At 71.9% G+C, this 55,539-nt stretch carries 57 protein-coding genes (1 of these 57 only partly in view); 17 read left to right on the plus strand and 40 right to left on the minus strand.

Features of this window, described 5'->3' with window-relative positions; all coding sequences use genetic code 11:
* Positions 1 to 284 precede the first annotated feature (284 nt).
* On the plus strand, positions 285 to 929 hold the full coding sequence (locus ABGB10_RS07720) for a maleylpyruvate isomerase N-terminal domain-containing protein (protein WP_347660160.1): 645 nt from the start codon (positions 285 to 287) through the stop codon (positions 927 to 929).
* A gap of 597 nt (positions 930 to 1,526) precedes the next feature.
* On the opposite strand, the gene ABGB10_RS07725 is transcribed toward ABGB10_RS07720, so the two are convergent.
* The 10 genes from ABGB10_RS07725 to ABGB10_RS07770 form a co-directional block, all read right to left on the minus strand.
* Entirely contained in the window at positions 1,527 to 2,810 is a 1,284-nt protein-coding gene (locus ABGB10_RS07725) for a citrate synthase (protein ID WP_347660161.1), read from the minus strand.
* Positions 2,811 to 3,018: 208 nt separating this feature from the next.
* Positions 3,019 to 5,073, minus strand: coding sequence for a sulfatase-like hydrolase/transferase (locus tag ABGB10_RS07730; protein WP_347660162.1), 2,055 nt, complete (start codon positions 5,071 to 5,073; stop codon positions 3,019 to 3,021).
* Entirely contained in the window at positions 5,066 to 6,496 is a 1,431-nt protein-coding gene (locus ABGB10_RS07735) for a methyltransferase domain-containing protein (RefSeq protein WP_347660472.1), read from the minus strand. Before ABGB10_RS07735 ends, ABGB10_RS07730 begins: the two co-directional genes overlap by 8 nt.
* Positions 6,497 to 6,513: 17 nt before the next feature.
* Positions 6,514 to 6,663 carry a hypothetical protein gene (locus tag ABGB10_RS07740; RefSeq protein ID WP_165947858.1) on the minus strand — a complete coding sequence of 50 codons (150 nt, stop codon included), beginning with the start codon at positions 6,661 to 6,663 and terminating at the stop codon, positions 6,514 to 6,516.
* Between the two features lie 340 nt (positions 6,664 to 7,003).
* The gene (locus tag ABGB10_RS07745; protein WP_347660163.1) at positions 7,004 to 8,002 is read right to left on the minus strand and encodes an SDR family NAD(P)-dependent oxidoreductase; all 999 of its coding nucleotides are present in this window, start codon (positions 8,000 to 8,002) and stop codon (positions 7,004 to 7,006) included.
* A 103-nt stretch (positions 8,003 to 8,105) separates the two neighbouring features.
* Positions 8,106 to 9,401 carry a bifunctional glycosyltransferase family 2/GtrA family protein gene (locus ABGB10_RS07750; RefSeq protein ID WP_347660164.1) on the minus strand — a complete coding sequence of 432 codons (1,296 nt, stop codon included), beginning with the start codon at positions 9,399 to 9,401 and terminating at the stop codon, positions 8,106 to 8,108.
* Positions 9,398 to 11,692 (minus strand): glycosyltransferase family 39 protein, encoded by a 2,295-nt coding sequence (locus ABGB10_RS07755; RefSeq protein ID WP_347660165.1) that lies wholly within the window; start codon positions 11,690 to 11,692, stop codon positions 9,398 to 9,400. Before ABGB10_RS07755 ends, ABGB10_RS07750 begins: the two co-directional genes overlap by 4 nt.
* Positions 11,693 to 11,736: 44 nt before the next feature.
* Positions 11,737 to 13,182 (minus strand): HAMP domain-containing sensor histidine kinase, encoded by a 1,446-nt coding sequence (locus ABGB10_RS07760; protein WP_347660473.1) that lies wholly within the window; start codon positions 13,180 to 13,182, stop codon positions 11,737 to 11,739.
* A 31-nt stretch (positions 13,183 to 13,213) separates the two neighbouring features.
* On the minus strand, positions 13,214 to 13,960 hold the full coding sequence (locus tag ABGB10_RS07765) for a response regulator transcription factor (RefSeq protein ID WP_347660166.1): 747 nt from the start codon (positions 13,958 to 13,960) through the stop codon (positions 13,214 to 13,216).
* Between the two features lie 113 nt (positions 13,961 to 14,073).
* Complete coding sequence (locus tag ABGB10_RS07770) at positions 14,074 to 14,304, minus strand: hypothetical protein (RefSeq protein WP_088989807.1); 231 nt, start codon at positions 14,302 to 14,304, stop codon at positions 14,074 to 14,076.
* A 199-nt stretch (positions 14,305 to 14,503) separates the two neighbouring features.
* Here ABGB10_RS07770 and ABGB10_RS07775 point away from each other — a divergent pair, with 199 nt between their 5' ends.
* The 3 genes from ABGB10_RS07775 to ABGB10_RS07785 all read left to right on the plus strand — a co-directional run bounded on the left by ABGB10_RS07775 (position 14,504) and on the right by ABGB10_RS07785 (position 17,200).
* Positions 14,504 to 15,436, plus strand: coding sequence for a serine/threonine-protein kinase (locus ABGB10_RS07775; protein WP_347660167.1), 933 nt, complete (start codon positions 14,504 to 14,506; stop codon positions 15,434 to 15,436).
* A 66-nt stretch (positions 15,437 to 15,502) separates the two neighbouring features.
* A complete protein-coding gene (locus ABGB10_RS07780; protein WP_278139253.1) occupies positions 15,503 to 15,928 on the plus strand; it encodes an OsmC family protein in 426 nt (141 codons plus the stop codon).
* 420 nt (positions 15,929 to 16,348) lie between these two features.
* A complete protein-coding gene (locus ABGB10_RS07785; RefSeq protein WP_347660168.1) occupies positions 16,349 to 17,200 on the plus strand; it encodes a hypothetical protein in 852 nt (283 codons plus the stop codon).
* 30 nt (positions 17,201 to 17,230) lie between these two features.
* Here the strand turns inward: ABGB10_RS07785 and ABGB10_RS07790 are convergent, their stop codons facing one another.
* From ABGB10_RS07790 to ABGB10_RS07810, 5 genes are all read right to left on the minus strand, one after another.
* The gene (locus tag ABGB10_RS07790) at positions 17,231 to 17,743 is read right to left on the minus strand and encodes an ATPase (protein WP_347660169.1); all 513 of its coding nucleotides are present in this window, start codon (positions 17,741 to 17,743) and stop codon (positions 17,231 to 17,233) included.
* Between the two features lie 108 nt (positions 17,744 to 17,851).
* Positions 17,852 to 18,298, minus strand: coding sequence for a response regulator (locus ABGB10_RS07795; protein ID WP_145782537.1), 447 nt, complete (start codon positions 18,296 to 18,298; stop codon positions 17,852 to 17,854).
* 68 nt (positions 18,299 to 18,366) lie between these two features.
* Positions 18,367 to 18,711 carry an STAS domain-containing protein gene (locus ABGB10_RS07800; protein WP_347660170.1) on the minus strand — a complete coding sequence of 115 codons (345 nt, stop codon included), beginning with the start codon at positions 18,709 to 18,711 and terminating at the stop codon, positions 18,367 to 18,369.
* A gap of 116 nt (positions 18,712 to 18,827) precedes the next feature.
* On the minus strand, positions 18,828 to 19,865 hold the full coding sequence (locus ABGB10_RS07805; RefSeq protein WP_347660171.1) for a cobalamin-dependent protein: 1,038 nt from the start codon (positions 19,863 to 19,865) through the stop codon (positions 18,828 to 18,830).
* Positions 19,862 to 21,619: a PP2C family protein-serine/threonine phosphatase gene (locus ABGB10_RS07810; RefSeq protein WP_347660172.1), complete on the minus strand. Its 1,758-nt coding sequence runs from the start codon at positions 21,617 to 21,619 to the stop codon at positions 19,862 to 19,864. The genes ABGB10_RS07805 and ABGB10_RS07810 overlap by 4 nt, the downstream gene beginning before the upstream one ends.
* Before the next feature lie 172 nt (positions 21,620 to 21,791).
* Here ABGB10_RS07810 and ABGB10_RS07815 point away from each other — a divergent pair, with 172 nt between their 5' ends.
* Entirely contained in the window at positions 21,792 to 22,121 is a 330-nt protein-coding gene (locus tag ABGB10_RS07815; RefSeq protein WP_347660173.1) for an STAS domain-containing protein, read from the plus strand.
* Between the two features lie 70 nt (positions 22,122 to 22,191).
* Here ABGB10_RS07815 and ABGB10_RS07820 read toward each other — a convergent pair whose 3' ends face one another.
* Entirely contained in the window at positions 22,192 to 22,506 is a 315-nt protein-coding gene (locus ABGB10_RS07820) for a hypothetical protein (protein WP_347660174.1), read from the minus strand.
* Positions 22,507 to 22,706: 200 nt separating this feature from the next.
* On the opposite strand from ABGB10_RS07820, the gene ABGB10_RS07825 reads away from it, so the two are divergent.
* The 3 genes from ABGB10_RS07825 to ABGB10_RS07835 all read left to right on the plus strand — a co-directional run bounded on the left by ABGB10_RS07825 (position 22,707) and on the right by ABGB10_RS07835 (position 25,717).
* Positions 22,707 to 23,684, plus strand: a complete 978-nt coding sequence (locus ABGB10_RS07825) for a DUF2267 domain-containing protein (protein ID WP_347660175.1) — start codon at positions 22,707 to 22,709, stop codon at positions 23,682 to 23,684.
* Between the two features lie 115 nt (positions 23,685 to 23,799).
* Entirely contained in the window at positions 23,800 to 24,585 is a 786-nt protein-coding gene (locus ABGB10_RS07830; protein WP_347660176.1) for a fused MFS/spermidine synthase, read from the plus strand.
* Positions 24,586 to 24,643: 58 nt separating this feature from the next.
* On the plus strand, positions 24,644 to 25,717 hold the full coding sequence (locus ABGB10_RS07835) for an AI-2E family transporter (protein WP_347660177.1): 1,074 nt from the start codon (positions 24,644 to 24,646) through the stop codon (positions 25,715 to 25,717).
* A 21-nt stretch (positions 25,718 to 25,738) separates the two neighbouring features.
* Here the strand turns inward: ABGB10_RS07835 and ABGB10_RS07840 are convergent, their stop codons facing one another.
* A complete protein-coding gene (locus ABGB10_RS07840) occupies positions 25,739 to 27,040 on the minus strand; it encodes an NAD(P)/FAD-dependent oxidoreductase (protein WP_347660178.1) in 1,302 nt (433 codons plus the stop codon).
* Positions 27,041 to 27,094: 54 nt separating this feature from the next.
* Entirely contained in the window at positions 27,095 to 29,248 is a 2,154-nt protein-coding gene (locus ABGB10_RS07845; protein ID WP_347660179.1) for a glycogen debranching N-terminal domain-containing protein, read from the minus strand.
* A gap of 327 nt (positions 29,249 to 29,575) precedes the next feature.
* Between ABGB10_RS07845 and ABGB10_RS07850 the strand changes: the two genes are divergently transcribed.
* Positions 29,576 to 30,889 (plus strand): M1 family metallopeptidase, encoded by a 1,314-nt coding sequence (locus ABGB10_RS07850; protein ID WP_347660180.1) that lies wholly within the window; start codon positions 29,576 to 29,578, stop codon positions 30,887 to 30,889.
* A gap of 55 nt (positions 30,890 to 30,944) precedes the next feature.
* Here the strand turns inward: ABGB10_RS07850 and ABGB10_RS07855 are convergent, their stop codons facing one another.
* The 3 genes from ABGB10_RS07855 to ABGB10_RS07865 all read right to left on the minus strand — a co-directional run bounded on the left by ABGB10_RS07855 (position 30,945) and on the right by ABGB10_RS07865 (position 33,219).
* Positions 30,945 to 31,472 (minus strand): GNAT family protein, encoded by a 528-nt coding sequence (locus ABGB10_RS07855; protein ID WP_347660181.1) that lies wholly within the window; start codon positions 31,470 to 31,472, stop codon positions 30,945 to 30,947.
* A gap of 161 nt (positions 31,473 to 31,633) precedes the next feature.
* Positions 31,634 to 32,368: a VOC family protein gene (locus ABGB10_RS07860; RefSeq protein WP_347660182.1), complete on the minus strand. Its 735-nt coding sequence runs from the start codon at positions 32,366 to 32,368 to the stop codon at positions 31,634 to 31,636.
* A gap of 86 nt (positions 32,369 to 32,454) precedes the next feature.
* Positions 32,455 to 33,219 carry an antibiotic biosynthesis monooxygenase gene (locus tag ABGB10_RS07865; protein WP_347660474.1) on the minus strand — a complete coding sequence of 255 codons (765 nt, stop codon included), beginning with the start codon at positions 33,217 to 33,219 and terminating at the stop codon, positions 32,455 to 32,457.
* A gap of 71 nt (positions 33,220 to 33,290) precedes the next feature.
* On the opposite strand from ABGB10_RS07865, the gene ABGB10_RS07870 reads away from it, so the two are divergent.
* Both ABGB10_RS07870 and ABGB10_RS07875 read left to right on the plus strand, forming a co-directional pair.
* Complete coding sequence (locus ABGB10_RS07870; protein WP_347660183.1) at positions 33,291 to 33,635, plus strand: helix-turn-helix domain-containing protein; 345 nt, start codon at positions 33,291 to 33,293, stop codon at positions 33,633 to 33,635.
* A 64-nt stretch (positions 33,636 to 33,699) separates the two neighbouring features.
* Positions 33,700 to 34,344 (plus strand): hypothetical protein, encoded by a 645-nt coding sequence (locus tag ABGB10_RS07875; RefSeq protein ID WP_347660184.1) that lies wholly within the window; start codon positions 33,700 to 33,702, stop codon positions 34,342 to 34,344.
* On the opposite strand, the gene ABGB10_RS07880 is transcribed toward ABGB10_RS07875, so the two are convergent.
* The 6 genes from ABGB10_RS07880 to ABGB10_RS07905 all read right to left on the minus strand — a co-directional run bounded on the left by ABGB10_RS07880 (position 34,323) and on the right by ABGB10_RS07905 (position 38,229).
* Entirely contained in the window at positions 34,323 to 34,769 is a 447-nt protein-coding gene (locus ABGB10_RS07880) for a hypothetical protein (protein WP_347660185.1), read from the minus strand. The genes ABGB10_RS07875 and ABGB10_RS07880 overlap by 22 nt on opposite strands.
* A 34-nt stretch (positions 34,770 to 34,803) precedes the next feature.
* Positions 34,804 to 35,097, minus strand: a complete 294-nt coding sequence (locus ABGB10_RS07885) for a DUF6510 family protein (protein WP_347660186.1) — start codon at positions 35,095 to 35,097, stop codon at positions 34,804 to 34,806.
* Between the two features lie 31 nt (positions 35,098 to 35,128).
* Entirely contained in the window at positions 35,129 to 35,893 is a 765-nt protein-coding gene (locus ABGB10_RS07890) for a ferredoxin reductase (protein ID WP_347660475.1), read from the minus strand.
* Between the two features lie 7 nt (positions 35,894 to 35,900).
* On the minus strand, positions 35,901 to 36,500 hold the full coding sequence (locus tag ABGB10_RS07895; protein WP_347660187.1) for a sulfite oxidase-like oxidoreductase: 600 nt from the start codon (positions 36,498 to 36,500) through the stop codon (positions 35,901 to 35,903).
* 75 nt (positions 36,501 to 36,575) lie between these two features.
* Positions 36,576 to 37,601: a TerC/Alx family metal homeostasis membrane protein gene (locus ABGB10_RS07900; protein WP_347660188.1), complete on the minus strand. Its 1,026-nt coding sequence runs from the start codon at positions 37,599 to 37,601 to the stop codon at positions 36,576 to 36,578.
* Positions 37,602 to 37,818: 217 nt separating this feature from the next.
* Entirely contained in the window at positions 37,819 to 38,229 is a 411-nt protein-coding gene (locus ABGB10_RS07905) for a DUF2267 domain-containing protein (protein WP_347660189.1), read from the minus strand.
* 163 nt (positions 38,230 to 38,392) lie between these two features.
* Between ABGB10_RS07905 and ABGB10_RS07910 the strand changes: the two genes are divergently transcribed.
* Positions 38,393 to 38,665 (plus strand): DUF2795 domain-containing protein, encoded by a 273-nt coding sequence (locus tag ABGB10_RS07910; protein WP_278139233.1) that lies wholly within the window; start codon positions 38,393 to 38,395, stop codon positions 38,663 to 38,665.
* A 44-nt stretch (positions 38,666 to 38,709) separates the two neighbouring features.
* On the plus strand, positions 38,710 to 39,378 hold the full coding sequence (locus ABGB10_RS07915) for a DUF1345 domain-containing protein (protein ID WP_347660190.1): 669 nt from the start codon (positions 38,710 to 38,712) through the stop codon (positions 39,376 to 39,378).
* Between the two features lie 293 nt (positions 39,379 to 39,671).
* On the opposite strand, the gene ABGB10_RS07920 is transcribed toward ABGB10_RS07915, so the two are convergent.
* The 5 genes from ABGB10_RS07920 to ABGB10_RS07940 all read right to left on the minus strand — a co-directional run bounded on the left by ABGB10_RS07920 (position 39,672) and on the right by ABGB10_RS07940 (position 44,708).
* Positions 39,672 to 40,340 (minus strand): hypothetical protein, encoded by a 669-nt coding sequence (locus ABGB10_RS07920; RefSeq protein WP_347660191.1) that lies wholly within the window; start codon positions 40,338 to 40,340, stop codon positions 39,672 to 39,674.
* 156 nt (positions 40,341 to 40,496) lie between these two features.
* Positions 40,497 to 41,471 (minus strand): pirin family protein, encoded by a 975-nt coding sequence (locus ABGB10_RS07925; RefSeq protein ID WP_347660192.1) that lies wholly within the window; start codon positions 41,469 to 41,471, stop codon positions 40,497 to 40,499.
* Positions 41,472 to 41,600: 129 nt separating this feature from the next.
* Positions 41,601 to 42,629 carry a hypothetical protein gene (locus ABGB10_RS07930; protein ID WP_347660193.1) on the minus strand — a complete coding sequence of 343 codons (1,029 nt, stop codon included), beginning with the start codon at positions 42,627 to 42,629 and terminating at the stop codon, positions 41,601 to 41,603.
* A 217-nt stretch (positions 42,630 to 42,846) separates the two neighbouring features.
* On the minus strand, positions 42,847 to 43,413 hold the full coding sequence (locus ABGB10_RS07935; RefSeq protein ID WP_347660194.1) for a hypothetical protein: 567 nt from the start codon (positions 43,411 to 43,413) through the stop codon (positions 42,847 to 42,849).
* 983 nt (positions 43,414 to 44,396) lie between these two features.
* Positions 44,397 to 44,708 (minus strand): MazG-like family protein, encoded by a 312-nt coding sequence (locus tag ABGB10_RS07940; protein ID WP_347660195.1) that lies wholly within the window; start codon positions 44,706 to 44,708, stop codon positions 44,397 to 44,399.
* Between the two features lie 408 nt (positions 44,709 to 45,116).
* Here ABGB10_RS07940 and ABGB10_RS07945 point away from each other — a divergent pair, with 408 nt between their 5' ends.
* Entirely contained in the window at positions 45,117 to 46,487 is a 1,371-nt protein-coding gene (locus ABGB10_RS07945) for a hypothetical protein (RefSeq protein ID WP_347660196.1), read from the plus strand.
* Between the two features lie 57 nt (positions 46,488 to 46,544).
* Here ABGB10_RS07945 and ABGB10_RS07950 read toward each other — a convergent pair whose 3' ends face one another.
* Together ABGB10_RS07950 and ABGB10_RS07955 are read right to left on the minus strand one after the other, a co-directional pair.
* Positions 46,545 to 47,258 (minus strand): hypothetical protein, encoded by a 714-nt coding sequence (locus tag ABGB10_RS07950; protein WP_347660197.1) that lies wholly within the window; start codon positions 47,256 to 47,258, stop codon positions 46,545 to 46,547.
* Positions 47,259 to 47,734: 476 nt separating this feature from the next.
* Positions 47,735 to 48,205, minus strand: a complete 471-nt coding sequence (locus ABGB10_RS07955) for a VOC family protein (RefSeq protein WP_347660198.1) — start codon at positions 48,203 to 48,205, stop codon at positions 47,735 to 47,737.
* Between the two features lie 46 nt (positions 48,206 to 48,251).
* Between ABGB10_RS07955 and tsaA the strand changes: the two genes are divergently transcribed.
* A complete protein-coding gene (gene tsaA, locus ABGB10_RS07960) occupies positions 48,252 to 48,680 on the plus strand; it encodes a tRNA (N6-threonylcarbamoyladenosine(37)-N6)-methyltransferase TrmO (RefSeq protein ID WP_347660199.1) in 429 nt (142 codons plus the stop codon).
* A 21-nt stretch (positions 48,681 to 48,701) separates the two neighbouring features.
* On the opposite strand, the gene ABGB10_RS07965 is transcribed toward tsaA, so the two are convergent.
* Together ABGB10_RS07965 and ABGB10_RS07970 are read right to left on the minus strand one after the other, a co-directional pair.
* Entirely contained in the window at positions 48,702 to 49,331 is a 630-nt protein-coding gene (locus tag ABGB10_RS07965; protein ID WP_347660200.1) for an MBL fold metallo-hydrolase, read from the minus strand.
* The gene (locus ABGB10_RS07970) at positions 49,331 to 50,416 is read right to left on the minus strand and encodes an S-(hydroxymethyl)mycothiol dehydrogenase (RefSeq protein WP_347660201.1); all 1,086 of its coding nucleotides are present in this window, start codon (positions 50,414 to 50,416) and stop codon (positions 49,331 to 49,333) included. The genes ABGB10_RS07965 and ABGB10_RS07970 overlap by 1 nt, the downstream gene beginning before the upstream one ends.
* A gap of 182 nt (positions 50,417 to 50,598) precedes the next feature.
* Here ABGB10_RS07970 and ABGB10_RS07975 point away from each other — a divergent pair, with 182 nt between their 5' ends.
* Together ABGB10_RS07975 and ABGB10_RS07980 are read left to right on the plus strand one after the other, a co-directional pair.
* Positions 50,599 to 51,018, plus strand: a complete 420-nt coding sequence (locus ABGB10_RS07975) for a hypothetical protein (protein WP_347660202.1) — start codon at positions 50,599 to 50,601, stop codon at positions 51,016 to 51,018.
* Between the two features lie 25 nt (positions 51,019 to 51,043).
* Positions 51,044 to 52,225, plus strand: coding sequence for a low temperature requirement protein A (locus tag ABGB10_RS07980; protein ID WP_347660203.1), 1,182 nt, complete (start codon positions 51,044 to 51,046; stop codon positions 52,223 to 52,225).
* Positions 52,226 to 52,261: 36 nt separating this feature from the next.
* Here ABGB10_RS07980 and ABGB10_RS07985 read toward each other — a convergent pair whose 3' ends face one another.
* The 4 genes from ABGB10_RS07985 to ABGB10_RS08000 form a co-directional block, all read right to left on the minus strand.
* Positions 52,262 to 53,179, minus strand: a complete 918-nt coding sequence (locus ABGB10_RS07985) for an SDR family NAD(P)-dependent oxidoreductase (protein WP_347660204.1) — start codon at positions 53,177 to 53,179, stop codon at positions 52,262 to 52,264.
* A 23-nt stretch (positions 53,180 to 53,202) separates the two neighbouring features.
* A complete protein-coding gene (locus tag ABGB10_RS07990) occupies positions 53,203 to 54,717 on the minus strand; it encodes an NAD(P)/FAD-dependent oxidoreductase (RefSeq protein WP_347660205.1) in 1,515 nt (504 codons plus the stop codon).
* A gap of 62 nt (positions 54,718 to 54,779) precedes the next feature.
* Complete coding sequence (locus tag ABGB10_RS07995) at positions 54,780 to 55,238, minus strand: hypothetical protein (protein WP_347660206.1); 459 nt, start codon at positions 55,236 to 55,238, stop codon at positions 54,780 to 54,782.
* Positions 55,238 to 55,539 carry the 3' portion of a hypothetical protein gene (locus ABGB10_RS08000; protein ID WP_347660207.1) on the minus strand. Its footprint extends 178 nt past the window's final position, so 302 of the gene's 480 nt are visible here — the last part of the coding sequence; its start codon lies off the right edge, out of view; it ends in the stop codon at positions 55,238 to 55,240. Before ABGB10_RS08000 ends, ABGB10_RS07995 begins: the two co-directional genes overlap by 1 nt.

Consider the following 55,539-nt stretch of genomic DNA (forward strand, 5'->3'; position numbering starts at 1 on the left):
GGAACGTCAATCCCTGACCGAACAACACCTCAATCTGCGCCCGCTCCGCGGACGACAACCTCTGCCCCGGCATGACCCCTCATCCTGACGAGAATCCACCCCGTTGCAACAACCACTTGAGCCCAAGTGCTCGGGACCCCGCGACGTCCGGAAAGCCGAGTCGATCATGTTCTGACGAGCGCGCTGGTCGGCGCGGTGTCGGGCCGTCGGGCGGCTCCGTGTCGGGCCGTCGGGCCGGAGCGCGCAGCCCGGCGCCGGTCGGCCCGGCCTGTCAGAATGTGCGAATGTCTCGCCCTGTCGACGCCCTGGATGCCGCCTTCCCGGTCGCCGCCTCGATCGCGCTGGACCTGATCCGGCGCCCCGAGGTGTCCGAGCAGTGGTCGCGTCCGAGCGCTCTGCCGCACCTGTCCGTGGGAGCCCTGGCGTGCCACCTGGGACGTCAGACGGTACACGCGGCGCACCTGCTGCCAATGTCGACCGACCTGCCTCTGCTGGAGTCGGCCGACGGGCACTACGAGCGGGCCGCCTGGGTCACCGAGGGCTCTCCGGACGAGGAGTCGGTGGCCGCGGGTCCCGACGAAGCCGAAGCCGCACAGGGGCTGGCCCGCCTGCGCGCCCGATCCGCCCTCGCGTTGAAGGAGGTGGATCACCTGCTCTCCCGTGGTGAGGCCCGCGACGTCGTTCCGATCCCGTGGCAGGGCTGGGCCCTGCGGCGCAGCGACTTCCTGCTCACGCGCCAACTGGAGATCGTCGTGCACAGCGATGACCTCGCCGTGAGCGTCGGGGTGCCCACGCCGACGTTCCCGGCGGAAGTCTTCGACCCCGTACGCGATCTGCTCGTGCGGCAGGCCGTACGCCGTCACGGCCAGTCCGCGCTGATCAGCGCACTGAGCCGCAGCGAGCGGGCACAGGACATCTCCGCCTTCTGACCCCCGGTTCGTCGTCGCATGGCCCATCTCGGGGCGCCGATCCGCCGGGAGCCGCCGCGTGATCAGCCCCGCCGCTTGACCCGCCCCGCCGCTTGATCGACTCCGTGTCGCCGCCATTGCGGTATCCCGGCGCGGGGATACCGCGACGTCGGCGACACGGAGTCGATCAACGGGAAACCTGCCCTCGCCGACGCAGGACGGCCCGCACGACGCAGACTAAACGGGCAGAACGGACGACCTCTGCCCGGATCACGGTGCGCCGAGGTGCGAGGACGCCGCCAGTCGCCTGCGCTGATCGCAGCTGACCCGCCCCGCCGCTTGATCGACTCGGCGTCCTGGGCGTGATCAACTCAGCTTTCCGAAAGTCGGGGCATCCGCCGCGCTGGGATGCCCCGACTTCAAGGAAACGGAGTCGATCACGCGCCTGCCCGGCCAGGCCGCGCCGGGCAAAACGACAGACCGCGCCGGGCAAGACGGCAGACCGCGCCGGGCAAGACGACAGGCCGCGCCGGGCAAAACGACAGGCCACGCCGGGCAAGGCAGCAGGCCGCCGACCCGGATGGGTCGACGGCCTGTCGGTGGTGCGAAGAGCGGAGGTCAGCGCTCGTTGAAGGGGACGTAGTCCCGCTCGGCGGCACCGACGTAGACCTGCCGCGGACGGCCGATCTTGGTCTCCGGGTCGTTGATCATTTCGCGCCACTGGGCGATCCAGCCGGGGAGCCGGCCGAGCGCGAAGAGGACCGTGAACATCTTGGTCGGGAAGCCCATGGCCTTGTAGATCAGGCCGGTGTAGAAGTCCACGTTCGGGTAGAGCCGCCGGGAGACGAAGAAGTCGTCGGCGAGCGCGATCTCCTCCAACTCCATGGCGATGTCCAGCAGCGGATCCGGCTTGGCCATCCGGCCCAGCACGTCCTGCGCGGCCTTCTTGACGATCGCCGCGCGCGGGTCGTAGTTCTTGTAGACCCGGTGGCCGAAGCCCATCAGCTTGACGCCGTCCTCCTTGTCCTTGACCTTGCGGACGAAGGACCGGACGTCGTCGTCGCCGGCGTGGATCTGCTGGAGCATCTCCAGCACCGCCTGGTTGGCGCCGCCGTGCAGCGGGCCGAACAGCGCGTTCACGCCGGCGGAGACCGAGGCGAACAGGTTGGCGTTGCTGGAGCCGACCAGGCGGACGGTCGACGTGGAGCAGTTCTGCTCGTGGTCGGCGTGCAGGACGAAGAGCATGTCCAGCACCTTCGACATCACCGGGTCGACCTCGTACGGCTCCGCCGGCACACCGAACGTCATCCGCAGCAGGTTGTCCACGTACCCGAGGGAGTTGTCCGGGTAGAGCAGCGGCTGCCCGATGGACTTCTTGTACGCGTACGACGCGATGGTGGGGACCTTCGCCATCAGCCGGACCGTGGAGATCTCCACGTGCTCGGAGTCGAACGGGTCCAGGCTGTCCTGGTAGAAGGTGGACAGGGCGCTCACCGCGGACGACAGCACCGCCATCGGGTGCGCGTCCCGGGGGAAGCCGTCGAAGAAGCGACGCATCTCCTCGTGCAGCAGTGAGTGCCGCCGGATCCACTCGGTGAACTCGGTCAGCTGCTGCTCGGTGGGCAGCTCACCGTAGATGAGCAGGTACGAGACCTCCAGGAAGGAGGACTTCTCGGCCAACTGCTCGATCGGGTATCCCCGGTAACGCAGGATCCCCGCGTCGCCGTCGATGTAGGTGATCGCGGATGAGGCAGCTGCGGTGTTGACGAAACCGGGGTCGTACGTGGTCATCCCGGTTTCCTTCAGCAGCTTGCTCACCCCGATACCAGCGGGGCCCTCGACCGCGGGATGTACCGGCATCGACAGCTGCCCACCGGGGTGATCGAGCTTGACTTCCGTCATGTGGTTCCTCGCTTCGCCGGCAGATCTACGTTGAATTGCCTTCGCTTCTACCGTAATTGCGGCTCGGTGGACAACGCCCGCCATGGTTCTGCGGTGAGGCATGCGTCACCCGATTCCCGACCGGACCGCCGGGAAACCCCGCGTCCCGTCAGCCGGGAGCGGGCCAGCGAGCCGGCCGGGCGCCGACCGCGCCGGGCCGACGGCCAGGTCACGACAGGGCGAGGCGTCGCAGCGTACCGTCCGGCGTGACCTGGAGGACGTCGAGCTGGTTGGTACCGGCGCGGAACAGTTTGTCGTCGGTGAGCAGCGCGGCGAACCGGCGTCCGCCGGGGTCGGCGGGCACCACCGGGACGACGGCCCCGATCCGGCCGTTGACGGCCACGGCCAGCAGCGTGCCGTCCGGGATCTGGTCCGGGACGTCGCCCCAGACGAGCGCCGGGAGGGTGCCGGTGTCCGGGTCCGTGGCGGTGAACGCGGCCAGGTCGGCGACCCGGGCGTTGCCGGCGGCGGGGCCGGCGCGTACCTCGGTGCCGACCAGGGGGTGCGGCGTCGGCAGCGGCGGCGGGGTGGGCACCCCGCCGGGGAAGGTGACCGGTTCACCCGGGCGGTCGTAGAAGTGTTTGGTGCCGTCGGTGCGCGGGGCCTGCCGGGCGGAGCGGCCGTCGACGCGCCAGGGCAGCCGGATGTTGGCCTGGTCGGCGACGGTCGGCAGCAGGTCGACGTGCTCCCAGTTGCGGTCGTCCACCCGGCCGGTCTGCTGCCGGGGTTCCTTGACGAACATCGGCACCCAGGCGACCTCGCCGGCGGCGGCCTTGATCGCGTCCATGCCCCGACCCTGTGCGCCCGGGCGGAAGCTGACGCCGTGGTCGGCGGTGACCACGACGAGCGACTGGTCGTAGAGGCCGCTGGCGCGCAGCGTCCGCAGGGTCTCGCCGATCAGCCGGTCGGTGTAGCCGAGCTGGGCGAGGTGGCGTTGCCGGGCCAGGTCCACCCAGCCGGCGCCGTCGTTGGGCAGGTCCTCGGGGGCGTCGTAGCGCGCTCCGGACGGCAGGTACGCCCACGGCGAGTGGGGCATCAGCAGGTGCAGGAAGTGCAGGGTGGGCCGGGGGGTCGGCTTCAGTCCGGCCAGGAAGCTGGTGAACCGGGCCGGCTGGTTGTCGTCGAGGCTGTCCCAGCGGAACTTCGGGTCGTCCGGCACCGGCTCGGCGGCGTCCAGGCCGGCCTCGGCGCGGGTCTGCTCCCGGTACGAGTCCTCCGGGTCGACCGTGCTCTCGGTGGGCCCGGCGACCCGGGCGAGGAGCCTGCCGGTCTCCCGGACCAGCACGCCGAGCCCCTGCTCCGGGGTGACCGGCTGTTCGCACCGGCTGGGCGGGCAGAGCCGGGTGATGCTCTCCTCGGCCTTGATGTCGTAGAGGCCACCGAAGGCGGTGAAGATGTTGTCCGGGTACTGCGAGTAGTGCGGTGCCACCGGCTTCGCCGGGTAGCGGCCGGTGAGCATGGCGGGCAGGGCGTTGGGCGTCCACCCGCTGACACCTGTCGCGTTGCGGTACCAGGTGGAGGCGCCGGCCAGCTCCGCGAAGTGCGGGAACCGCGCCGCGTCGATCTTCCCGTCGGTGCCGAGCAGACTGACCAGCGGGAGTTCGTCGAGGATCAGCATCACCACCGGCGGGTGCACGCCCGCGCCCTGCGCGGTGCCGGCCGCGCCGCCGTCGCCGCGCGGCAGCACCACCGCGGAGGTGGGCGAGGCGACCAGGAACAGCGCCACGAAGGCCACCGGGCCGGCGGCGGCCAGTCGCAGCACCCGGAGCGGCGCCCGCCATCGCCGGTGTGCGACCGCGCCCCCGGCCCCGGCCAGCAGGGCCACCACCAGCAGCGGTACGCCCCGAAGCGGCGTCACGTGCCGACCGACCTGCACGGCGAGGGCGGCGAGCAGCAGCCCGACCAGCCCGGTGTGGGTGAGGGCGCGCACGGTCCGGCCGGCCAGTCGGCTGAGCGTGCCGAGCAGCGCGACCCCGATCGTGGGCAGCACCGCCACCAGGGCGACCAGCAGCAGGATCTGGGCCGGGTCGGCGCGATGGAACAGGAAGAAGTCGGGGCTGCGGCCGAGCACGTCCAGCAGTGGTTGGGTGACCACCAGCCCGACCAGCGCGACCATTTCGAGCAGCCGGCCCAGCTCACCGCGCCAGCCCCGGTCCCACTCCGCGACGGCCGGCGGTGGCGGGTCGTCCGGGGTCGGCGGGGTGGCGGCGGCCGGTTCAGCCACCCATCACCGTCCGGTAGAGCGTGCGGGTGCCCGACGGCAGTTCCAGTCGCTCGGTGACCCGTCCTCGGGCGGCGAGCAACGTTTCGAAGGTGTCGCGCCGGTAGTCCGGGAAGAGGCCGGCGGGTTTGTTGGCCAGCAGCCGGGTGGCCATCGGGTCCTCCGGGTGGACGAACTCCACCACCACCGTGCCGCCCGGCGCGGTCAGCCCGGCCAGCCAGTCGACGACCTCCGGCAGCGGCACGTTGCGACCGATCGCCAGGTGGTGCACGACGGCGAGGGCGAGCACCACGTCGGCGGACGCGCGGTCGGCGAAGCCGGCCCGTTCGACTCCCCGCCAACCGCCGCCCGGGGACGGGTCGGCGAGATCCAGCACCAGCGGCAGGATCCGGCGCTGCCCCTCGGAGCGCAGCTTGCGGTACAGCTCGTCGACCACGGCCGGGTCCTGCTCGACGGCGACCACGTAGTCGGCGTGCCCGGCCGCCAGCCGGGAGTACCGGCCGTCGTTGGCGCCGAGGTCGAGCACCAGGCGAGGGCGCGCGCCGGCGGCCACCGAGGTGACCACGAACTGTTCCTTCGCCACCCGGTCGCGGGCCGAGTAGCCGCAGGTGACCTGGTAGTCCGACCAGTGGCTCCCGGCGGGGCGGTGGTCCAGTTTGCGGACCAGTTTCTCGATGCCGCGTACGGTGGCCAGCAGCAAGTCCCGGGAGAAGCCGGCGGCCCGCAGCTGGTCGCGTACCTCGCTGGTGCTGGCGGCGGCGTTGCGGTGCTGCATGGCGCCGTGCAGGTGCAGGTGGGTCAGGACGCCGGGGCGCAGTCGGCGGGTCCCGCCGAAGAGCGGCCGCAGCTCGTCGGCCTCGATGCCGTCGACGCGGGCGCGCAGCCACGGCTGGAAGTCGACGCCCAGGTGGGCGGTGAGCATCAGCGGGTAGAGCACGGTCTGGCAGAACTGCCGGTAGCCGGCCCACGGTTCGCCGTCGCGAACCGGCTCGAAGGAGCCGATGTCGATGAAGACCGGGTCGGCGCCGCGCCACTGCAGGTTGTACGCCGAGCCGTCCTTGGTGGTGAAGCCCTCGCCGAGCGCGGCGCGCAGGATCTCCAGGTGCAGCAGCGCGGCGTCGCGCAGCATGCTGAACGACCACTCGTACGGGTGGGACACGAACGGGATGCGTTCGTGGCGCAGCACGGCGGCCCATGGGGCACCGGTCGCGGCGGGCACCAGGGTCGGCGGGGCGTCCTCGGTGGCGCAGACCTTGCGCGCGGCGACGAGCGCCGGGAAGAAGGTGCTGCCGGCCAGCGCCCGCCAGTGCTCGGCGGCCTGCGGGTCCAACCCGCGCAGCACCTCGTCGCCGACGTGGAAGACCCGGTTGGCCGGGTCGCGGAAGGAGGCCGGCTCGGGCCGTACCCCGGTGGGTGAGATCGCCATCGTCGGGACTGGCCCGCTCACCGCTGGTCGGTGGGCTGCCGGCGGAACCGGTCGACCAGGCGTCGCCAGTAGAGCTTCGCGGCGACCGCGGCGCCGGCCACCCCGCCGACGACCGCCTGCACGATCAGGCTGCCGGATCCCGCGTCCAGGTAGGCCAGATGTTCCACCGATCGCTCCTTGTGCTCGCCGTCTCGACACCGGCGTCCCGGGACGTACAGCGGTGAGGCTTTTGACCCAGAAAGCCGGACTTGTCCATCACCGTACGCCGAACGCCATCCGTGTCGCGGGCACATTCGCGGACTCCCAGCCTCGCCACAGGAAGTGCCGGCGGCGGGCGTGCCGGTTCACGTGCTCCGATCCGCCCACGGGTGCAGAGCGGCCCGGTCGCCGAACTCCGTACCGCCGCCAACGACCTTCTGCGGGCCACCGGTGTGCCCCGCGACGAGGCACGCCGGCTGGTCCGCGAGGCCGCCGCCGGCTGACCACCGACGAGCGGGGATGCTGGCACTACAGGAAGCGGACGTTCGTCAGCTTCTCGCTGAGTTCCCACAGGCGCTCGGCCTGCTGCGGGTCGACCGCGTACGGCAGGACGCCGTCGAGGTCGTTGAAGTCACCGAGGTCCGTCGTGTCAGAAGCGGCTGGCTGCACGATCTCCGCGATGTCGCAGTCCTCGCAGTACACGCCGCCCATACCGGCAAGCTGTGGGCTCGTCGCGCACCACACCGGTGTCGCCGCGCCCTGTTCGGGGGTCTTCAGCTGCTTGCTCGGGTCGAGGATCGGATCTCCGTCGGGGTTCACCATGCCGGCCGCGACGAGTTGCTCGGTCGTCAGATACTGCTTCAGCCCGGTCGCCACGATGCTGCCCGGGTGGGCGGCGAACGCACGTACCCCGTCCTCCTGGCCTCGCCGGTCGAGTTCCACCGCGAAGAGCGACATCGCGGTCTTGGACTGCCCGTAGCCGGCCCACGGGTCGTACTCGCGGTGCTCGAAGTTCGGGTCGTCGAACATGACCGGCGAGTGACGGTGCCCGAGCGAGGTGAGGGTGACGACCCGTGCGCTCCCGGCGGCCCGCAGCGCCGGCCACAGCCGAGCCGCGAGCTGAAAGTGACCGAGATAGTTGATCGACAGCTGAAGTTCGTTGCCGCGCGCGTCCCGACCCAGCGGTGCGGCCATGATCCCGGCGGACTCCACCAGGATGTGCACGGGCCGGCCCGAGGCGACGAACTCCTCGGCCACGGCGTCGATCGACGCCGGATCGCTGAGATCCATGGTCGCGTACTCCGCAGAGATCCCGGCCAAGGCGCTGCGGGCCTTGGTGGTGTCGCAATCGAGGACCACGACGTGTGCGCCCGCCGAGCCCAGTGCCAGTGCCGTCTGCAGCCCCAGCCCGGAGTTGGCGCCGGTCACAATCGCGATCTTGCCGGTCAGGTCGGTCGCCCAGAGGACGTCCTTCGTCGTGGAACTCGCGTCGAAGCCCGAGCCGATGGGACGTTGTGCTGTAGTCATCGTGCGCTCCTCGCAATGTGCGGATCAGCCCTGCCTGAGGTTCACGGTCGCGCGCCGGGCCGTGCCTTCGCCCCAGGGCAGCACCCTGGCCGTGGCCCTGGTGTCACCGGCGCGGCGGGTGGGGCCGGTGGTGCATGCCGAGGCGCAGCAGCACGAACCGCAGCACGGTGGCGGCCAGGTTCGCGGCCACCAGCACGGCCAGCTCCACCGGCCGGGTCGGTACGGCGGAGACCGCGTGCAGCACCGCCAACGCGCCACTGGTCAACGTCAGACCGAGGGCGAAGGCCAGCAACCCCTGCGCGTGGTGCCGACCGGCGTGCCGGCGTCCGCTGATGCCGAACGTCAGCCGCCGGTTCGCGGCCGTGTTCGCCACCGCGGTCACCAGCAGGGCCAGCAGGTTCGCCGGTTGCGCTCCGAGCACACCCCGGGTGGCCACGAACAGCACCAGGTACGCGAGGGTGCTGGCCACCCCAACCGCCGCGAACCGGACCAACTGCTGGGGCAACCCGACCGGTACCTGCCCCGGCAGCGCCTGGCCGGGCTGGGCACGCGGCCCGGTCGGGCGCGTCTCGCCCGACTGCGCGTGCGGCGCGGTCAGTGGCGCCCGGCCGAGCTGCGCGCGCAGCTCGGCGAGCGGTAGCGCGCCGGTCAGCAACGCCCGGCCGAGCCGACCGACGCCGCGCAGGTCGGCCAGGGCGGTGGCGACGATGTCGACCCGGCTGTCCGGGTCGTCCACCCAGTCCACCGGCACCTCGTGGATGCGCAGCCCGGCCCGCTGGGCCAGCACCAGCAACTCGGTGTCGAAGAACCAGCCGGTGTCCCGCACCAACGGGAGCAGCTCCGCGGCCACGTCGGCGCGGATCGCCTTGAACCCGCACTGCGCGTCGGAGAACCGCGCCGCCAACGCGCCGCGCAGCAGCAGGTTGTAGGCCCGGGAGATGACCTCCCGCTTGGCGCCGCGTACCACCCGGGAGGTACGCGCCAGCCGGGTGCCGATGGCCAGATCGGAGTGGCCGGAGATGAGCGGCGCGACGAGCGGCAACAGCGCCGCCAGGTCGGTGGAGAGGTCCACGTCCATGTACGCCAGCACCGGCGCGGACGACCCCGACCAGGCCGCCGCCAGCGCCCTCCCCCGCCCCTTGGCGTCCAGGTGCAGCACCTCCACGCCGGGCAGCTCGCCGGCGAGGCCGTCGGCCACCTTCAGGGTGTCGTCGACGCTGGCGTTGTCCGCGATGGTGATCTGGAACGGGTACGGGAAGTGTTCGCTCAGGTGGGCGTGCAGCCGCCGTACGCACGGCCCGAGGTCGACCTCCTCGTTGTAGACCGGGATCACCACGTCCAGCACGGCGACGGTGGGTCGGGCCTGGACGGCGGCCCGTGGGCCGTCCAGCGCGGTCACGACGCCTCCGTACCGGCGGCGAGGTCGTAGACGGTGACCCCGTCGACGGTCTGCGCCGTGAACGTCTCCGCGACCCAGGCGGCGATCTCCTGGGACGCCGAGCTGCCACCGTTGGCCCGGAAGCCACCACCACCGACGAAGTAGTGGATCTTTCCTTCGGCCACGTACCGCTGGAACTGCGCGAGGGTCGGCGACGGGTCGCTGCCGTTGAAGCCGCCGACCGGCATCACCGGTTTGCCGGTGGCGAGCTGGTAACCGGAGGCGTTGTTCGAGCCGACCGTGGCCGCCACCCAGGTGTAGTCGGCGCTGTCGCGCTCCAGCAGCTCGCGCAACGCGGCGCTGGGCTCGCGGGCATCGAGCAGCCCGCCCATTCCCCCGCCGGCCGAGCGCCCCTGGCCGCCGGTGGGCCCGCCGTTGCGGCCACCGCCGGGGAAGCCCGGCCCCTGACCGCCGTTCTGACCGCCGCCGTTCTGACCGCCGCCCGGGAACTGGCCCCCACCGGGGAAGCCGCCCGGGAACTGACCGCCGTTCTGACCGCCGCCCGGGAACTGGCCGCCGCCCGGGAGCTCCATCCCGCCCGGTGGTCGCCCACCGGGGAACCCGCCCCGACCGAAACCGCCCGCCACCAACGGGCCCGCGCTCGGGATCGACCCGGTGTGCGGGGTCCCGGCGGTCTGCACGGCGTACGCCACCGGGCCCGCGAGGGCCGCCACCGCGCCGAGGCCCAGCACCATCGGCACCAACCGGCGGGGCAGTCGGGTGACCAGCAGGAGCAGCACCGCGCCGAGCAGGCCGGCCACGAGCACCGCGGTCCGCAGCCACGGGTACCAGTCGGGGCTACGCCCGAGCAGCACCCACGCCCACCAGACGGTGACCGCGAGAGTGCCGGCGAGCGTTGCCGTGGCAGCGAGCGGACGCCACCGCTGCCAGCGCATACCGGCAACGGCACCGTCGGCGGACGCCGGCAGCAATTCACCCGCAGCCGCCTGGGCGGCGGGAGCCGCAGCCTCAGTGGCGGCCGAAGCCGCAGCCGCAGTCGGCACCGGTCCAGGCTGGGCATCCACCGCAGCGGACAGCGGTCGGCGCTGCCGCCAGAGCAGCGTGACGCCGATGCCGACCAGCGCGCCGATCGCCGGGGCGAGCGCCACCGTGTAGTAGGCGTGGAAGATCCCGGACATGAAGCTGAAGATCAGGCCGGTGACCAGCAGCCAGCCGCCCCAGAGCAGCAGCCCGGCCCGAGTGCGGTCGGTGCGGGCCGCCCGCCCGGCCAGCAGCAGGCCGGCGACCAGCAGGATCAGCGCGGCCGGCAGCAGCCAGGAGACCTGACCGCCGATCTCGCCGCCGAACATCCGCAGCACGCCGGTCTGCCCGGAGAAGGGGCCGCCGCCACCACCCGGGCGCGGACCACCGCCGCCGACGCTGCCCACCTCCTCGCCGGTGATCCGACCGAGGCCGTTGTAGCCGAGGGTGAGTTCGAGAATGCTGTTGCCCTGCGAGCCGCCGATGTACGGGCGGGCGCTGGCCGGGACCAGCTCGACGAGCGCCACCCACCAGCCGGCCGAGACCACCACCGCCAGGCCGGCCAGCAGCAGCTGACGGACCCGTCGCCACAGCCCGGTCGGCGCGGCCAGCAGGTAGACGCCGGCGAAGACCGGCACCACCAGGAACGCCTGCAGCATCTTGGTGAGGAAGCCGAAGCCGACCAGCACACCGACCAGCACGATCCACCGGGTGCTGGCCGTCTCCAGCGCGCGCACGGTGGCGTACGCCCCGGCGACCAGCAGCAGGACCAACAGCGCGTCCGGATTGTTGAACCGGAACATCAGCGTCGCCACCGGGGTGACCGCGAGGATCGCGCCGGCGATCAGGCCGGCGGCCGGCCCGTACCAGCGCTTCACGGTCGCATGGAGCACGCCCACCGAGGCGACCCCGCAGAGCGCCTGCGGCACGAGCATGGCCCAGCTGTTCATCCCGAAGACGCGGACGGACAGGGCCATCAGCCACAGCGACGCGGGTGTCTTGTCGACCGTGATGGAGTTGGCGGCGTCCGACGAGCCGTAGAGGAACGCCTTCCCACTCACCGAACCGGCCTGCACGGCCGCCGCGTAGAAGGAGTTCGCCCAGCCCGAGGCGCCCAGGCCCCAGAGGTAGAGCAGACCGGTGGCGAGCAGCAGGACCGCCAGCGCGGGCCGGGCCCAGGCTGGCGAGGGGCGCGTCGGCGGGGAGTGCTCGTCCGGGCGTGTGGCGATCGGTGGCACGGGGGCCGTCTGCACGGTCTCTGTTGTGTCCATGCGGCCAGCCTCGACGGCCGGGCTGGCGCGAGGCCGTGCGCCGACTATGCCTCAGCTGTGGGATTCGGCAACCGGACGGTGAACAGCGTGCGGCCTGGACGGCTGTCCACACCGACCGTGCCGTGGTGGGCCTCCACCACCGCCGCGACGATCGCGAGGCCGAGGCCGGTGCTGCCGTGCGCCCGGGAGCGGGAACTGTCGCCCCGGGCGAACCGTTCGAACATCTCCGGTTGCAGCTCCGGCGGCACCCCGGGCCCGTCGTCGGCGACGGTGAGCACGGCGCTGTCCGCCTCGACGGCCAGTGTGGTGGTGACCGTGCTGCCGGGTGGGGTGTGCACCCTCGCGTTGGCCAGCAGGTTCACCACCACCTGGTGCAGTCGGGCGGCGTCGCCGGGAACCCGGATCGCCACCTCCGGCAGGGCGAGCTGCCAGCGGTGGTCGGGCCCGGCGACGTGCGCGTCGCTGACCGCGTCCACCACCAGGGCGGTCAGGTCGACCGGGTCGACCGCGAGCGGCCGGCCGGCGTCGAGCCGGGCCAGCAGCAACAGGTCGTCGACGAGCCGCGTCATCCGGGCGCTCTCCGACTCCACCCGGCGCAGCGCGTGCGCCACGTCGGGGGGAACCTCGTCCCGACCGCGCCGGGCCACCTCGGCGTAGCCACGGATCGCCGCGAGCGGAGTCCGCAGCTCGTGGCTGGCGTCGGCGACGAACTGGCGTACCCGGGTCTCGCTGGCCTGCCGGGCGGAGAGCGCGTCGGCGACGTGGCCCAGCATCCGGTTCAGCGCCGCGCCGACCTGACCGACCTCGGTGCGCGCGTCGGTGTCCGCCGCCGGGACCCGGACGGCGAGCGCCACCTCGCCGCGGTCCAGCGGCAGCTCGGTGACCCGGGTGGCGGTGGCTGCCACCCGGCGGAGCGGGCGCAGCGTGGCCCGCACGATCAGCGCTCCGGCGGCACCGGCGATGACCAGCCCGACGGCGGCCACCGCGGCCTGCGCGGCGACCAGTGCCCAGATGGTCTCCTGGACGCCGGACAGCGGGACCGCGACGACGCGTACCCGGCCGTCCCAGGACTGCCGGGCCACGGCCCGGTATTCACCGCGATCGCCGAGGTCGACGGTGCGCGGTTCGGCGTCGACCGGCAGGCCCGCCAGCGCGGCAACCTCCCCGACCGGGACGGACCGCTCCTTGGGGAACGGATCGGCGCTGGAGGGGCTGTTGGTCAGGGTCCGCGCGCTGGTCAGGCGACCGTCGGTGATGTCGGCGACCACCGCGCCGGCGGGCAACCCGAGGGGGACGCCCGGTCCGTTGCCGGGGAAGGCCGGCCGCCCCGGACGGTCGCCCCGCGGCGCGGGGGCCAGCTGGGCGTCGAGCCGGTCGATCAGGAAGTGCCGCAGCGCCACGGTGGTGAGGCCACCGATCGCGACGCTGACCACCGCCAGCAGCGCGAGCAGGGCAAACACCAGTCGGGTACGCAGCGAGCGGCCGGCCAGCCACCGTCGGGCGGCGCGCAGCGGTCGGCGGTCACTCGGCGGGTTTGAGGACATAGCCCGCACCACGCAGCGTGTGGATCATCGGTGCCCGGCCGGCGTCGATCTTCTTGCGCAGGTACGAGATGTACAGCTCCACCACGTTGGCCTGGCCGCCGAAATCGTAGTTCCACACCCGGTCGAGGATCTGCGCCTTGCTGAGCACCCGGCGCGGATTGCGCATCAGGTAGCGCAGCAGCTCGAACTCGGTAGCGGTGAGGGTGACCAACTGGCCGTCCCGGCGCACCTCGTGACTGTCCTCGTCGAGGCTGAGGTCGCCGACGGTCAGCACGGCGTCCTCCCGGGCGGCGACCGCGAACCCGGAGCGGCGCAGCAGCGCCCGCAGCCGGGCGATCACCTCCTCCAGGCTGAACGGCTTGGTGACGTAGTCGTCGCCGCCGACGGTCAACCCGGCGATGCGTTCCTCGACCGCGTCACGGGCGGTCAGGAAGAGCACCGGCACGGTGGGGGCGTACTCGCGTAGCCGGCGCAGCACCTGGAAGCCGTCCAGGTCGGGCAACATCACGTCGAGCACCACCGCGTCCGGCTGGAACTGCCGGGCGGCACTCAACGCCGCCATGCCGTTGCCGGCACTGCGGACCTGCCAGCCCTCGTAGCGCAGGGCCATCGACAGCAGGTCGGTGAGCGTGGGCTCGTCGTCGACCACCAGCACCCGGACGGGTTCGCCGTCGGGCCGACGCAGCTCGATCCGGCTCGGTGCGGCCTGCCCGTTCATGACCATGCCGCCCATCGTGGCCGCCGCACCTGTGCCACGCCCCTGTGGAGCCTGTGTGCCAGCTGTGCGGCCGGGTCGACGGGACTCCGGCGTCGCCACCGGTCAGCCCCGCCTCGTGGTCACTCGGACACCCCGTACGCGTCGGTGCGCACGAAGCGCATGCTCCAGCCGCCCGTCCCGTCGGGTCGGTCGCGTTCGTAGAGGTGGTCGGGGCCGGGCTGCACCGGACCGGTGCCGTCCGGGTGCCGCATGATCCAACGCTGCGGTGGGGCGCCGTCCGACCCGGCCGGCAGCAGCCGGACCAGGCCGTCCGCGGGCCCGCCGACGAAGCGTACGGTGACCTCGCTCATCGCGGCGCCTCTCGGGTGACCGTGCCGGCACAGTGGGTGACGCCGGCTCTGGCTCGCAAGCTACCGCACCCGACGCCGTGCCGCAGCGAGGTGCGCGGGCCCGCCCGCCCCCGGACCCAGCGACGGTTTGCGCAGGTCGGCGCTCGGGTACCGCGAGCCAAGCACCCGTCGTCGGCGGGACGAGGACGAGGAGTGGTCGATGCGGACGCTGGACGGGCGGTACCGGCTCGAACAGCGCATCGGGGTGGGCGGGATGTCCGAGGTGTGGCGGGCACACGACCAGGTGCTGGACCGGCCGGTCGCGGTGAAGCTCATCCTGCCCGGCCCCTACGACCAGGACAGCCCGGTGGAACGGATCCGCGCGGAGGCGCGGTCGGCGGCCCGCCTGGTGCACCCGAACGTGGCGAGCGTGCACGACTTCGGCACCTCCTCGACGTTGCCCGGCCGCCCGGTGCCGTACATCGTGATGGAGTTGGCCGAGGGTGAGACGCTCGCCGAGCACCTGCGGGCCGGCCCGCTGGACTGGCGGATCTCGGTGCGGGTCTGCGCGGAGGTCGCCGCGGCGCTGGCCGCCGCCCACGCGGAAGGCATCGTCCACCGCGACGTCAAACCGGCCAACGTCATGCTCACCCCGGCGGGGGTGAAGGTCCTCGACTTCGGTATCGCCGTCCCTACCGGCACCCCGGACCCACTGCCCGCCGGGATCGTGGTCGGCACCCCGGCGTACCTGGCGCCCGAGCAGTTGGACGGGGAGCCCGCCACCCCGGCCGCCGACATGTACGCCCTCGGGGTGCTGCTCTACTACAGCCTCACCGCCCGCCTGCCCTACCACGCGGTCACCGCGAGCGAACTGCTCGGCGAACGCCGACGGCAGCCGCCGAAGCCGCTGCCCGAGATCGACGGACTCCCCCCGGAGGTGGCCGACCTGTGCCACTCCTGCCTCGCCGACGAGCCCGGGCAGCGCCCGACCAGCCTGATGGCGGCACTGCTGCTGGCCGAGGCCGTGGACGCCCGGGTGTACGTGCCGATGATGATCCCGGCCGCGCGCCGGCCGGCCCCACCCTCACCGTGGACCGAACGGGCCGCCACGGAGGCCACCGAGGCGGTGGCGGTGTTCGACGAGCAGCGCTGAGACAGTCGCTTCGGCGTTTCGCCGGGCTGCGGCCGGGTAGCCCGCGGTGAGCGACGGGAGAACGCGATGCCGGATCAGAGTTCCTGGCTGCGTGAGGCCACAGCGACCGCCGAGGGCGGTCACGTACGCACCGACGACGGGGGGCTCTCCACCGCGTTGGCCTCGCCGCTGGCGGCGCACTGCACGGGGCTGAGACCAGAGCAGTTGCTGGCCGCGGCCTTCGCCTCCTGCCTGCACCACGCGGCGGTGGAGGCGGCCGGTGAGATCACCGACGAGGCGCACACGGTCCAGGTGCGGGCGGAGGCGAAGCTGGGGCGCGACGACGACGGCAGGTACCGGGCCGACGTCCACGCGCAGATCAGCTCGGCGGGCCTGAGCCGAGAGCAACTGGCCGACCTGGTCGAGTACGCAGACCGGCTCTGGCCGTTCTCCAGCGGCGACGCCAGCCGGCACCGGCTGACCGTCACACCGGCGGAGAACGGCCGACACTGACCCGACGACCACGAGCCCCAAGGAGCGACGCCGGCAGGCTTCGCAGCAGCATGATCCACTCGGCTTTCATGAAGTCGGGGCATCCGGTGGGCTCGGACACCGCGCCTTCCTGAAACCCGAGTGGATCAAGTGAATGCGGCCGGCCGCCTGGCATCGGGGAGTCGTTCGACCAGCGCTTCCCTGGGCCGTTCGACGGAGTTGGCATTGCCCGTTCGGCGGACACTCGCGAACTCGGGGTGACGGGTGGAGCCGGGAGCACAATCACACAGCGAATCGGAAATAACCGCCTCGCCTGATCCGCGAGGTTGATGTGCTTCGAGCATGGTTTGCGGCCGACAATCCCCATGATCTGGGCAAAGTGTGGCGTACGCCACCGTATCGGCGGGCGATATCGAGCAATTGGGTCTTTAGCCTCGTCAGGTGCATCCCGACGACCCCTCCGACCAGAAGCTGACCGACGCGCGCCCGACCACCCAACCGGACGACGCCGCATCAACCGAACGGACGATCGGCCGTCACCGCGTCCCCGAGCCGACCCGCCGCACCCTGCTGGGCTCGACCCCGGTCCGGGTGGCGCTGGCCACCGGTGTCACCTGCTGCCTCAGCCTCGTCGCGGTGGCCACCGCTCGGGGCAGCAGCGACGATGCCACCCGTCCGGTGGAGCCACTCGCCGAGGCGGTGGCCGACCGTGCGGCCATCGCCGACGAGCGCGCCTCCCGGTCGCTGGACCGCGACGTCGCCCCCGCGCGGATCCTGCCCAGCCCGACGGCGAAGCCCACACCCAGCCCCACCGTGGCGCGCAAGGTGCCCAAGAAGCCGGTCAAGCCGCGCCGACCCCGACCGGTCGCCGGCCTCGACCAGGCGCAGATGGACAACGCGAAGATCATCGTGGACGTCGGCCTGGACATGAAGATGCCGCGCCGCGCCCTCGTGGTGGCACTGGCGACCGCCATGCAGGAGAGCAACCTCTACAACCTGGCCAGCGACGTCCTGCCGGAGTCGGCCAACTACCCGAACCAGGGCAGTGGCTCCGACCACGACTCGGTCGGGCTGTTCCAGCAGCGACCGAGCAGCGGCTGGGGCACGGTGGCCGAGCTGATGCGCCCGTCGTACGCCGCGCGGGCCTTCTACACGGCCCTCAACGAGGTCCCCGGCTGGCAGGACATGAGCGTCACCTACGCCGCCCAGTCGGTGCAGATCTCCGCCTACCCCGACGCGTACGCGCAGCACGAGGAGCGGGCGACGATCGTCATGTCGGCGCTCACCGCCTGAGCCGCCCACCCACACCGTCGCCCGGCACGGTCAGCGACGGCCGGGCGGCGGTTCCGCGCTTCCGCCGACTCCCACCCGACGTCCCGGTACGCCGGCAGCCGCGGTCGGGGTGTCGGCGGGCACCTGGTCCACCGTCAGCTGCCCGAGGATCTCGTCCACCCGGGCCTCGCGCCGTCGGCGGAGGTACAGCGCCGCCTCGAAGTCCCGCCGGGCCTGCACGGCCTGCGCGTACGCCTGCTCCCGCACCTGCCGTGCCTCCTCGCGGGCCTGGTCCAACTCGACGCGAGCCCGGGCCAGGAGGTCGGCGGCCTCGCGCCGCGTCGCGTCGCCGGCGTGTCGGTTGCCGGCGGTGTCGCCCAGGTCCAGCCGTCGGAGCAGCCCGCTGAGCCAGGCCGCCTCCTCGCGGATCTCGTCCCACTCCCGGCCCGCCCCGGCCGCGCCCTGGGCCCGCGCCGCGAGCCGGGACAACCGGATCCCCAGCTCGTCCAGGCAGGAATCCACCTGCCGCTGGTCGTAACCGGCCTCAACGACGGAGAACCTCATACTGTCGCCCCCCAGGCAGCTGCTGTTACTTCCCCACCTGGATCCTCGGCCCAGTCCGCGACGGCCGAGGGGGTTCGGGAAAAATGTTCAGCATGCGTGGGTCGTGCGTCAGACGCGCTTGGGCAGCACGACCACTCGGCCGAAGAACTCGTCGATGCGGCGCACCACGTCGTTGAAGTCGTCCAGGTCGATCGGCTTGGTGACGTACGCGTTGGCCTGCAGCGTGTAACTGCCGACGATGTCGGTGTCGGCGTTGGAGGTGGTCAGCACGACGATCGGGATGGTCCGCAGATCCTCGTCCTGCTTCACCGCGCCGAGCACCTGCCGACCGTCCATCCGCGGCATGTTCAGGTCGAGCAGGATGACGTCCGGCCGGCGGGCCTGCTGGTGGCGGCCCTCGGCGCGGAGGAACTCCATCGCCTCCTCGCCGTCGCTGACCACGTCGATGACCTTGTCGACGTCGGAATCAGCCAACGCCTCCTCGATCATGAGCACGTCACCCGGGTCGTCGTCGACGACCAGGATGCGTACCGGCTGCGGGCTGTCTGCGCCCATCACTACCTGCCTCGGGTCGGCGGGGACGGGACCTGACGGTCACCGCGCTGGCGGGGAAATCTAGCCCATCACGGGGCGGTCTGCGACGCGGGGTCGAGCGACTCCGGTTCGTAGCGCAACAAGTCGGCGAGCCCGGTGACCCGCAACACCCGCTCGACCCGCCCATTGGCGCCGGTCAGCCGGAGCCACCCTCCTTCGGCTGCCGCCTGGTTGTCCCCCCGGACGAACACGGCCATGCCGGTGGAGTCGCAGAACGTGAGGTCGGTGAGGTCGAGCAGCACCCGGGTCTCGCCGGCGGCGGTCAGCTCCTCGATCGCGGCGGTCAACTGGGGGGCGGTGCTCAGATCCAGCTCGCCCGTGAGCCGCAAACAGGCGCCGCCGTCGCGCTCGACGTAGCTGACGCTGAACGTCACCGTTCTCCCCCTCGCTCCACCACCGGTGGGACGTTTGCAGTGCGGCAAGTATACGCAGAGCTGAGTCGTCGGCCGGAGGGCGCGGTGATCGACCGGAACGGCCGTCGGGGGCCTCGTCAGCGGTCGGCGACGGCGAGCGCGGCACGCCCCAGGGCCAGCATGCGCCCCGCTCGGGGGAAGTCACGCAACGCGACGTCGTAATGATCGAAAGGCAGCGCGACGGCGCCGGCGGGCACCCCACGGCTCACCAGGATCACCGACAGCCACTCGACGAACTCGGTGAACAACGTGGGGTCGTCGACGTAGACCGCCGCGGCCAGGAAGTCCACGATGTGACCCAGGTCGCTCACTGTCGAGTCGAGCTGGGTGGCGCTGTAGGCGCGTGCCGCCGGCACCCGCTCCAGCAGGTCGGCCAACGCGCCGTCGATCAGCTCACCCCGACGCCGCACCAGGCTCGCGTACTCGTCGTCGGCCAGGTGCGCCAACCGCGCCGGCGGCACCCCGCGCAGCGCCCGCTCGTCGGCGACGAGGTCGGCCGCCCCGGGGGCGTCCGGCGCCCAGGCCACGCCGAGCCGACGGGCCCAGCGGCCGTCCGCGCCGAACCCACGACCGCCGACCACCACCGGTACGTCCGAACGGCGGCACGCCTCGATCATCCGGTGGGCGTACGGCAGTCGCATCGGCAGCGCACACGCCAACGCGACCGCGTGCGCGTCGTAGCGGTGCAGGTACGACACGAGGTGCGCCGCGGGCACGCTGGCACCCAGGAAGGTCACCTGCCAGCCGCGCAACCGCAGCACCTCGGCCACCAGCCGGGGCGGCAGCGCGTGCCACTCGCCGTCCATGCAGGCCACGACGACCCGCCCGCCGGTCGGGCGCGGATTGGCGTGCGCGGCAACCGCCGCCACCACCTGCTCGCTGATGTGGGTCGCCGCGTGCTCCTGGGCGACGCTCCACTCGTTGCGCGCCCACCGTTCGCCCACCTCGACCTGGGCGGGCGCGACCAGGTCCAGCAGCACCCGCTCGGCCGGTACGCCCGCGTCGAGCAGGCCGATCGCCAGGTCGGTCGCGGCGTACTCGTCGGCGTCGCCGAGGCAGTCCAGATAGCCGGCGAAGGCCCCGGCCGGGTCGGCGGCCGTCGTGGCAGCGGTCACGCGTCGATCTCCCCCTGCTGGGCGGTGTCAGCCGGCTCGGGCACCGAGTGCAGGTGCCGCGACCCGCGCCCGCCCGGGCCGGTCGCCCGCAGCGCCAGCACCGCGATGTCGTCGTGGTCGCCCTGCGCCAACCAGTCGCAGGTGACCTGCTCCACCCGCTCGGCCAGCGCCGGCGCGGGCATCCGCTGACAGCCGGTCATGGCGGCGACCAGCCGTTCCGTGCCGAACTGCTCGTCGCCACGGCGGCCACCACGGGCCTCGGTCACCCCGTCGCTGTAGAGCAGACAGGTCTCCCCCGGCGCCAGCCGCACCGTCACCTCGCCGACCCGGGGGTCGGGCACCACACCGATCAGCATGCCGCGCAGCGGCACCGACTCCACCTCGCCGGAGCCCCGCAGCACCAGCGGCGACAGGTGCCCACCGCCGGCCATGGTGAGGGTCAGGCCACCATCGCGCTGCGGGCGGGCCACGCCGAGCACGATCGTGGCGAAGCGGCCCTGGCCGTGCGCCTGGGTGGTTTCCAGCAGCGCGTCGTTGAGCAGCCGCAGCAACCGCCCGGGTTGCGACTCCAGCCGGTGCAACGCCTGCAGGCACTGACGCAACTGGCCGGTGAAGACGGCCGCCTCGACGCCCTTGCCCGACACGTCGCCGAGGAAGAACACCGAGCCTCCGTCGGCGAGCCGGTGCGAGCCGTAGAAGTCGCCGCCGATGCGCAGCCCCGCCTGCGCGGGCCGGTACGCGGTGCCCCACTGCACGCCCGCGGCCTCGGCCGGCTCGACCGGCAGCAGGCTGGCCTGGAGCGTGTCCGCGACCTCCGCCTGGTCGCGGTAGAGCAGTGCGGTGGTCAACGCCGCGCCGGCACGGGCCGCGAACGCGCGGGTCAGGTCGACGTCGGCCTCGTCGTACCAGCGGGTGGCGCGGCGGGCCACCAGCAGCACACCGACCGGCGCTTCCCGGCCGGGCAGCGGGACAACCCGGGCGGCGCTCTCGGTGCCGGCGAGCGCGGGCAGCCAACCGGCATCCACCGCCTGCTCGACCAACCAGTCCACCGCGTGCGGCTCGACCCCGGTCAGTCCTTCGGCGATGGCGGTCGGCAGGTCGCCTCCGGCCAGCACCCCGCTGTCCACCGTCGGGGCGTCGTCGTCGGTGCGCGAGGCCCGCCACCAGCGGGCCCGGCCGGCACGTGGGGCGAGCACCAGCACGGCCACCTCGGCCAGGGTCGGCACGGCGAGGCGGACGACCGCGGCGGCGGCCCGGTCGGGGTGCAGCGGATTGCCCAGCTTGTCACCGACCACGGCCAGGAACGCCGAGCGCGCCCGCTCGGCGAGCACCGCGTCGGCGCGGCTGACGCGGTCGGTGACGTCCTCGACGTACCAGCAGCAGCGGGCTCCGGAGAGGGGCACCTGGCGGGCGGTGAGCCGGCGCCCGCGATGGGTGAAGTCGCCGTCGGTCATCCCGGGTATCTCGGCCGTGTCGAGCAGGGCCCCCGGCGTCACCTCGGGTAGCAGGCGTTGCGCCACCGGACTGACGTGCCGCACGACGCCGTCGGCGTCGCAGACGATCAGGCCCTCCCGGAAGTGCTCGACGACCTCGAACCAGTCGGCGGCGGCGAGATCCCGGTCCGGGGCGAGCGGCGGCAGCGCGGCGGAGGACCGGGGCGGCACGTCGGCGGACCACGCCGGGGACCGTGTCGTACTCGGCGTGGGAAGCCGTCCGTCGCCCGGGTCTACATCCCTGACGTCGGAAGCAGTCACCAGCTGAGCCTCACTCCTTGTCGTCCACCCGTAGCCACGCCGGAAACCGGCGTCCATGGTCAAAACTCTCCAGCCACCCTACGCCGGTCGGCGGACAGTGGCACCTCGGCGGATCCGGGGTACACCGCCGCGCCCGCTTTGCGTTTCACCGCTCGACTGGGATCATGGTGGGATGTCCGACCAGCTGTTGACCATCGAGGCGACCCGGCTCGACGCCGGGCACGTCCGACTCCGGCTGACCGGCGACCTCGACTACGACACCGCGCCCGAGTTGACCGCCGCGGCAGCCGCGCTGCGCGACGACGACGAGGTGTGGGTCGACCTGACCGGGGTCAGCATCTGCGACTCTTCCGGGCTCAGCGCGCTGCTGGTGGTGCAGCGGAGCGCCGGGGCGATCCGGCTGACCGGTGTCAGCGCGCAGTTGCAACGGATGCTCGACCGCACGGGCCTGGCCGAGTTGCTGGCCGTCCAGCACGACGACGAACTCCGCGCCACCGGCTGATCGTCGGCCACCCCGGCGAGCCGGGGTGGCCCCCGACCCTGGGACCTGGGGTCGGGGGCCGGAGGAATGTCTACGGGGCCGTCATCGGCTGGAGCCGGGGCCCGTTCTCACGCAGCTCGCCGGTCGGGGGCGGTTCGACGTCCTCGGGCTCTCCCGAATCGGGCGTCTGATACAGATAGCGGACGAACTGCCCACCCACCTCGTTGTCGTCCGCGCCGGGCCACTGGCCGATGCAGTCCATACCGACCACCTCGCGCCCGGTCCCGTCGGCCTCCTCCAGCAGCGCCCACAGGCTCACCGGGTAACACCTGGTGAGTTCGGGAGTGAGCTGCCAGCGTGCGTACCAGCCGGGTCGGGCGGGGACGATCTCGACGATCTGCTTCATGACGACCTTCCTTCCGCGTACCTCGGAAGAACTCCGGTCCTGAGCCGATCGTGCGGGCCGTGCGGGTGAGCACCCCTCACCCCCGCCGGATGAAGCGCCGACGAAGGCCGGGCCGACCCGGCCGGCAGTCGCCGTTTCCTTCTCGGCGACGGCGGGAAGGCGAGTGGCGCAGTCACGATCCCCAGCGGAAGGGGCGCCACATGCGCAAGCAGATGGAAGGCGACAACCAGCGACGTCGGGCGCTGGCCCGGCAGGCCCGCGAACAGAGTCGCCAGCCCAGCGAGATCGGCGCCAGCCTGAGCGCGTCCAAGCAACTCAGGAGCCTCGAGGCGGGCAAGCGAGCCGGCCCACCGGCGGCCGGACCCCACAAACCGGACACTACGCGTGGCGGCCCGGCGCCGCCGCAGCTCGGCAGCGCCGACAATCCCCGGCCGCAGCCGTCCCCGCCCAGCGGCGCGGCCGGCGTGCGCACCATGGGGTACCACGACCTGGTCGACGAGGTCCGTCGTCGTGCCGGGGTCGACTTCAGGACCGCCAAGGTGGGCACCGAGGCGACCGTGCTGGTCCTCGCCTTCGCCCTGGAGACCGCCGAGCGGCAGCGGCTGCTCGCGGCGGTACCGGCGTCGCTGCACGACGTGCTGCCGGTCGACGGCATCGAGCGGCACCAGGACCTACCCGGCTTCCTGGCGGAGGTGGGCCGGATCAGCGGCAACACCCCGGAGCAGGCCCGATACCAGGCCGAGGCGACGATGGCCGCGCTCGCCGAGCAGGACGGCGACCTGGTCGAGTCGTTGCACGTACCCGACGGGCTGCGCGACCTGCTCAACCCGCCGGAGGCCGGCGGCGGCCTGGTCGGCGCATCCACCACCACGCCCACCCTGGACGCCGACGAGATCAGCGCGGCGCTGGACGACCTGCCCTACTGGTCCGGCGACAGCGAGGCCTTCTACCGGGTGGTCGCGCTGCCGCCGGACAACCTGGACCGGGTGCTCGCCCGCCTCGACCGGCTGCGCCAGGACACCGGCCGCGGCCCGAGCATCGGACGTCCCGGCGACACCGCCGCGGTCCTGACCGTCCGCACCAACCAGGCCAACGGGGTGACCGCGCTCGACGTGGACCTCGCCCACCAGATCGACGACGCGATCGACGAGGTGGGGGCCGGGATGGCCGGCGGCTGACCGACGACCGTGACCCGGGCGGGCCGGCGGGCGGGGGGACACCCCGCTCCGCCGGCCCGTCGGCCGTGCCGGGCCACCGCCGGGCTGGACCCTGGGCTCGGCTAGCGTGCCGGTCATGAACCGCGCCGCCGACCGCTTGGAGCTGGTCGTCGACCCGGTCCGCCGGACCGGGCGGACGCTGCTGTCCGCCGGCGTCGAGCAGTCGTACGTGGACGTCGAGGATCCCCGGCACCTGCACTTCGAGTACGTCCGGCGGATCGCCTCGGCGGTGCGGGTGGCCGCCCCGACCGGCACCCCGTTGCACGTCCTGCACCTGGGCGGCGGCGCGTTGACGCTGCCCCGTTGGCTGGCCGCCACCCGACCCGGCTCCCCGCAGCGGGTCGTCGAGCGGGACCCGGCGGTGGTCGAGCTGGTCGCGCGGGAGTTGCCGCCGCTGCCGCCCGAGGTGACCGTGGAGGTCGCCGACGCCCGGGACGCGCTCACCGCCACCCCGGCCGGTCGGTACGACCTGGTGATCGCCGACATCTACCGGGCCGCCCAGATGCCCCGGCACGTCCGCACCGTCGAGTTCGCCGCCGAGGTGGCCCGTACCCTCCGCCCGGACGGCACGTACCTGGTCAACGTCACGGACCTGCCGCCGCTGGTCGGCACCCGGGCGCAGGTGGCGACGTTGCGGGCGGTCTTCGCCGACGTGTGCGTCGTCGGCGACCGGCGGATGTTGCGCGGCCGGCGGTACGGCAACCTGGTGCTCGCCGCGACGTCACGCCCCGACGGTCTGCCGGTCGGCCGGCTGGCGGTGGCCGCCCTGCGCGACCCCGTCCCCGGGGGTCTGCTGCACGCCGCCGCACTCGACACGTTCGTGGCCGGCGCCCGCCCGGTCACCGACGCCGGGCAGCCCTAGTCGCCGTTGTGCCCGCAATGCCGGGTTTCCGACGGCGAGTGCGGGGAAGGCGCGGCGGATGAGCAACGCCGACGATCGGGCGACCGCCCGCCGGACGCTGATCGTGATCGGTCTGGTGCTGGCGAGCGCGTTCGCGCTGGCCTTCGTGTACGCCACCCGCCGGGTGCTGACCTGGGCCGTGGTGGCCGCGTTCTTCGCCGTCGCACTCAAGCCCCTCGTCGACCGGCTGCAACGCCGCCGCGTCCGGCGTCGGTCCCTGGCCACGCTGCTCGTGTTCCTCGCCGCGTTCGTGCTGCTGGCGATCCTGGCGGCGCTCATCCTGGTGCCGTTGTTCGACGAGGTGGGCCGCTTCGCCGACCGGGCACCGGGACTGTTGCAGGAAGCCCGCGCCGGTCAGGGCCCGTTGGGGCGCCTGCTGGAGCGCACCGGGGCGCGACGTTACGTGAGCGAACACTCCGGCCAACTGCGCGACCTCGGCACCCAACTGCGTCAGCCTGCGGTGGGCGTGCTGCGCGGCGTCGTCGAGACGGTCGCCGGGCTGGTCACGGTCATCGTGCTGGCGTACCTCATGGTGTTGGAGGCCCCACGGATCACGCGGGGCGTCCTCGCGGCGGCCGGGGACGGTCAGGAGGACCGACTGCGCCGGGTCGGCCGGGAGGTGTCGCGGACCGTCACCGGCTACCTCACCGGCAACCTGCTGATCAGCGTGATCTGCGGGGTGTCGACCTACGTGGTGCTGGCCCTCACCGGGGTGCCGTTCGCGGCCGTGATCGCCCTGCTGGTGGCGGTGGCCGACCTGATACCGCTGGTCGGCGCGACGCTCGGCGCGGTGATCGCGGCCGGGGCCGGGTTCCTGCACTCCCCCACCGCGGGGGTGGTGGTGCTGGTCTTCTTCGTGGTCTACCAGCAGGTGGAGAACCACCTGCTCCAACCGCTCATCCTGTCCCGGGCGGTCCGGCTCAACCCGCTGACCGTGCTGGTCAGCGTGCTGCTCGCGGCGGAGCTGGCCGGTCTGCTCGGCGCGCTGCTGGCCATCCCCGCCGCCGGCATCATCCAGACCCTGCTGCGCGAGTACGGCCCGCTCCGGCCCGGATCCGCACGCCGGCCGGCCGGTCCCGCCCCGCAGGGCTGACCGGCGCGGTGCCCGCCCCGCTCAGCGGGCCCGGGTCGCGACCTCCGGCGAGGTGCTCTCCAACGGCACCGCGTTGCCCGGCACCAACCCCAGCTGCACCGCCGAGCGGGTCAGCGCGGCGTCCAGGGCCCAGTCGGCGCTGACCCGCGTGCGGTTTCCCGGCATCGCCATCAGGTGGTACGCCCGGGTGACCGCCTTCGCCGGCAGCCCGGCCAGGTTGACGTGCAACGGGTTCGCCGCCGCGTCCTTGCCGCCCAGGTCGACGACCCAGCCCAGGTCGTGGTGCTTGTACGGCTTGCGCCGGCCGAAGCCGTACGACGCGGCGATGTTGTGCGCCGCGCGCTTGCCCTGCCGCTGCGCGTGCTGAGCCGTCATCCCGCAGACCTTCCCCGGGTTGAGCAGGTCAGGCACCGCGGCAGCGTCACCGATGGCGTACACCTCCGGGTAGCCGGGGACGTTGAGGAACTCGTCGGTGACCAGCCGGCCCCGGTCGGTACGCAAGCCCAGCTCGTTGACGAACGGGTCGGGCCGCACCCCCACACACCACACCAGGGTGCAGGTCGGCACGTACTCGCCGTCGGTGAGCTTCACCCCGTCACAGGTGGCCTCGGCGACCGACGTGCCCATCCGGACGTCCACACCCCGCCGTTCGAGCACGCGGTGCGAGGTGTCCGACATCCGCTTGTCCAGCTCCGGCAGCACCCGGGGCGCGACGTCGAGCAGCATCCAGCGGGGGCGGACGGTGAGCCGGGGCCGCTGAGCGTGCAACGCGTCGGTGAACAACTGCCCGTGCGCGGCGACCTCGGTGCCGGTGTAGCCCGCGCCGACCACCACGAACGTGGCCCGCGCCTGCTGCTCGGCCGGGTCCTCGGCCTGCTCGGCCAGCTCGATCTGCCGGACGATGTGGTCGTGCAGGTAGACGGCCTCCGGCAGGCCACGGAAGCCGTGCGCGTACTCGGTCACCCCGGGGATGGGCAGCAACTTGTTGACACTGCCCACGGCGAGCACCAACCGGTCGTACGCCAGCCGGTTTTTGTCCCCCTCCGCCTGGGTGAAGCCGACCCAGCGGTTCTGCAGGTCGACGTGGTCCGCCTCGCCGATCACCACGCGGACGTTCTTGAGCGTCCCGGTCAACGGCACCGCGATCCGTCTGGGCTCGACCACCCCGGCGGCCACCTCGGGCAGCAACGGCAGGTAGAGGAAGTAGTCGGTGGAGTTCAGCACCACGATTTCGGCCCGGTCCCGGGCGATCCGGCTCAACGTCTTCGCCGCGTGGTAACCGGCGAACCCGGCCCCCACGATCACCACACGAGGTTTCGTCATTGCGGGCCGTTTCCCGTCGCAGCCCCGGACAAACGTCCGAGGCGCCAGCCGCTCTCAGCTGGGCTGGAGCCGAACGTGGCCGCTGTGACCGATCGCCTCCAACTCCCACTCCTGGCCGAACGCCCGCACCCGCTCGCCGGCGATCCGGCCTAGTTTCTCCGGGACGTCCGGATCGAGGACCAACCGGCCGTCGACCGGATTGACGCCGAGCATGGCGCGGATCAGGGCCAGCGGCGTGCCGGCCGCCCACGCCTGCGGGCTGCACGCGGTCGGGAACGGCACGGCGAAGAGCAGTCGTTTCCTGTCGAAACCGCTGAGCGCCTCCGGCAGCCGGTAACCGAACTGGTCGGCCGCCTCGATCATCGCCAGACTGATCCGGTTCGACTCGGTTCGGTAGCCGTAGCGGGCCAGGCCGAGCGCGGCGATCGAGTTGTCGTGCGGCCAGACCGTGCCCAGGTGGTAGCCGAGGGCGTTGTAGAGCTTCTCCTCCCGCGACAGCGTGCGGATGCCCCAACCGGAGAACATGTCCGGTGACATGAGTTGCCGCACCACTGCCCCGGCCCGCTCCGGCGCGACGATTCCGCTCCACAGCAGGTGACCCATGTTCGAGGTCTTGGAGTCGACGCGGTTCTTGTCGCCGTCCAGGGCGACCGCGTAGTAGCCGCCCCGTTCCTCGATCCAGAAGTCGTGGTTGAACCGCTCGTACAGGGTGTTCGCCTCGTCGCGTAGCCGGCGCGCCAAGGTGGCGTTGTCCAACGGCCCGTCGAACAGCTCGGCCAGCCGCAGCTTGGCGTCGTAGGTGTAGCCCTGTAGATCGGACGTGGCCAGCGGGAGCACGGGGATCCGGCCGTCGGCGAAGCAGACACCGTCCGGGGAGTCCCGCCAGCACTGGTTGCCCAGCCCCTCGGGCGAGCGGGTGCCGTACTCGACATAGCCGTCGCCGTCCCGGTCGCCGAACTCGTCGATCCACCGCAACGCGGCCACCGCGTTGTCCCGCAGGTGCCGGACGGTCTCGTCGTCGCCGGTCCAGCGCCAGTACTCGGAGAGCAGGACCAGCCAGAGCTGGGTGGCGTCGGCGGTGCCGTAGTACGGCCCGAACGGTTTCTCACCACTGCGGGTCAACTCGCCGCTGCGCACCTCGTGCAGGATCTTGCCGGGTTCCTCGTCGGTGAAGTCGTCGCACGTCTCACCCTGGAGGCGGGCCAGGGCGAGCAACGTGCCCTTCGCCAGCGCGGGCCCGGCGACCAGCGTCTGATACGCGGTGATCAGGGTGTCCCGGCCGAAGACGGTGAGGAACCACGGCAACCCGGCACCGGGCAGCAGAATGCGCTGGCCCTTGACCTCCAGGTCGAGCCGCAGTGCCGCCAGGTCGTTGCGGGACTGCCGCACGGTGCGCTCCAACGCCTCGCTGTCACTGCGCAGCACCGCCCGGTCCTCGATCCACCGACGCAGCGGGTCGTCAGCCCGGCCGTGGATGACGTCGGCGATGTCGCCCCGGACCGGCTCCACCACCCCCAGCCCGGGCGGCAGCGGCACGTGCAGGTCGATCTGCCACTCCTCGCCCTGGGCCAGGCTCAGGTCCCAGACCAGGGCGTCGCCCTCGATACGGTCGGCGGGCTTCGCGCAGCACACCCGGGTCTGGGCGGAGAAGTCGCCGCGCTGGTAGGAGAAGCGCAGTTCGGACCCGTCGGCGGCGTGGTCGCGGCTGATCTCGGCGGAACGGTCCCGGACCGTCGACTTGACCTCGAACAGGTCGGCGAAGTCGGCGGCCACGGCCAGCCGTAGCTCCACCCGGACCGGCTCCCGCCGGAAGGAGATCAGTTCCACGCGCTCGTGAAACCCGTCGCCGACGTAGCGCAGTCGCCGCACGCCCAGCGTGTTCGGCGGTAACCCGGGCAACTCCGGGTTGGTGAGCACATACTGCGCCGAATAGTGGTCGATCGTCTCGGCGCGCAGCAGCAACAGCTCACCGCCGTTGACGGTCAGGCTCCAGCCGCTGATCAGACGGGTGTCCAGGTGGACGAGCCCACCGATACTGCCCGTCGGCACATCCCCGCACGCGTTGGAGTACAGGAACGTGGGCCCGCTGAGCACCGCCAGGGAGTCGGGGCCCAGCTCGGGCGGGATGGCCCGCTGGTCGGCGCTGTCCGTATCCGCGACGGACAGGCCGGGGATGGGATTGGCAGGGGTCGCGCGCACGACAGCCATGACACCCACCGTAGGAAGCAGGGTACGGAGCGTCATCACCCCGTCCGGGTGAAAGTGCCGGGGCTCCTGGGGAACGATTTAACAAGATCGCAACCCGAGTTTCGGCAACTCGCCGGCGTGGCCAGGGCGTTTGAAGTCGCGCAACACGTCCCCGACCTCCGGAGCTCACAGGTGCGTAACCGATCCACCGTCGCCGTGCTGGCATCCTTGACGCTGCTTGCCGGCTGCACAACAGACCCACCCACCGCGCCTACCTCGAGCGGCACCTTCTCGACCCCTTCCGGCGGGACGGCGCTCCCCGGCCCGTACGCGGCCTGGGCGGCAGGTGTGTCGAAGCCGGTCGTCGACCCGCTCTACCCTCAGCGCGGTACCGACGCGGTGGACGTGCTGCACTACGGACTGAATCTGAACTGGTCGCCCACCACGCGCACCCTCACCGGCACCGCCACCGTGCACCTGCGCCCGACCCGGGACGCGCAGTCGGTGAGCCTGGACTTCAAGCCGTACGCCATCGACGCCGTGACCGTCGACGGCACAAGCGCCAAGGGCGCTGTCACCAGCGAGAAGCTCGTGGTCGAGACGCCGGTCCAGGCGGACGTCCCGGTCACCCTCGTCGTCGGCTACCACGGCAAACCGTCCACCACCCCGATGCCATCCAAGCGGGGTGACTCCCACCCGCTCGGGCTGACCGTCGACGGCGAGGGCGGAATCTGGACGATGCAGGAGCCGTTCGGGGCCTTCACCTGGTACCCGGCGAACGACCACCCGTCCGACGAGGCGCTCTACGACATCGCGGTCACCGCGCCGAAGGGCTGGACGGGTGTGGCCAGCGGCACCCCGGTCGGGCAGAGCGGCAACACCTTCACCTACCGCAGCACCGTCCCGGTGGCGTCGTACGCCACGACCCTCGCCGTGGGCAGGTACCGGAAGCTGACCGCCACCGGCCCCCGCGGCGTCCCGGTCACCACCTGGTACCGCGCGAAGGACGCCCGGTACCTGCCGATGCTCAAGCGGTCGCCGCAGTTCCTGACCTGGCTGGAGAAGAAGTTCGGCCCGTACCCGTTCGACTCGGCCGGCCTCGTCGTGGTCGAGTCCGGCTCGGCCATGGAGACCCAACAGATGGTCACCCTGGGCGACGTCCAGCCACAACGCGGCGACAAGATGTTCGACCTCACCACTCTGCACGAGTACGCCCACCACTGGTTCGGGGACGCCGTCACGCTCACCGACTGGCGCGACATGTGGCTCAACGAGGGATGGGCCCTCTACGTGCAGAAGCTCTACGAGAAGGACAGGTACGGGCTCTCCGACGCCGAACTGGTGGCGTCGAGCCGGCAACGCGACGGGGAACTGCGCAAGGAGTACGGCCCGCCGAGCAAGCCGGACCCCGCCGAGTTCGGTGCGACGAACGTCTACACCTGCGGTGCGGCGATGCTCCGCCAACTGCACCAGGCGCTGGGCGACGAGCGGTTCTTCGACCTGGCGCGCGGCTGGGTGCAGGAGAACCTGCACACCCAGCAGACCAGGGCGTCGTTCACGTCGTACGTCAACAAGAAGACCGGCCACGACTTCACCGCGCTCATCGACGCGTGGCTGGACTCCCCCACCACGCCCCCGGAGACCGGCCCTCTCCCCGGGTGAAGCCGGACGCGCCTGAACCGCCGACCGCGACGAGCGGGCCGGGCGGATCCCGGGGTCAGGCGGGGGTCGGGGCGGTGATCGCCCACCGTTCGTGGTCGCGCCACGCGCCGTCGATGAACAGGTAGTCCGGGGAGAAACCCTCCAACCGGAAACCGAGCTTGCGAGCGACCCGGCGGGACGGCTCGTTACCCGGCTGGATGTTCGCCTCCAGCCGGTGCAACCCGACCGAGGTGAACGCGTGGTCGATCACCAGGGCGACGCCCGCCGAGGCGTGCCCGGTCCCGCTGTACGGCAGGAACGCCGCATACCCCAGGTACCCGCCGCGCAGTGCGCCCAGCACGATCCCGCTGATGTTCACGTACCCGGCGATCTCGCCGCTGGCCCGGTCACAGATCAGGTAGCCGGCGCTGTCGCGGCGACGGATCCGGCGCAGATAGAGGTCGTACTCCTCCGGGGTGCCCGGCGCGGCCAGCCACGGGTGGTGCAGGTCCCGGCTCCGGTGGGCAGCGGCGACGAACTCGTCGGAGTCGGTGGCCCGGGGTCGCCGGATCGCGGCGGCACCACCCGTACGCAGGTATCTCACGGCCGAGCACTCTGACCGACCGGTGCCGCCCTTGTCCAATCGGTTGCCGCGTGAGCGTCGCGGCGTGCCGCGATCGTGCTCGAACAAGGACGTGGTGGCTTCCGGCAGCGCACGAGACCACTACATCACTGATCGAGCGCGATCATGCGGAGTTGGCCGCGCTAGCGGGGCGTCAGCAGGCTGAACTCCTGACCATCGGGGTCGGCCAGGACCAGTCGCCCCGCCCCATCCTGGTCGGTGTCGACCCGGGTCGCGCCGAGGGAGAGCAGGCGGTCGACCTCCACCTGCGGGTCGACGTCGACACCTGGAACGAGGTCGAACCGCACCCGGTCCCGGCCTCCGTTCGGCATGTACGGCGGACCGCCCCAGGAGATCTTCGTGCCGCCGTTCGGTGACTGGATCGCGGTCTCCTCGTCCTGGTCCCAGACCAGCGGCCACCCCAGCGCCGCGCTCCAGAAGTACCCGACCTGCTGTGATCCGTCGCAGGCCAGCGCACCGATGAACCCGCAACCGGCGAGGAAGTTGTTGCCCGGCCCGATGACGTCGAACTCGTTGCCCTCGGGGTCGGCGAGCACCACATGATCGATCTCCGGGCCCTGCCCGATGTCGATGTGCCGCGCGCCGAGTTCCAGTGCCCTGGCCACCGTCCGCCGCTGGTCCTCCAGCGAACTGCTGGTCAGGTCGAAGTGCATCCGGTTCTGGACGACCTTCGGCTGCTGGTTCGGGGCGAAGCGGATGTGGAACTCGTCGTCGTTGATGGACAGGAGCAGGACGCCGCCGTATGGATCGTCGACGATCTCCCGCCGCAGGAGCCCGGACCAGAACTGCGCGAGCCGCAGAGGCTCGCTCGCGTCGAAGCTGATCGCGAACAGGTGTGCGGTCATCGCCGCGCTCATCTCCCATCCGACCGGACGCCGTGCCAGCCGTCGGAGCGGGAGCCTAGGGGGTGCGCCAGGTAGACCGCACCCGAGTTTCGGCGGGATCATCCGCGGTAGGGCGGGGCCACGCCCCAGCCCCAGCGTGGGACCGGTGCCTGCCGGACCGGGTCCGCGTCCGGTTGGGAGTTGCCCACCGCCAACCGGGTGCCCCACTCAAGGTAGCTCGTGAAGGCCGCGCGAAACTCCGGATCATCGGGTAGGCCGACCTCGTCGGCAGCGTCCATCATCAGGTTGACCCACCGCCGACGCTGCGCCTCGGTGATCGCCCTGCCCAGGTGCTGGCCGAGCATGTGGCGGTAACCGCCGTGCTCCATCGTGTAGGTGGCCGGTCCGCCGAAGACCTCGGCAAGCCATACCGCCACATGCCGGGCGTGGTCGGGGTGCATGTGGGCGAACATCGGCGCGAGCAGGTCGTCGGAGCGGACCAGGCGGTAGAAGGCATCGCAGAGTTTCCTGAACGCGTCGGTGCCGCCGGCCCACTCGTGCAGGCTCGGCGGCGCAGCGCCACCAGGGCCGGCAACCGACGTTGGAGCGTAGTGCCGCATCTCCTGGATGTCCTCGACGTACGGCTTGATCGCGGCGAAGAACTGCCCGAACACCGGGCCGCCCCGAAACCCCAACAGGTGCTCGTCCACCGATGTCCAGGTGATGCGCAACAGGTAGCAGGCGGGGTCGTCCAGGCAGCGGCTCAACTCGTAGTCCACACACTGCGGCGCGGCGCGTAACGCGCCAGCGGCCCGCTCGTACGCCGCCTCGAAACCGTCCAGCCGTTCCTGCGGCACGCGGTACCTGATGTACTCGATCACCATGGACACAGCTGAACACCCGCAGCGGCGATGATCAAGTACGCACCTTTTGGTACGTACTGAGGGAGGCCCCGATGCCTAAGCGATACCACTGCCCGGTGGAGCTCGCCGTCGACGTTGTCGGCGGAAAATGGCGACCGGTGATCCTGGCCCATCTGAAGGAGGGCGTACACCGCTACGGCGAACTGCGTCGCCGAATGCCAGGGATCAGCGAGAAGATGCTGACCCAGCGTCTGCGCGAGTTGGAGGCCGACGGGCTCGTCCTGCGGCACGACCACGAGACCACACCACCCCACGTCGAGTACCGGCTCACCGACGAAGGACTCAGCCTGGTCCCGGTGTTGCAGGCCCTGTACGACTGGGGCGCCGCGCGGGCCGCACGCACCGGCACCGCCATCGACGAACCCGCTGCTGCCTGACAGCCGTCCGACGGTGGCTGCTCGCGGGCACCGCGCAGTGAGTCGTCGATGCGAGAATCAGCCGGTGGAGAACGAGCTGACGAATGCCCTGGCGGGCGTCCGCGACGCGTTCGCCCGGTATCCGCGCCGTGCGGTGCTCGACGGCTGCCCGCACTGCGAGGGCGCGGTGCCGGTCGACGAGCACGACCTGTTCTTACTGACCATCAGCCTCGGCAACACGGTCGGAAGCCGTGCGGACGTGAAGGCCCTGCTCCCCGTACTCCTGGAGAGTCTGCTCGGGTCCGACGACCTCGACCCCGACATCGTCCTGGGCAAACTCCCCCATCAGGAGTGGCGCACCTGGCCGCGGGTCGAGCAGGAGGCCATCGACGCGTACCTCGACGTAGTGTGGCGGGCGTTGCTGGCGGATCATCCGTCGCGGCTCGGGTCGTTCACCGACCCGACGGACTTCCTCGACGCGGCCCACGCGGCCGGCGAGCGCGTCGAACGATTCCTCGACGTCTGGGACGCCACGCTCACCCCGCCGGCAGACCGTCACCTGGCCGAGCTGGTCAGCAGACTCAACTTCACCAGTCAGAAGCCGAGCGCCCTGGGCGACTGGTTACGCCGAGAGGCGACCCGCGACCGCCTGCACCGCGCGTGGGAACGTGACTACGACTCACAGTGGGCCGACGACCTCGCCCGGGCCTACGACCTCCTCCGTGTCTGAGCTGGCGTGCCGCCTCGACTGCGAGAGCCGGCGAACCATGGCGCCAGCCACGGGCTGAGCGCGACGAGACCGACGGCGAGGGCGGTGATGACGGCCTGCCCGATCCGGCCCGGGGTGACGCCGCCCGCCGGGTCCAGCACGTAGTTGGCGTACCCGTTCGCGGCCGCGTCCGTCACCAGCACCGCGCAGCCCAACACGAGCCCCTGCACCCGGCGGGCGGCCAACAGCACCGCCGCCAACGGATCCCACAGCGTCAGGGACGTGAAGTAGAACGTCAGCCACCCGGGCAGGGCGAGCTGCGGCCCGAACTGGGGCAGGAGCAACTGCACCACGTGCACCGCGGTGCCGTAGGCGAAGACCAGCACGGCGACCGCCACCACACACCGGACCGCGAGCGGCACACCATTCCACCGTCCGGCGCTCATCCGGCCATCTTGCCTCAGCCGGGCGAGCGTTCCGTCAGATCGGGCCGGCGAAAGGCTGCTGCATCGGCATGGGGACCTGGAGGAAGGTCGTGCCGCGCATGTCCAGCCAGGCCCGGTCGGGTCCACGGACCAGTCGCATCATCACCGCTTGGCAGGACGGGCAGCGCGCCACCAGGCCCGGGGCGTGCGAGTAGACGTGCAGGCTGGCCATCGAACCGGTCATCCCGCAGTTCTCGCAGCGGCCCATCGCGCTGCTCAGGTCGACGGTCAGCAGCTCGCGCATCGGGCCGTCGAGCATGTTGCCGTCCACGTACGACATCTCGGTCATCGGATCTCCTCGACGTTGCGGGGGCGAGTGGTCAGCCGGTGGGGCCGAAGCGTTCGGTCTTGACCCGCCGCGACGGGTGCCCGAGCCCCACCAGCAGGTCGGCCACGGTCTCCACGAACGCGGTGGGGCCGCACACGTAGGTGAGCGGTTGCAGGTCCGGTGGCCAACCGTGCGTGTTGACGTCGGCCAGCCCGATGCGGTGCGGCTCGCCGCGCCAACCCTCGGGCGCCTCACGGGTGTAGACGTACGCGATGTCCAGGCCGAAGTCGTCGCGGACCCGGCGGCGCAACTCGTCGGCGTAGATCACGTCGCCGGGCGTGCGCACCGAGTAGATCAGCCGGAACGGCGCTTTGTTGCCGGCGGCGCGGCGGGCCCGGATCATCGCCATCAGCGGCACGATGCCGGAGCCACCGGCGACGAGCTGCACCGGCGCGGTCTCCTCCGGCCGCCAGATGAACCAACCACCCAGCGGTCCGCGGACCTCCACCGGGTCGCCGGCACCAAAGACATCGATGAGGTACGGGGACACTTCGCCGTCGTGCACGCGCTGGACGGTCACCTCGACGCGCGGGCCACCTGGGCCGTCCACGACCGGCCCGGCGATGGAGTACGACCGTGCCGCCTGGTAGCCGTCCGGGGCGGTCAGTCGCAGGTCGACGTGCTGCCCGGGCAGGTGACCCGGCCAGTCCGGCACCTCCAGCACCAGGGTCTGCGCGCTCGGTGTCTCCACCCGGCGCTCCACCAGCCGACCGACCTGCCAGTGGTTGGCCGTCCGGGGCGGCCTGCTCGTCGCCACGGCGCGCTCAGTCACCCTGGTACCGCTGTTCGCGCCACGGGTCACCGTAGTCGTGATATCCGGCGGTCTCCCAGAACCCGGGCTCGTCCATCGTCTTGAGCCGGATGCCGCGCACCCACTTGGCGGACTTCCAGAAGTAGAGGTGCGGCACGAGCAGCCGCGCCGGGCCGCCGTGCTCGGCGGCCAGCGGGGCACCGTCGAAGGTGTGCGCCACCCAGGCCCGGCCGCCGCGCAGGTCGTCAAGCGGCAGGTTGGTGGTGTACCCGCCGTAGGAGTGGGCGAGCGCGAAGTGCGCTCCCGTGTCCACGTCGGCGAGCAGCGTGTCCAGTGAGACGCCCTGCCAGGTGGTGCCGAGCTTGGACCAGCGGGTGACGCAGTGGATGTCCACGTGCGGCGTCTCCTGTGGCAGGGCCATCAGCTCCTGCCACGACCACCGGTGTTCGCTGCCGTTCTCGGCGGAAATGACGAACTCCCAGGTGTCCAGCGACACCCGGGGCGTCGGGCCGGCCGAGAGCACCGGAAAGTCCTCGGTCAGATACTGACCGGGTGGCAGGGCCGGCTCCTGCGTTCGGGGCCGACCCTGGAAGCCCGGTGACACGATTCCCATTGCACAGTCGTACCACCCGCGCCGGTGGGTGTGGGAGCTTTCCCGCGTACCCCCTCCTCGTCCGGCGCGGCGCGGTCAGTGCCGTTCCGCGACGACCTTGCGGTCCTCGGGCAGTTCGCCGCCTCGGGTGGCGCGCAGACTGGTCACGGTGACCACCACCAGCACACCGATGATCACGCCGAGCGAGGCCAGGGTGGGGATCTGCGGCACGCTGTCCCAGATGCCGTGCGCCCAGTGCAGGCCCAGCTTGAGGCCGATGAACGCCAGGATGATGGCCAGGCCGTAGCTGAGGTGCACCAGCCGGCTCAGCGCCGCGTGCAGCACGAAGTAGAGCGCGCGCAGGCCGAGCAGGGCGAACGCGTTGGTGGCGAAGACCAGGTACGGGTCCTCGGTGATGCCGTAGACCGCCGGCACCGAGTCGACGGCGAAGACGACGTCGGTGGCCAGCACCGCCACCACCACCAGGGCGAACGGGGTCAGCGCCCGCTTCGCGCCCTGCCGGATGGTCATCTTGGTGCCGTGGTAGTCGTCGACCACCGGCATGACCTTGCGCAGCAGCTTCACCGAGCGCATCTTGTTGATGTCGACTTCCTGCTGATGCCCGGACATGGCGTCGCGCAGCAGCTTCACCGCCGTGGCGATCAGGATGATCGCGAAGAGCAGGAAGGCGAAGTCGAGGGTCTGCAACGCGGCCGCCCCGAGGGCGATGAAGACGGCCCGCAGCACCAACGCGCCGGCGATGCCGTAGAGCAGCACCCGCTGGGCGAGCACCGCCGGCACCGCGAACGCGGCCAGCAGCAGCATGAAGACGAAGAGGTTGTCGACCGAGAGCGACTTCTCCACCAGGTAACCGGTGAGGTATTCCACGCCCTGCTGGGAACCGTAGCGGGCCCAGAGCCAGCCACCGAAAGCCAGCGGCAGGGCGATGTAGAACGCCGACCAGCCGATGGCCTCCCGCATGGACACCTCGTGCGGGCGACGGGTGACCAGGAAGTCCAGCACCAGCAGCAGGATCACGCCGATGATGGTGACCGCCCACAGCGTGGGCGTGCCGACCGACGACAGGTCACTGGCGGCGGACAGGTACGACACTTCGCTCATTGGGGTCTCCTCGAACACCGTCATGTTCGAGGTCTCCTTCACCCATCACCGTGACGGGCAACCACCCGAGGCGCGCCGGGCGCGCCGTACTGACCGGAATGGTTCGTGGGAAGTACTCCCCTCGCACGACAAGGTTAGGCCAGGCCGAATCGCGGTGCCAAGCGGGACATCGATGGTTGCCCTGGTAAACCGCTGTGCGTGCCCGGAAGGGCCGCTGTCAGGAGCGGCGCAACATCACGCCCGGTGCCAGCGCCTGCTCGACCAGGCCGCGATAGTCACGCGGCAACTGGGTCACCACGTCGTCGAACTCACCACCGGTGATCGCCTCGCGGAGGGTGCTGAAGACGGCCCGGACGGCGTCGTCGGCCGCGGCCTCCTGGACACCGGCACGCCCCGCGACCCGGGCGACGAACTCGGCCGCCCCGAACCGGTCCGCCTGCTCCGTGCTCGGGCTCGGCTTGAGCACCAACTGCAACGGCTGCGGCAGTTGAACGGCTAGATCCAGGACCTCACCGCCGGTCAACCGCTCGGCGAACGTCTCCAACACCGCCCGGGTCAGCTCGACCGCCCGCTCGGACGACGTCGCGGTGCGCTGGGAAACCTGGTCGATGAAGGTGTCGTAGTTCATCGCGTACTCCCTCTGGCTCTGGGCCCGCGTCGGCGCCTGCGACTACCCGCCCCGACGGAGCGGAAACGGCGCGGGGATTCTCCGGCCGGGCGGGCGTGACCGGCCGGCGGGCGGGTAACCGCCGCCGGTCGTCACCACATCGATGCCCGAGGGAGCCCCTGCCATGGCGAGCTACGCCGAGGTCCTGCAGTACCTGTCGAGCCTGGACTACCCGGCCGAGAAGGACGACGTGGTCCGCGAGGCCGAACGGGAGGGCGCCCCGCCGGACGTGCTGAAGGCGCTGCGCGCGCTGCCGCCGGTGGACTACGCCAACGGCACCGAGGTCGCCCGGTCGGCCGGAATCGAGGCAGCGCCCGAGGTGGGCGCCGCCCAGCGGGCCGAACAGGCCCGGGACAAGAAGCACAACCGGGTCTCGCAGCATCTGCGCGGCATCTGACCCTCGGCGGTGACGCCCATCGCCCGGAGACGGGATCGTCACCGATGACCCACCAGACCGGTCCGTCCCGGCCCATGGAGGTGGGTTTCCCCGCCGCGCGGCAGCTCGCCGTGGTGGCGGTGGTCGGCATCATCGCCGGCGGCGTCTTCATGCTGGTGCTGCCACCGCCGCTCGCCGCGCTGGCCGGCTGGGACGTGGGCGCGCTGAGCTGGCTCGTGCTGGTGTGGCTCAAGCTCTGGCCGATGGACGCCGAGCGGACCGCCCAACTGGCCGTGCACGAGGACCCGAACCGGGCGGTCCGGGACGCGCTCCTGCTCGTCGCCTGCCTGGCCAGCCTGCTGGCCGTGGGGTTGGTCGTGGCCAGCGCCCAGAACGCGCCTCCCGGCCTGACCCGCGAGCTGCACAGCGGGCTCGGCGTGTTGAGCGTGGTGCTCTCCTGGTTCGTGGTGCACACCGTGTTCGCCGCCCGGTACGCCCGGATCTACTACACCGGCCCGGACGGCGGGGTGAACTTCAACCAGCCCGAGCCGCCCCGCTACTCCGACTTCGCGTACGTCGCGTTCACCATCGGGACCACGTTCCAGGTGTCCGACACCAACCTGACCAGCAACGAGATGCGTCGTACGGTGCTGCGGCACTCGATGGTGTCGTACCTGTTCGGGGCGTTCATCATCGCCGTGACCGTCAACCTGCTGGCCGGCCTGGCACGGTGAGCGGTTCCTCGCGCGATGGCTGGTCCGGCCTGCCTGAGCGGCCGTGGTGGCCCCGGGGACGACACGGGGCGAGGGCTGAACGAATCGCCGGGACAGGCGGGCGCCCCCTGGTCACGAACCGCGACCCGGGGCGCCACGCAAACCTGCCCAGGCGGTGAACCGCACCCGAACCGGGTGGCTCCACCAGGCGGTGGATGACCGCTCGAACCGAGCGGCCAGCACTGCCGGGTCCAACCATACGGCAGAACATCCTCCGTTCGGTCATTATTCGGCGAAGTGTGGGCCACGGCACGTCATGATCGACCCGTCACCTCCGCGTACCGGTGCTCAAGATCGACCCGCGCCAGCGCCCCCACCAGCCAGGCGAGCTGCTCCGACTCTCCGCTGGCCAGGCCGGCCAGATCCTCCGCCGACCTGCCCAGCCCGAGCCGACGGGCCGCCGCCAACGCGCGCCGGTCAGCCACCGGGGCCACCTCCCGCCACAGCGCCTGCGCCTCACGGAGGAACAGGTCGACCACCTGGTCGTCCACACCGGGAAGTTCGGCGAGAAGCACCCGCTCCCGCCCCGGATCGTGGTGCGCCACCGCCCGCAACCGGCGCAGATCGCCCCGGTACCGCTCGACCACCGTGCGACCCAGGTCACCCAGCACGGCGGCCAGGGCCTCGACGTCGCCTCGCTGACCGCTGGCACGCAGCACCCGTACCCGGTCCTCGTGCAGCGACCGGGCCAACCCCGCCGCGCTGTCCCACCCCTCGTCGCGCAACGCCCGCGCCCCGTCCAACGCCCGGCGGAAGTCACCCCGGCGGGCCAGCAGCACCGCGAGGTAGAGCACCTGGAACAGACTCGCCGGGTTGTTGGTCACCCGAAAGCCGTACTGCTCGGCGAAGCCCCGCCCGGTGCCGGCGAGCCGGCGCGCCAGGCGCTTCCGGTCCGCCATCGGGGTGATCAGAGTGGTCGGCATGCCGGCGACTACCCGCGCGACCGAGGGTCACACGCTGGCAGCACCCCGGTCGCCGTGCGGGCCGCCGGTGCGGTCGGGGCCTCGCCGATGCGTCGCGGTCCCGCCAGCCGTGCCGACCCGTCAGCCGTGCAGGCCGCCGGTGCGGTCACGGGCCGATCAGTCGTGCAGGCCGCCGGTGCGGTCACGGGCCTTGAGGCGGGTGGTGGGCAGGGCGGGCGCCGGCAGCGGCGGCGCCGGATCGTCGGCGACCACGCCGAAGCGTGCGTCCCCCGCCATCCAGTCCTCCCGGGCGGCGAGGATCTCCTCGTGCGAGCGGCCGACGAAGTTCCACCACATCACCAGCGGCTCCTCGAACGGCGTACCGCCCAGCAACAACAACCGGGCCCCGGACCCTCCGCGCACGGTCAGCTCGCGACGGCCCGTGCCCAGGTAGAGCAACGCCCCCGGCTCGAACCCCACCCCGGCGGCCTCCGCGGAGCCGGACATCGCCAGCACGGCGTACTCGAAATCGGGCCGCAACGACAGCGTCGTCGGCGCCTCGCCGCCCAGCTCCAGCTGCACACCCACCAGCGGGGTGTGCACCACGGCCGGCGACCGCTCCCCACCGAACTCGCCGACCAGCAGGGTGACGTCCAGGTCGCCGTCGCGCCAACGCGGTAGGTCGGCGTGGTGGGCGAAGTCCGCCGCGCCGGCTCGCGCCGGGTCCGGCAATGCCACCCAGAGCTGTACGCCGTGCATGACTGGCGGATGGATCGCCGGCGACCGCTCGGAGTGGGCGATGCCGTTCCCGGAGGTCATCACGTTCAACTGACCGGGCCTGATCGGCTGCACGTTGCCGAGGCTGTCCCGGTGCAGGATCTCCCCTTCCAGCAGCCAGGTCACCGTCTGCAAACCGGTGTGCGGGTGCGGGGGCACCTCCATGCCGGGCCGCTGGGCCACATCGTCCGGGCCGAAGTGGTCGACGAAACACCAGGCGCCGACCATGCGGCGGGGACGCTGCGGCAACAGTCGCCGCACTGTGGTGTACCGCCCCAACGGCACGTCGTGGCCGGGCAACAGCACACTGCCGGGATCAACGTCGGCCACGCCGGGTGGTCGGGTCTGCGCCAGCATCGACTCGGTACGCTCCACCGCCCGACTGTACGCTCACGCCCACCCACGACCGCAGCGCTTCCAGCAGGGGTGGGCTGGTTCTCCGCATGCCGGGGCTTTGCCACCCGTGCGAGTTCACCGGCTGGCGGCGGTCTCTGGCTGCTCGGCTCACCGGCTGGCGGCGGACACCGTCACGCGGTTGGCACCCGCGACCAGGTCCACGTGAAGCCGTTCGGTCGCGCGGTCCCAACCCGGCGTACCCAGCACCGCACCCGCGGCCACCCCATCCCAGCGGTCCTGGCCCACCGCGACCGAGCCGGCGCCTGCTCCCACGCGCACCCGCACCGGCGTCTCCGCGGCCAGCCGGATGTCGAGCTGGCTGGTCCCACCGGTGAGTCGCACCGTCAGGATGCTGGCGCCTTCGGGGCTGCCGGTGCCGGGCGCGCTGCCGCTGTCGGGCGCGCTGGTGCTGGCCGCCGTGATCGGTGGCAGCATGATCTCGGTGCTGGACGACCCGCCGGCGAGTTCCACGCCCAGCAACCGCGCTCGGGTCAGATCCAGCAGCTGACGGCTCACCCCGCCGACGAGTTGCAGACGCCAGGCGACCCGCTCGTTGAGCAGGACCCGCACGGCCCGCACACCACGCGCCCCGGATTCCGCGAGTTCGAGCCGGACGGTCTCCCCCGACACGACCGGTCGACCCACCACACCCGAGTTGGCTGGGCTGCTGATCCGGTACAGGTCACCCCCCAGGTCGGCCACCCGCAGGTCGAACGAGGACAACCCGTCCGCGAGCACGAAGGTGCCCTTCTGCCGACCCGCCAGTGGTGCCGTGAGCACCACATCGTCGGCAGCCCCCGCGCCGGGGCGACCATCAGCCGCGTCCGGGTCGGCAATGCCGCCAGCCCGCCCGACGTCGTCAGGCCGGCTGCCATCCGGGCGGGCGCCGTCGGGGCCGATGCCGTCCGGGCGGATGCCGTCGGGCCGGGTTCCTTCGGATGCGCCGGTGTAGGTCCTGCCGAGGCGCCCGGGGTCCGCGATGATCACGGCTACCGCCGCCGCGCCCAGCAGCAGCACGACAGCAGCGGCAGCCACCAGCAGGCGGGACCCCGTGGACCAGCGCAGCGATGCGGCGTCACCGGCGGGTTCCGGCGGTGCCTCAGGTTCACGATTCGTGCCGTACCCCACCGCGGTCATACCCCTGTCCCTCCGCCGGTCCCCGACGGGAGGTACGTACCCGCCGGCCGATCGGATCACTCCGCGCCGACAGCGCCACTTCCGACGTCGCCAAACGCGAGATCTTGGACAGTTTCCGTTAAGCGAGAACGGAATCTGTCCAAGATCTCGGCGTGGACATGCCGCTGGCCGGCACCCCGTGGTGGGGTGCCGGCCAGCGGTCGGGTCGTTCGGTGGGTCAGCTGTTCCAGTACTGGCCGACCAGGTCGGTGGCCTGCTGCTCCCACTGGGCGTAGGCGTCCGGGTAGGCGGAGACCTGCACGGTCTGCGCGGCCTCGGTCAGGGGCATGTCCTGCCACCCGTCGACCTGCTTGAGGCCCTTGAGGAACGCGGTCGTGGAGTACTCGGGGTCGGTGATCTGCTCCGGCGTGCCCCAACCACTGGACGGGCGCTGCTGGAACAGGCCCAGCGAGTCGTGGTCGTTCATATCGCCGAGGTGGCCCAGGTTCTCCAGCTTCGACTCCTGCAGACTCGTCGCGATCGAGATCACCGCGGCCCGCTCCGGCAGACCAGCCTTCTTCGTCGCGGCAATGATCGCCTTGACGTTGGCGGTCTGCTCGTCGTTCAAGGTGATGTGCGACTGGTCGCCCTGCGGCTTCGGCGCCGCCGTCTTCACGGCGGCAGCAACCGGCTTGGCGTCCACCGTCGGGGTGGCGGCGTGGGCGGCGATCGGGCCGGCGAAGACACCACCGGCGAACGCGAGACCAGCAACAGACAACACACTCTTACGCATGATCGTATTCATGGGGGAAGCTCCTTCGGGGGTAAGAACACCCGCCTGAGTACTGCGGATGAGAGCACCTCGTCCGGCGCTGCAGTAACAGGGGAAAAGTCTGAGGGGGGGCGGCGACCTACAAGCCGGGGGGCTTGCGGCACCGGGGGTCGGCGGCCTACGAGCGGGGGCTCGGGCGCCGGGTCCACGTGTAACGACCCGCGGGGCGGGGCCATTCCCGGGCCGGCCCCATCCCTTGCACCCGGTGAAGCGGGGTGCCGGTCGGGCCGGGTCCAGGTGTAACGACCCGCGAGGCGGGGGCCATTCCCGGGTCGGCCCCATCCCTTGCACCCGGTGGAGCAGGGTGCCGGTCGGGCCGGGGTCCGGGTGTAACGACCCGGGGCCGGGGGTGATTCCCGGGGCGGACCATCGAGCCGACAGGCCGTGGTCCTGCCATCGTCAGGGTGTGTAACGACCCCGACCCGGCCATGATTCCGCCCGACAAGTGCCGCCGACCACACCCCAAAGCGCCCAGACCGAACAAACCGCACGGGTCAACCTGACCTGAAGACACCAAAGTCACCCACGCCTGCGTACACAGCCCACCTCGGGCATGATCCACTCGACTTCCTTGATGTCGGGGTGTCCGGGACGGCTTGATACCGCGACTTCAAGGAAACCGAGTCGATCACGAATCAGAGCCGCGCCGAGGGTGGGCGCGCAGGGCCAGAGCCGCAGGAGAGCCCCGGCCGACGTGGGCGAGTCAAGCGAGCTAACAAGGCCAACCGGGCATGCAGGCCAAACGGGCATGCGGGCATGCGGGCAACCGGGCCCGCGGAGCCAAACCGGGCATGCAGGCCAACCGGGCATGCGGGCATGCGGGCCAAACGGGGCATGCGGGCCAGCCGGGCACGCCCTCGCCAACGCGGCAAGCGGGCACGCTCGCCAACCCAGCAAGCGACGGGCCAGCGGCCAAACGGGCCAACCTGGCCGGGGACGCCGGGTGGGGGGTTCGTTCAGTTGCCGAGGCGGGAGCGCACTTTCGCGGCGCACGTGTCCAGGACCGTCTGCGCGTCCAGCCCCAGGCTTTCGATGGCCACCAGCGCCGTGAAGGCGACGTCGGCCAGCTCGGCGGCGACGTCCTCGCGCGTGTGGGTGACACCCTTGCGCGGATTCTGCCCGAGCAGGCCGATCCAGGCGGCCGACGCCTCTCCCGCCTCCTCGGTCAACTTGAGGATGCGGCAGGTCAGTTCGGTTTGCCCGGTGCCGTTCGCCGTGTCCAACCAGCTTCGCGACGCGCGGGCCGCTTCCCAGATCGACTCATCCACGGACACAAGTCAACCCGACCGACCCACCGGGGAAAGCGCGGCCGGGTACGGCAGGCGGCGGGCGTCTCACCGACGAGGACGCCGGCCAACCCGGGGCAGACAGCGGTCTGAAACCCCCGCGCACGGACCAGCCCGATCACCACGCGCACAGACCAGCCCGATCAACGCCCGCACGGATCGAGCCGACCACCACGCGCGCAGGCGGCCCTCAATCAACGCGCGCACGCGCTGACCGCATCAACGGGCGCGCGGGCCATCCTGATCGGCCGGACAGTCGTGCTTGACCAGCCGATCAGCGTAGACATTGACACTGGTCGACGGCAGTCCTAGGTTCAGGGCGCTACCGGCCGGTAGGCAACCGTCCCGCCTGGTCGCCCCCGGGCGACGTCCGTCCGATGGGGAGCATCGATGCTGTCCGCACCCGTTCGTACCCTCCGCCGGCTGCTCGCCGCCACCGCGACGTTGACTCTCGTGGTCGGGCTGGCCGGTGCCGCGCCGGCCAACGCCACCGGTCGCGACCCGAGGGGTGGGGAGCCGCTGCCCGGGTACACCATCGAGAACCCTCCGTTGGCGCCGCTGGTCGTGGGCGGCAAGCCGACGACGGTACGCCAGGGCGTGCACCGCCACGCCGGGTACATCATCGAGATCCCCGCCCGGTGGAACGGTGACCTGGTGCTGTGGGCGCACGGCTACCGCGGCCAGGGCACGGTGCTCTCGCCGGAGCCACCGGGCTTCGGGCTGCGCCAGCGACTGCTGGAGCAGGGCTACGCGTGGGCGTCGTCCTCGTACGACCGCAACGGCTTCGACATCCGTTCGGGGGTGCTGGGCACCAAGGAGCTCGCCGACCACTTCGGGCGGACGGTCCGCCGGCCGCAGCACACCTACGTCGCCGGAGTGTCGATGGGCGGGTACGTCATCGGTCGCTCGCTGGAGCAGTACCCCGGCTACTACGACGGGGCACTGCCGATGTGCGGGGTGCTCGGCGACCAGACGCTGCTCGACTTCTACCTGGACTACAACCTGGTGGCGCAGGCCCTCGCCGGGGTGCCGGCGTACCCGACGCCGGCTGATTACCTGACGAACGCCGTACCCCGCATCCAGCTGGCGCTCGGTCTGGCCGGGTTGACGCCCACCGGGCCGGACACCACCACGGACCGGGGCAAGCAGTTGCGGGCGATCACCGTGAACCGTTCGGGCGGGCCGCGTCCGGGCGCGGACGCGGCGTTCGCGGTCTGGAAGGACTTCCTCTTCTCGATCAGCGTGCCCACCGGGAGCGGCAACTCCCCCGCCCAGCGGCCCGGTCAGCTGTCCACCAACCTGCTCAGCCGGTACACCCCGAACAGCCCGGCGAACGTCAACGCCACCGTGCGGCGGGTGGCGCCGGAGAACGTGGTGCAGCGGCTCCTGCCGACGCTGACCGAGGTGCCGCGGATCGCTGGTCGACCCACCGCGCCGGTGCTCAGCCTGCACGGCCTCGGTGACCTGTTCGTGCCGTTCAGCATGGAGCAGGCGTACGCCGAGGACGTGGCACGGCACGGTCGCAGCAAGCTGGTGGTCCAGCGGGCCATCCGGGCCACGCAGCACTGCGAGTTCACCCCGGCCGAGGCCGGCGCCGCCTGGGACGACCTGGTGTCCTGGGTACGCACCGGCGAACGCCCGGCCGGCGACACCGTCACCGACCCGACGGTGGTGGCCCGGCCCGACTACGGCTGCCGGTTCAGCGACCGGGAGGCGTACGCCGCTGGCGTGGGCACCCGCCGCCTCTACCCGGCCTGCTGAGACACGACGACGCCGGCCGGCCCCGGGTGGGGGCCGGCCGGCGCGTGTGTGCGGGTGTCACCAGAGCTGCTGGACGATGTCCGCCGCCTGCTCCTCCCACTGCGCGTACGCGTACGGGTACGCGGAGACCTGGACGGTCTGCGCGGCGGTGGTCAGCGGCAGGTCCTGCCAACCGCCGACGTTCTTGAGTGCGCTGAAGAACGCGGTGGCGGAGTACTCCGGGTCGGTGATCTGGTCGGGCGTGCCCCAACCGGACGACGGGCGCTGCTGGAACAGGCCCTGCGAGTCGTGGTCGTTGTACGCGCCCAGGTGGCCGAGGTTGTAGAGCTTCGACTCCTGCAGCGAGGTGGCCACGCCGATCACCGCGCCCCGGTCACCGACGCCGGTCTTCTTGGCGGCGTCGACGATCTGCCGGGCGTTGGCGAGCTGCGCGTCGTCGAGCGGAATGCGCGACTGGGCGCCCTCGATGCCGTGCGGGATCAGCTGGGCTCGGCTGGGCTTGCCGGCCGGCGGTTTGCCGGTGGCGGAGCCGGTGGTCAGGCCCGACTCGACGGGCTGGTCGTCCTGCTGGGCCGAGGTGGCGGCCTTGCCGGTGGCGAGGTCGATGGCAGCGACGGCGCCCTGGTGTGGTCCGGATGTGACCGGAGCGGCAACTGCGGTCGGCGCGAGCGCCAGGCCGCCGAGAGCGGCCACACCCGCCACGCTCAGCGCGGTCTTGCGGTACGAGTCCTTAGCGATGGCGGGGAGCCATCGAGTGAAGTCGGCCTTCACGATGGTTGCCCTTTCGATCGTGCGGAGCGCTCCGGGGTGAACACTCCTCGGGAGATGACCGCGGAAAGGTTTGGGCTCCGGCGGTACGGGGGACACAACCAGGTTCACGTGTCGGTCATTCCGGAAATGCCCTCACCTTGACCTGGTGAGGTCCCGGTCATTGCGCGGAACCGGACATCGCGGCTCTCTGCGCCCATCGCATCCGACGATGGTGACGGAAGGTGATTTCCGCGGTCGAAGGCTGGAACCGATGCCAGCCTTTGCTGTGCATCCACATACGCACCGGACACCGTCAGTGACGGCGGTAAGAAGCGCCCGTGGCGGGCGGAAAGAGCCCGTTCGCAGCTCACGGGACGTGGTGCGGATATGGCTGCAAAGCAAAGGGGGCGTGCATGGTGATGGGGAGGCGGGCGGCGAACGGGCTGTCGCTACCGTGAGTGGGAGTCCGGGCCAGCACGGTGGGTGAACTGCCCGACTCAGGTGCCGCCGTCACGTCCGGACTCCGCATCCCGCGTCCCGGCCCCCGCCTCCGGCGGGAGCAGCTCCTGGAAGACGGTGATGTGAAGGCCGGCGGGCGCGTCGAGGCGGGAGTTGAGCGACTGCCACGGCGTACGGGTCGGGGGCGCGACCTCGCTCGCGCCGGCGGCGACCAGCCGGGCGGTGGTCGCCTCGGCGTCGTCCACCTCGAAGGCCACCCGCATCCGGGGTGCGACCTGGCGTCCCACCTCGACCTCGTCGATCATGCGTTTCTGGGCCGGGTTGGCGATCTCCAGGGTGGCGCGGCCGGCGTCCAGGATCATCACCCGGGCGTCTCCGTCGCTGACGAACGCCGCCTCCTCGGGCAGGCCGAGCGCATCACGGAAGAACGCGACGGCAGCCTCGTAGTCGGCGGCCTCCACCACGAGGCGCAGCTGACGGACGACAGGTGTGGGGTGCTCGGCGGCCATGCGCGATCCTAACGCCGTAGGCATTCACCGTCGGCAAGGGAGCGTCATGGCCGGGGCAGCGCGCGACGAGACGTACCTTCTGCGACCGGTCGGGCGGGTCGCCTCGCCGTTGACGGACGCGGCGGACGCGCCGCGCCAGGGTGACGAGGGCGCGCCGACGGCGTGGCTGGTCTTCGACCCGCAGGTCGGCCCGGCCCTGCGCGACCTGCGGGCCGGCGCGGAGCTGCTGGTGCTGACCTGGTTGGACCGCGCCCGGCGCGACGTGCTGGTGGTGCACCCGCGCGGCGACCAGAGCCGGCCGGAGACCGGGGTGTTCAGCACCCGGTCCCCGCACCGGCCCAATCCGATCGGCCTGCACCGGGTGCGGGTCCTGGGGGTGGACGGGCTACGCGTCGAGGTGGCCGACCTGGAGGCTCTCGACGGCACTCCCGTCCTCGACGTCAAACCGCTGCTGGGCGCGGCCGACGAGCGCTGAGCCGCGCGCCCGCACGCGGGCTCAGTGACCGCGCGCCAACCACTCCTGAAGGTGCGGGGCCTCCGCGCCGATCGTGGTGTCGCCGCCGTGACCGGTGTGCACGACCGTCTCCGCCGGCAGGGTGAGCAGGCGGGCGCGGATCGACTGGACGATGGTGCCGAAGTCGCTGTACGAGCGGCCGGTCGCACCGGGACCGCCGGCGAAGAGCGTGTCACCGGTGAAGACCACACCCAGGTCCGGGGCGTGGAAGCTGCACGCCCCGGGGCTGTGCCCGGGGGTGTGCAGCACCAGCAGGGTGGTGCCGGCCACCTCGACGCTCTGCCCGTCGTGTAGCTCGCCGTGCGGCGGCAGGTGCGGGTGGACCATGTCCCACAGCACCCGGTCGGCGGCGTGCAGCAGCACCGGCGCGCCGGTGGCCTCGGCCAGTTCGGGCGCCACCCGGACGTGGTCGTCGTGGGCGTGGGTGGCCAGGATCGCGCGGACCTGCCGGTCACCCACCAGGGCGAGGATCGCGGCGACGTCGTGCGGCGCGTCCAGGACCACGCACTCGCTGTCGTCGCCGATCACCCAGACGTTGTTGTCCACGTCGAATGTCTGCCCGTCCAGGGAGAACGTGCCGGCGGTGACCGCGCGGTCGACCCGGGCGGTCATCAGAACACCACCACCGAGCGCAGCACGTCGCCGTGGTGCATCCGCTCGAACGCGTTCTCGACCTGGTCGAGCGCGATCTCCTCGGTGACGAACGCGTCGAGGTCGAGCCGGCCCTGCAGGTACAGCTCGGTGAGCATGGGGAAGTCGCGGCTGGGCAGACAGTCGCCGTACCAGCTCGACTTGAGGGCGCCGCCACGGCCGAAGACGTCCAGCAGGGGAAGTTCGATCTGCATCTGCGGGGTCGGTACGCCGACCAACACCACCGTGCCGGCCAGGTCACGGGCGTAGAACGCCTGCTTCCAGGTCTCCGGTCGACCCACCGCGTCGATCACCACGTCGGCGCCGAAGCCGCCGGTGGCGGCGCGAATCGCCTCGACCGGGTCGGCCTCCGAGGCGTTCACGGTGTGCGTGGCGCCGAACTTGCGGGCCCAGTCGAGCTTGCGGCTGTCGGTGTCCACCGCGACGATCGTGGTGGCGCCGGCGAGGACCGCACCGGCGACCGCGGCGTCTCCGACACCGCCACAGCCGATCACCGCGACCGAGTCACCCCGGGTGACGTTGCCGGTGTTCATCGCCGCACCCAGCCCGGCCATCACACCGCAGCCGAGCAGACCCACCGCAGCCGGTCGGGCGGCCGGGTCCACTTTGGTGCACTGCCCGGCGTGCACCAGGGTCTTCTCGGCGAACGCGCCGATGCCCAGCGCCGGGGCGAGCTCGGTGCCGTCGGTGAGCGTCATCCGCTGCTTCGCGTTGTGGGTGTTGAAGCAGTACCAGGGGCGACCTCGGCGGCAGGCGCGGCAGTCCCCGCAGACCGCCCTCCAGTTGAGGACCACGAAGTCACCCGGGGCGACGTCGGTGACGCCCTCGCCGACCTGCTCCACGATGCCCGCCGCCTCGTGGCCGAGCAGGAACGGGTAGTCGTCGTTGATGCCACCCTCGCGGTAGTGCAGGTCGGTGTGGCAGACACCGCAGGACTGGATCCGGACGACGGCCTCACCGGGGCCGGGATCGGGCACCACGATGGTGGTGACCTCGACCGGTGCGCCCTTGCTGCGGGAGATGACTCCCCGGACTTCCTGGCTCACTTCGCCTCCTGCTGGTGGTCTGCGGCAAGGCCGGAGCCGGGCTGGGCGGTGTGCCACGGGCTCGGCGGTGGGCCCCCGGCGAACCTACCGCGACCACCACGGCCAGCCCAGCCCGCCTGGCGGTTATCGCGGGTGGTCCGGGGTACGCGGGCCGCATTCGACCACGGCCAACGGGAGTGACCATGAAACTCGCACACCTGCCGCTACGGGTCAGCATCGGTGCGTACTTCCTCAACTCGGGTCTGCAGAAGCGGAACCTGGAGGGTGCCGCGGCCGAGAGCATGCACGGGATGGCGGTGACGGCCATGCCCCAACTCGGTCAGTTCGAGCCGGCGCGCTTCGCCAAGTTGCTGGCGTACTCGGAGGTCGCCCTGGGGGCCGCGCTGCTCGCACCGTTCGTCCCGGCACCGCTGGTCGGGCTCGGTCTGACCGCGTTCGGCGCGGGCCTGGTACAGCTGTACCTCAAGACGCCGGGGTTGCGGGAACCCGGCAGCATCCGCCCGACCCAGCAGGGTGCGGGGTTGGCCAAGGACGTCTGGCTGGTCGGCGCCGGCGTGACCCTGGTGTTGGAGGGGCTGACCCACGGCCGTCGGCGCGGCTGATCGGCGGGCGGCCTGAGGAACTGCGGTGACCCAGCCTCGCTCGGTGCGGCCGTTCTACCGGCCGATGCGGCCACGTCGTCGCGACGAGCCGCATCGCACGGCCACTCCGTTGGAACTCTTCTTCGACCTGTGCTTCGTGGTGGCCGTGGCGCAGGCCGCCGTCAACCTGCACCACGACGTCTCCGAAGGTCACCTCGGCCACGCGCTGACCAGGTACCTGATGGTCTTCTTCGCGATCTGGTGGTCGTGGATGAACTTCACCTGGTTCGCCTCGGCCTACGACACCGACGACGACGTGTACCGGATCACGACGCTGGTGCAGATCGCCGGGGCGTTGATCATCGCGGCCGGGGTGCCCCGTGCGTTCACCGACGGCGACTTCAGCGTCATCACGTACGGCTACGTGGTGATGCGTATCGCGCTCGTCGTGCAGTGGTGCCGGGCCGCCGCCGGTGATCCGGCGCACCGCCGGGCGGCCCGGCGGTACGCGATCGGCGTCACCATCGTCCAGCTCGGCTGGCTGCTTCGGCTGACCCTGCCGGAGGGCTGGGGGACGGCGGCGTTGCTGCTGCTGGTCGTGGCGGACCTGCTGGTGCCGGCGGTGGCCGAGCGGCCGGGCATGACTCCCTGGCATCCGGGACACATCACCGAACGGTACGGGCTGTTCACCCTGATCGTGCTCGGTGAGGTGGTGCTGGCCACGTCGGTGGCCATCCAGACCGGAGTGGACGCCGGCGACCGTCACCTCTGGTCGCTGGCGGCGGCGGCCACGGTGATCGTGTTCGCCCTGTGGTGGCTCTACTTCGACCGGCCCATCGAGGCGCCCGGCCGGATGCCGTACACGTTGGTCTGGGGCTATGGCCACTACCTGATCTTCGCGGCGGTCGCCGCGGTCGGCGCGGGTCTGAGCGTGTCGGTGGACTACGAGCGGCACCTCACGCACATCTCGGAAAGGACCGCCGGGTACGCGGTCGCCGTCCCGATCGCCGTCTTCCTGCTCACCGTCTGGGTGCTGCACGTACGCCGGCAGCAGCACGGCGTGGCGGTCGTCGCCTTCCCGGTCGTCGCGCTGCTGGCACTGCTCGCGCCCCTCGGCCCGGCCCCGGTGTACGTGCTCGCGGCCCTGCTGGTCGCGCTCGTGACGCTGACCGTGCTGCTGCGTCGCCGCGACGTCGGGCCCCGCGCGACGGTGGCCGGCCCCGCCTGACTCAGGGGCGCGCGGGAAGGAACGGCCGGCTGACGGTCAGGCCACCTCGCTGGCCGGGTCGACGGCGGCGTCGACGGAGGGGCGTTGCGCGGGGACGCCGGTGGCGGGCTGCCGTGCCGGGCGGACGACGCCCCGGTTCAGGCCGGTGACCAGGAGCCGGTTGTACGAGGCCGGCAGCACCCGGGCCAGCAGGTCGGGCAGTTTCGCCGACCAGCCGATCAGCACCCGGCCCCGACGCCGCTCGACGCCGCGCAGGATCACCTCGGCGGCCCGCTCCGGCGCGATGGTGAGCAGCTTCTCGAACTGTGCCCGGCCGACCGCGTACTCCTCGTGGGAGACGCCACTGCCGATCCGGGCGTTCTCGGTGATGCGGGTGCGGATCCCGCCGGGGTGCACCGACGTCACCCCGATGCCGTCGTCGACCAGCTCGTGGCGCAGTGCCTCGGTGAGGCCGCGCACGGCGAACTTGCTCGCCGCGTACGCGGTCTGCCCGGCGGGTGCGATCAGCCCGAACAGGCTGGAGATGTTGACCAGGTGCGCGCCCCGTTCCGCCCGGAGGGTGGGCAGCAGCGCGTGGGTCAGCTGCGCCACGGCCCGGAAGTTGACGTCGATCACCCAGCTGAACTCGTCGAACGTCACCTGGTCGAACCGGCCGCCGAGGCCGACACCGGCGTTGTTCACCAGCAGGCGTACGCGCGGGTGCCGCTGGCCGATCTCCGCCGCCACCTGGGCGGTGGCCCTCGCGTCGGCCAGATCCACCACGTACGTGTTCACCTGGCGGTCGGGATGCGCGACGCGGATCGCGCCGAGGACCGTGTCCAGCCGCTCCGCGTCGCGGTCCAGCAGCACCAGATCACTGCCCCGGCGGGCCAGCGCGTGCGCCAACGCCGCACCGATGCCGCTGGCCGCTCCGGTGACCACGGCCGTGGCACCGGCGAACTCGAACCTCTGCACGGAAGGTGCTCCTCTCCTGGCGGTCACCGACGCTCGGACGACACGGGACGCCGGGCGCCCGCGGGGGCGGGGGCGGTCACCTCGCCGGCCTGGGAGAACCGCACACCCTCGTCGGCGAGCCTGCCGTGCCGCATCAGCAGCACGTCGCGGGGGTAGTTCTGGTGCAGCCGCCACGGCGCGTTCGCACCCTGCTTGGGCAGCGCGTCGACGGCGCGAAGCACGTAGCCGGAGCGCAGGTCGATCAGCGGCACCCGTCGCGCGTCGGGTGGCGGGATCGGCGTGACGACCTGCTGGCCGGTGCGGTCCAGGTGCCGCAACAGACGGCACACGTAGCCGGCGACCAGGTCGGACTTGAGCGTCCACGACGCGTTGGTGTAGCCGAGGGTCAGGGCGAAGTTCGGCACGCCGGACAGCATCATGCCCTTGTACGCGACAGTGTTCGCGAGGTCGACGTCGACGCCGTCCACGCGCAGCGTCAGACCACCGACGGCGAGCAGGTTGAGCCCGGTCGCGGTGACCACGATGTCGGCGGGCAGCACGTCGCCGGAGGTCAGCCGGACACCGTCCGGGGTGAAGGTGTCGACCGTGTCGGTGACCACCGACGCCCTGCCCTGCCGCACGGCGGTGAACAGGTCACCGTCGGGCGCCACGCAGAGCCGCTGGTCCCACGGGTCGTAGCGGGGCGAGAAGTGCCGGTCGACGTCGTACCCGACCGGGAGTCGGCCGGTGGCGGCCCGGCGCAACCTCCGCCTCACCAGGCCGGGCGCACGCCGGCTGAGCTGGAAGGTGACGGTGGACAGCAGCACGTTCTTCCAGCGCACCACCGGATACGCGGCCTTCGCCGGCAGCCAGCGCCGCAGCGCGTCGGCCAGCCGGTCTCGCGAGGGCAACGCGGTGACGTACGTGGGTGAGCGCTGGAGCATCGTCACGTGGGCGGCCCGCTGCGCCATCGCCGGCACCAGGGTCACCGCGGTGGCGCCGCTGCCGATCACCACCACCCGCCGGCCGGCATGGTCGAGGTCGTCGGGCCAGTGCTGCGGGTGCACCAGCCGCCCGGCGTACGCGTCGACACCGGGCAGCGGCGGGGTGTAGCCCTCGTCGTAGCGGTAGTAGCCGGTGCAGGCGAACAGGAACGAGCAGGTCAGCAGCACGGTCTCGGCGGTGTCGGCCCGCTGGGCGTGCACCGTCCAGCGGGCGGTGGCACTGTGCCACTCGGCGCGCAGCACCCGGTGCCGGAAGCGGATGTGCCGCTGCACGTCGTACTCCCGGGCGGTCTGGCGGACGTACTCCCGGATGGTCGTGCCGTCGGCAATGGCCTTCGGGGCGGTCCAGGGCTTGAACGAGTAGCCGAGGGTGAACATGTCCGAGTCCGAGCGGATGCCCGGGTAGCGGAACAGGTCCCAGGTGCCGCCCACGGCGTCGCGCGCCTCCAGCACCGCGTACGTCTTGTCCGGGCAGTCACGGGTGAGGTGGCAGGCGGCCCCGATGCCCGACAGGCCGGCGCCGATGATCAGCACGTCGACGTGGTCGGAGGCCATGGCGTTCCTCCATCCGGGGCGGTGGACGGACCCTAACACCGCACCCGGATGGCCGGAAGCTGCTAGTCAGCCGCGCGCGTGAAGATCATGATCCAGTTGGTTTCCCAGGTCTGCTCGCCGTCGACGGAGAACGCCTGCTCCCAACGGGCTGTGGTCGCGCTGATGTCGGACCAGATGAACCGGCATCGCACCGGTCGCCCCTCGTGCTGGTCGTCGGCGTAGAAGTGGCCGACCCCGTCGACGAAGCGGCCCACCATCGGTGGCTGTTCCAGCACCCCGGTGCCGCTGGTCATCCAGTAGATCGACCACTCCTGCCGGGCCGGGTCGAAGATCCGGATCGTGGCGCCGGCGGAGCCCTTGGTCGGGAAGGTGATCTCGTCGAAGTGGCCGCCGCCGGCGAAGAAGCCGTGCGCGACCGACACCCCGGGGAACTCCTCCCACTCGTCGGAGCCGACCAGCCGCTCGCGCAGCCGCCGGTTGACGACGTTCCAGGTGCCGGTGAAGAAGTCGAAGTCGCCCATCAGTGGCCCACCGGCCCTTCCGCTCGCGTGTCGTCCAGATATGCGGCCAGGTCGGGAGTCTCCGGCGCAAGCATGTGCCGAACCCAGGCGGCGCGCTCGTGCTCCAGCACCGCCAACTCCCACACGCAGCCGACGGCGGGTCGACCTACCTCGACGAAGTGGGTCGGATCGTCGTCCGGGCAGGCCAGCGCCGGCTGCCCGGCCGCGGCGACGCGGACCTCCACCGCGTTGTCCCACACCCAGGTGTACGCCAGCAGGTAGGCACCGGTGTCCGCGCCCCGGTGCAGCACCACCCACCCGG

Source organism: Micromonospora sp. B9E7, from assembly GCF_039871815.1.
GTDB lineage: Bacteria > Actinomycetota > Actinomycetes > Mycobacteriales > Micromonosporaceae > Micromonospora.

Coding starts and splice junctions, on each gene's coding strand:
- ABGB10_RS07795 (WP_145782537.1), bottom strand. CDS start 18,298: ATGGGCGCAGACAGCCCGCAGCCGGTACGCATCCTGGTCGTCGACGAC.
- ABGB10_RS07790 (WP_347660169.1), bottom strand. CDS start 17,743: ATGAGGTTCTCCGTCGTTGAGGCCGGTTACGACCAGCGGCAGGTGGAT.
- ABGB10_RS07775 (WP_347660167.1), top strand. CDS start 14,504: ATGCGGACGCTGGACGGGCGGTACCGGCTCGAACAGCGCATCGGGGTG.
- ABGB10_RS07900 (WP_347660188.1), bottom strand. CDS start 37,601: ATGAGCGAAGTGTCGTACCTGTCCGCCGCCAGTGACCTGTCGTCGGTC.
- ABGB10_RS07820 (WP_347660174.1), bottom strand. CDS start 22,506: ATGAAGCAGATCGTCGAGATCGTCCCCGCCCGACCCGGCTGGTACGCA.
- ABGB10_RS07835 (WP_347660177.1), top strand. CDS start 24,644: ATGAGCAACGCCGACGATCGGGCGACCGCCCGCCGGACGCTGATCGTG.
- ABGB10_RS07975 (WP_347660202.1), top strand. CDS start 50,599: ATGAAACTCGCACACCTGCCGCTACGGGTCAGCATCGGTGCGTACTTC.
- ABGB10_RS07745 (WP_347660163.1), bottom strand. CDS start 8,002: ATGACTACAGCACAACGTCCCATCGGCTCGGGCTTCGACGCGAGTTCC.
- ABGB10_RS07860 (WP_347660182.1), bottom strand. CDS start 32,368: ATGAGCGCGGCGATGACCGCACACCTGTTCGCGATCAGCTTCGACGCG.
- ABGB10_RS07885 (WP_347660186.1), bottom strand. CDS start 35,097: ATGACCGAGATGTCGTACGTGGACGGCAACATGCTCGACGGCCCGATG.
- ABGB10_RS07995 (WP_347660206.1), bottom strand. CDS start 55,238: ATGGGCGACTTCGACTTCTTCACCGGCACCTGGAACGTCGTCAACCGG.
- ABGB10_RS07815 (WP_347660173.1), top strand. CDS start 21,792: ATGTCCGACCAGCTGTTGACCATCGAGGCGACCCGGCTCGACGCCGGG.
- ABGB10_RS07910 (WP_278139233.1), top strand. CDS start 38,393: ATGGCGAGCTACGCCGAGGTCCTGCAGTACCTGTCGAGCCTGGACTAC.
- ABGB10_RS07770 (WP_088989807.1), bottom strand. CDS start 14,304: ATGAGCGAGGTCACCGTACGCTTCGTCGGCGGGCCCGCGGACGGCCTG.
- ABGB10_RS07735 (WP_347660472.1), bottom strand. CDS start 6,496: ATGGCGATCTCACCCACCGGGGTACGGCCCGAGCCGGCCTCCTTCCGC.
- ABGB10_RS07955 (WP_347660198.1), bottom strand. CDS start 48,205: ATGGCCGCCGAGCACCCCACACCTGTCGTCCGTCAGCTGCGCCTCGTG.
- ABGB10_RS07755 (WP_347660165.1), bottom strand. CDS start 11,692: ATGGACACAACAGAGACCGTGCAGACGGCCCCCGTGCCACCGATCGCC.
- ABGB10_RS07830 (WP_347660176.1), top strand. CDS start 23,800: ATGAACCGCGCCGCCGACCGCTTGGAGCTGGTCGTCGACCCGGTCCGC.
- ABGB10_RS07765 (WP_347660166.1), bottom strand. CDS start 13,960: ATGGTCATGAACGGGCAGGCCGCACCGAGCCGGATCGAGCTGCGTCGG.
- ABGB10_RS07990 (WP_347660205.1), bottom strand. CDS start 54,717: ATGGCCTCCGACCACGTCGACGTGCTGATCATCGGCGCCGGCCTGTCG.
- ABGB10_RS07915 (WP_347660190.1), top strand. CDS start 38,710: ATGACCCACCAGACCGGTCCGTCCCGGCCCATGGAGGTGGGTTTCCCC.
- ABGB10_RS07920 (WP_347660191.1), bottom strand. CDS start 40,340: ATGCCGACCACTCTGATCACCCCGATGGCGGACCGGAAGCGCCTGGCG.
- ABGB10_RS07840 (WP_347660178.1), bottom strand. CDS start 27,040: ATGACGAAACCTCGTGTGGTGATCGTGGGGGCCGGGTTCGCCGGTTAC.
- ABGB10_RS07825 (WP_347660175.1), top strand. CDS start 22,707: ATGCGCAAGCAGATGGAAGGCGACAACCAGCGACGTCGGGCGCTGGCC.
- ABGB10_RS07905 (WP_347660189.1), bottom strand. CDS start 38,229: ATGAACTACGACACCTTCATCGACCAGGTTTCCCAGCGCACCGCGACG.
- ABGB10_RS07935 (WP_347660194.1), bottom strand. CDS start 43,413: ATGAATACGATCATGCGTAAGAGTGTGTTGTCTGTTGCTGGTCTCGCG.
- ABGB10_RS07895 (WP_347660187.1), bottom strand. CDS start 36,500: ATGGGAATCGTGTCACCGGGCTTCCAGGGTCGGCCCCGAACGCAGGAG.
- ABGB10_RS07965 (WP_347660200.1), bottom strand. CDS start 49,331: ATGACCGCCCGGGTCGACCGCGCGGTCACCGCCGGCACGTTCTCCCTG.
- tsaA (WP_347660199.1), top strand. CDS start 48,252: ATGGCCGGGGCAGCGCGCGACGAGACGTACCTTCTGCGACCGGTCGGG.
- ABGB10_RS07930 (WP_347660193.1), bottom strand. CDS start 42,629: ATGACCGCGGTGGGGTACGGCACGAATCGTGAACCTGAGGCACCGCCG.
- ABGB10_RS07720 (WP_347660160.1), top strand. CDS start 285: ATGTCTCGCCCTGTCGACGCCCTGGATGCCGCCTTCCCGGTCGCCGCC.
- ABGB10_RS07845 (WP_347660179.1), bottom strand. CDS start 29,248: ATGGCTGTCGTGCGCGCGACCCCTGCCAATCCCATCCCCGGCCTGTCC.
- ABGB10_RS07945 (WP_347660196.1), top strand. CDS start 45,117: ATGCTGTCCGCACCCGTTCGTACCCTCCGCCGGCTGCTCGCCGCCACC.
- ABGB10_RS07870 (WP_347660183.1), top strand. CDS start 33,291: ATGCCTAAGCGATACCACTGCCCGGTGGAGCTCGCCGTCGACGTTGTC.
- ABGB10_RS07880 (WP_347660185.1), bottom strand. CDS start 34,769: ATGAGCGCCGGACGGTGGAATGGTGTGCCGCTCGCGGTCCGGTGTGTG.
- ABGB10_RS07780 (WP_278139253.1), top strand. CDS start 15,503: ATGCCGGATCAGAGTTCCTGGCTGCGTGAGGCCACAGCGACCGCCGAG.
- ABGB10_RS07865 (WP_347660474.1), bottom strand. CDS start 33,219: ATGGTGATCGAGTACATCAGGTACCGCGTGCCGCAGGAACGGCTGGAC.
- ABGB10_RS07725 (WP_347660161.1), bottom strand. CDS start 2,810: ATGACGGAAGTCAAGCTCGATCACCCCGGTGGGCAGCTGTCGATGCCG.